This window comes from Rhizobium brockwellii, assembly GCF_000769405.2.
GTDB classification, from domain to species: domain Bacteria; phylum Pseudomonadota; class Alphaproteobacteria; order Rhizobiales; family Rhizobiaceae; genus Rhizobium; species Rhizobium brockwellii.
The window spans coordinates 172,654-227,514 of the sequence record NZ_CP053443.1; the positions used below are offsets into that span (position 1 = coordinate 172,654).

The 54,861-nt window shown below is 62.0% G+C and carries 56 protein-coding genes (1 of these 56 only partly in view); 30 read left to right on the plus strand and 26 right to left on the minus strand.

Annotated elements, in window-relative coordinates; all coding sequences use genetic code 11:
* From RLCC275e_RS32355 to RLCC275e_RS32390, 8 genes are all read left to right on the plus strand, one after another.
* Window positions 1-482 carry the 3' end of an ABC transporter substrate-binding protein gene (locus RLCC275e_RS32355; RefSeq protein ID WP_029873594.1) on the plus strand. It extends 616 nt beyond the left edge of the window, so only the last 482 of its 1,098 coding nucleotides appear in the window; the start codon falls outside the window, past its left edge; its stop codon occupies window positions 480-482.
* A 95-nt stretch (window positions 483-577) separates the two neighbouring features.
* Complete coding sequence (locus RLCC275e_RS32360; protein WP_029873593.1) at window positions 578-916, plus strand: hypothetical protein; 339 nt, start codon at window positions 578-580, stop codon at window positions 914-916.
* A gap of 326 nt (window positions 917-1,242) precedes the next feature.
* A complete protein-coding gene (locus RLCC275e_RS32365) occupies window positions 1,243-2,268 on the plus strand; it encodes an ABC transporter substrate-binding protein (protein WP_029873592.1) in 1,026 nt (341 codons plus the stop codon).
* A 34-nt stretch (window positions 2,269-2,302) separates the two neighbouring features.
* Entirely contained in the window at window positions 2,303-3,193 is an 891-nt protein-coding gene (locus RLCC275e_RS32370) for an ABC transporter permease (protein ID WP_033184150.1), read from the plus strand.
* Window positions 3,169-3,918, plus strand: coding sequence for an ABC transporter ATP-binding protein (locus RLCC275e_RS32375; RefSeq protein WP_033184149.1), 750 nt, complete (start codon window positions 3,169-3,171; stop codon window positions 3,916-3,918). Before RLCC275e_RS32370 ends, RLCC275e_RS32375 begins: the two co-directional genes overlap by 25 nt.
* Before the next feature lie 37 nt (window positions 3,919-3,955).
* Window positions 3,956-5,329 (plus strand): LLM class flavin-dependent oxidoreductase, encoded by a 1,374-nt coding sequence (locus RLCC275e_RS32380; RefSeq protein ID WP_033184148.1) that lies wholly within the window; start codon window positions 3,956-3,958, stop codon window positions 5,327-5,329.
* Window positions 5,330-5,391: 62 nt separating this feature from the next.
* Window positions 5,392-6,462, plus strand: a complete 1,071-nt coding sequence (locus RLCC275e_RS32385; protein ID WP_033184147.1) for an LLM class flavin-dependent oxidoreductase — start codon at window positions 5,392-5,394, stop codon at window positions 6,460-6,462.
* Between the two features lie 528 nt (window positions 6,463-6,990).
* Complete coding sequence (locus RLCC275e_RS32390) at window positions 6,991-8,952, plus strand: HAMP domain-containing methyl-accepting chemotaxis protein (protein WP_033184146.1); 1,962 nt, start codon at window positions 6,991-6,993, stop codon at window positions 8,950-8,952.
* Window positions 8,953-9,042: 90 nt separating this feature from the next.
* Here RLCC275e_RS32390 and mctP read toward each other — a convergent pair whose 3' ends face one another.
* From mctP to RLCC275e_RS32415, 5 genes are all read right to left on the minus strand, one after another.
* Window positions 9,043-10,518, minus strand: coding sequence for a monocarboxylate uptake permease MctP (mctP, locus tag RLCC275e_RS32395; RefSeq protein ID WP_033184145.1), 1,476 nt, complete (start codon window positions 10,516-10,518; stop codon window positions 9,043-9,045).
* On the minus strand, window positions 10,508-10,705 hold the full coding sequence (locus RLCC275e_RS32400) for a DUF3311 domain-containing protein (protein ID WP_003555492.1): 198 nt from the start codon (window positions 10,703-10,705) through the stop codon (window positions 10,508-10,510). Before RLCC275e_RS32400 ends, mctP begins: the two co-directional genes overlap by 11 nt.
* Window positions 10,706-10,977: 272 nt before the next feature.
* Window positions 10,978-11,622, minus strand: a complete 645-nt coding sequence (mctR, locus tag RLCC275e_RS32405) for a two-component system response regulator MctR (protein ID WP_033184144.1) — start codon at window positions 11,620-11,622, stop codon at window positions 10,978-10,980.
* Window positions 11,619-13,004: a two-component system sensor histidine kinase MctS gene (gene mctS, locus RLCC275e_RS32410; RefSeq protein ID WP_033184143.1), complete on the minus strand. Its 1,386-nt coding sequence runs from the start codon at window positions 13,002-13,004 to the stop codon at window positions 11,619-11,621. Before mctS ends, mctR begins: the two co-directional genes overlap by 4 nt.
* A 120-nt stretch (window positions 13,005-13,124) precedes the next feature.
* A complete protein-coding gene (locus RLCC275e_RS32415) occupies window positions 13,125-13,589 on the minus strand; it encodes an Lrp/AsnC family transcriptional regulator (RefSeq protein ID WP_003555489.1) in 465 nt (154 codons plus the stop codon).
* 163 nt (window positions 13,590-13,752) lie between these two features.
* Here RLCC275e_RS32415 and RLCC275e_RS32420 point away from each other — a divergent pair, with 163 nt between their 5' ends.
* The 5 genes from RLCC275e_RS32420 to RLCC275e_RS32440 all read left to right on the plus strand — a co-directional run bounded on the left by RLCC275e_RS32420 (window position 13,753) and on the right by RLCC275e_RS32440 (window position 17,824).
* Window positions 13,753-14,532 (plus strand): ABC transporter ATP-binding protein, encoded by a 780-nt coding sequence (locus RLCC275e_RS32420; protein ID WP_033184142.1) that lies wholly within the window; start codon window positions 13,753-13,755, stop codon window positions 14,530-14,532.
* A gap of 47 nt (window positions 14,533-14,579) precedes the next feature.
* Complete coding sequence (locus RLCC275e_RS32425) at window positions 14,580-15,353, plus strand: transporter substrate-binding domain-containing protein (protein ID WP_033184141.1); 774 nt, start codon at window positions 14,580-14,582, stop codon at window positions 15,351-15,353.
* 12 nt (window positions 15,354-15,365) lie between these two features.
* Window positions 15,366-16,091, plus strand: a complete 726-nt coding sequence (locus tag RLCC275e_RS32430) for an ABC transporter permease (RefSeq protein ID WP_033184140.1) — start codon at window positions 15,366-15,368, stop codon at window positions 16,089-16,091.
* A 12-nt stretch (window positions 16,092-16,103) separates the two neighbouring features.
* Window positions 16,104-16,793 (plus strand): ABC transporter permease, encoded by a 690-nt coding sequence (locus RLCC275e_RS32435; RefSeq protein WP_033184139.1) that lies wholly within the window; start codon window positions 16,104-16,106, stop codon window positions 16,791-16,793.
* A gap of 122 nt (window positions 16,794-16,915) precedes the next feature.
* Window positions 16,916-17,824 carry a homocysteine S-methyltransferase family protein gene (locus RLCC275e_RS32440; RefSeq protein ID WP_033184138.1) on the plus strand — a complete coding sequence of 303 codons (909 nt, stop codon included), beginning with the start codon at window positions 16,916-16,918 and terminating at the stop codon, window positions 17,822-17,824.
* Window positions 17,825-17,859: 35 nt separating this feature from the next.
* Here the strand turns inward: RLCC275e_RS32440 and RLCC275e_RS32445 are convergent, their stop codons facing one another.
* Window positions 17,860-18,294 (minus strand): MarR family winged helix-turn-helix transcriptional regulator, encoded by a 435-nt coding sequence (locus RLCC275e_RS32445; protein ID WP_033184137.1) that lies wholly within the window; start codon window positions 18,292-18,294, stop codon window positions 17,860-17,862.
* Window positions 18,295-18,495: 201 nt separating this feature from the next.
* Here RLCC275e_RS32445 and RLCC275e_RS32450 point away from each other — a divergent pair, with 201 nt between their 5' ends.
* Entirely contained in the window at window positions 18,496-20,310 is a 1,815-nt protein-coding gene (locus tag RLCC275e_RS32450; protein WP_033184136.1) for a chloride channel protein, read from the plus strand.
* A gap of 86 nt (window positions 20,311-20,396) precedes the next feature.
* Here RLCC275e_RS32450 and RLCC275e_RS32455 read toward each other — a convergent pair whose 3' ends face one another.
* The 5 genes from RLCC275e_RS32455 to RLCC275e_RS32475 form a co-directional block, all read right to left on the minus strand.
* The gene (locus tag RLCC275e_RS32455; RefSeq protein WP_033184329.1) at window positions 20,397-21,167 is read right to left on the minus strand and encodes an ABC transporter ATP-binding protein; all 771 of its coding nucleotides are present in this window, start codon (window positions 21,165-21,167) and stop codon (window positions 20,397-20,399) included.
* A gap of 9 nt (window positions 21,168-21,176) precedes the next feature.
* On the minus strand, window positions 21,177-22,160 hold the full coding sequence (locus RLCC275e_RS32460; RefSeq protein WP_033184135.1) for an ABC transporter substrate-binding protein: 984 nt from the start codon (window positions 22,158-22,160) through the stop codon (window positions 21,177-21,179).
* Between the two features lie 40 nt (window positions 22,161-22,200).
* Window positions 22,201-23,052 carry an ABC transporter permease gene (locus tag RLCC275e_RS32465; protein WP_033184134.1) on the minus strand — a complete coding sequence of 284 codons (852 nt, stop codon included), beginning with the start codon at window positions 23,050-23,052 and terminating at the stop codon, window positions 22,201-22,203.
* A 10-nt stretch (window positions 23,053-23,062) separates the two neighbouring features.
* Window positions 23,063-24,415: an LLM class flavin-dependent oxidoreductase gene (locus RLCC275e_RS32470; RefSeq protein WP_033184133.1), complete on the minus strand. Its 1,353-nt coding sequence runs from the start codon at window positions 24,413-24,415 to the stop codon at window positions 23,063-23,065.
* A 399-nt stretch (window positions 24,416-24,814) separates the two neighbouring features.
* On the minus strand, window positions 24,815-25,600 hold the full coding sequence (locus RLCC275e_RS32475) for an IclR family transcriptional regulator (RefSeq protein ID WP_012760654.1): 786 nt from the start codon (window positions 25,598-25,600) through the stop codon (window positions 24,815-24,817).
* Between the two features lie 219 nt (window positions 25,601-25,819).
* Here RLCC275e_RS32475 and RLCC275e_RS32480 point away from each other — a divergent pair, with 219 nt between their 5' ends.
* The 8 genes from RLCC275e_RS32480 to RLCC275e_RS32515 are packed head-to-tail and all read left to right on the plus strand — an operon-like array spanning window position 25,820 to window position 34,022.
* On the plus strand, window positions 25,820-26,893 hold the full coding sequence (locus tag RLCC275e_RS32480) for an ABC transporter substrate-binding protein (RefSeq protein WP_130671277.1): 1,074 nt from the start codon (window positions 25,820-25,822) through the stop codon (window positions 26,891-26,893).
* Between the two features lie 34 nt (window positions 26,894-26,927).
* Entirely contained in the window at window positions 26,928-28,442 is a 1,515-nt protein-coding gene (locus tag RLCC275e_RS32485) for a sugar ABC transporter ATP-binding protein (RefSeq protein WP_130696376.1), read from the plus strand.
* Window positions 28,439-29,401, plus strand: coding sequence for an ABC transporter permease (locus RLCC275e_RS32490; RefSeq protein ID WP_033184326.1), 963 nt, complete (start codon window positions 28,439-28,441; stop codon window positions 29,399-29,401). Before RLCC275e_RS32485 ends, RLCC275e_RS32490 begins: the two co-directional genes overlap by 4 nt.
* Window positions 29,398-30,339 (plus strand): ABC transporter permease, encoded by a 942-nt coding sequence (locus RLCC275e_RS32495; RefSeq protein ID WP_033184325.1) that lies wholly within the window; start codon window positions 29,398-29,400, stop codon window positions 30,337-30,339. The genes RLCC275e_RS32490 and RLCC275e_RS32495 overlap by 4 nt, the downstream gene beginning before the upstream one ends.
* On the plus strand, window positions 30,336-31,292 hold the full coding sequence (locus RLCC275e_RS32500; RefSeq protein WP_033184324.1) for an amidohydrolase family protein: 957 nt from the start codon (window positions 30,336-30,338) through the stop codon (window positions 31,290-31,292). The genes RLCC275e_RS32495 and RLCC275e_RS32500 overlap by 4 nt, the downstream gene beginning before the upstream one ends.
* On the plus strand, window positions 31,285-32,595 hold the full coding sequence (locus RLCC275e_RS32505) for an alanine racemase (RefSeq protein WP_130671282.1): 1,311 nt from the start codon (window positions 31,285-31,287) through the stop codon (window positions 32,593-32,595). The genes RLCC275e_RS32500 and RLCC275e_RS32505 overlap by 8 nt, the downstream gene beginning before the upstream one ends.
* Before the next feature lie 37 nt (window positions 32,596-32,632).
* Complete coding sequence (locus RLCC275e_RS32510; RefSeq protein ID WP_033184322.1) at window positions 32,633-32,977, plus strand: RidA family protein; 345 nt, start codon at window positions 32,633-32,635, stop codon at window positions 32,975-32,977.
* A 31-nt stretch (window positions 32,978-33,008) separates the two neighbouring features.
* Window positions 33,009-34,022: a succinylglutamate desuccinylase/aspartoacylase family protein gene (locus RLCC275e_RS32515; protein ID WP_033184321.1), complete on the plus strand. Its 1,014-nt coding sequence runs from the start codon at window positions 33,009-33,011 to the stop codon at window positions 34,020-34,022.
* A 16-nt stretch (window positions 34,023-34,038) separates the two neighbouring features.
* On the opposite strand, the gene RLCC275e_RS32520 is transcribed toward RLCC275e_RS32515, so the two are convergent.
* From RLCC275e_RS32520 to RLCC275e_RS32550, 7 genes are all read right to left on the minus strand, one after another.
* A complete protein-coding gene (locus RLCC275e_RS32520; protein ID WP_033184320.1) occupies window positions 34,039-35,223 on the minus strand; it encodes a hypothetical protein in 1,185 nt (394 codons plus the stop codon).
* Window positions 35,224-35,391: 168 nt separating this feature from the next.
* A complete protein-coding gene (locus RLCC275e_RS32525; RefSeq protein ID WP_033184344.1) occupies window positions 35,392-36,066 on the minus strand; it encodes a 4-carboxy-4-hydroxy-2-oxoadipate aldolase/oxaloacetate decarboxylase in 675 nt (224 codons plus the stop codon).
* A gap of 91 nt (window positions 36,067-36,157) precedes the next feature.
* The gene (locus tag RLCC275e_RS32530; RefSeq protein ID WP_033184319.1) at window positions 36,158-36,994 is read right to left on the minus strand and encodes an ABC transporter substrate-binding protein; all 837 of its coding nucleotides are present in this window, start codon (window positions 36,992-36,994) and stop codon (window positions 36,158-36,160) included.
* Between the two features lie 31 nt (window positions 36,995-37,025).
* Window positions 37,026-37,790: an amino acid ABC transporter ATP-binding protein gene (locus RLCC275e_RS32535; protein ID WP_033184318.1), complete on the minus strand. Its 765-nt coding sequence runs from the start codon at window positions 37,788-37,790 to the stop codon at window positions 37,026-37,028.
* Entirely contained in the window at window positions 37,787-38,545 is a 759-nt protein-coding gene (locus RLCC275e_RS32540; protein ID WP_033184317.1) for an amino acid ABC transporter permease, read from the minus strand. Before RLCC275e_RS32540 ends, RLCC275e_RS32535 begins: the two co-directional genes overlap by 4 nt.
* The gene (locus tag RLCC275e_RS32545; protein ID WP_033184316.1) at window positions 38,542-39,249 is read right to left on the minus strand and encodes an amino acid ABC transporter permease; all 708 of its coding nucleotides are present in this window, start codon (window positions 39,247-39,249) and stop codon (window positions 38,542-38,544) included. The genes RLCC275e_RS32540 and RLCC275e_RS32545 overlap by 4 nt, the downstream gene beginning before the upstream one ends.
* Entirely contained in the window at window positions 39,246-40,025 is a 780-nt protein-coding gene (locus tag RLCC275e_RS32550) for an SDR family oxidoreductase (RefSeq protein WP_033184315.1), read from the minus strand. The genes RLCC275e_RS32545 and RLCC275e_RS32550 overlap by 4 nt, the downstream gene beginning before the upstream one ends.
* Before the next feature lie 194 nt (window positions 40,026-40,219).
* On the opposite strand from RLCC275e_RS32550, the gene nac reads away from it, so the two are divergent.
* Complete coding sequence (gene nac, locus RLCC275e_RS32555) at window positions 40,220-41,179, plus strand: nitrogen assimilation transcriptional regulator NAC (RefSeq protein ID WP_171816992.1); 960 nt, start codon at window positions 40,220-40,222, stop codon at window positions 41,177-41,179.
* Window positions 41,180-41,273: 94 nt separating this feature from the next.
* Here nac and RLCC275e_RS32560 read toward each other — a convergent pair whose 3' ends face one another.
* The 7 genes from RLCC275e_RS32560 to RLCC275e_RS32590 all read right to left on the minus strand — a co-directional run bounded on the left by RLCC275e_RS32560 (window position 41,274) and on the right by RLCC275e_RS32590 (window position 47,301).
* Window positions 41,274-42,476 carry a pyridoxal phosphate-dependent aminotransferase gene (locus RLCC275e_RS32560; RefSeq protein ID WP_033184342.1) on the minus strand — a complete coding sequence of 401 codons (1,203 nt, stop codon included), beginning with the start codon at window positions 42,474-42,476 and terminating at the stop codon, window positions 41,274-41,276.
* Window positions 42,477-42,537: 61 nt separating this feature from the next.
* A complete protein-coding gene (locus tag RLCC275e_RS32565; protein ID WP_033184314.1) occupies window positions 42,538-43,305 on the minus strand; it encodes a 5-oxoprolinase subunit PxpA in 768 nt (255 codons plus the stop codon).
* A 37-nt stretch (window positions 43,306-43,342) separates the two neighbouring features.
* Window positions 43,343-44,338 (minus strand): 5-oxoprolinase subunit C family protein, encoded by a 996-nt coding sequence (locus RLCC275e_RS32570; protein WP_033184313.1) that lies wholly within the window; start codon window positions 44,336-44,338, stop codon window positions 43,343-43,345.
* Window positions 44,335-45,042 carry a 5-oxoprolinase subunit PxpB gene (gene pxpB / locus RLCC275e_RS32575; protein WP_033184312.1) on the minus strand — a complete coding sequence of 236 codons (708 nt, stop codon included), beginning with the start codon at window positions 45,040-45,042 and terminating at the stop codon, window positions 44,335-44,337. The genes RLCC275e_RS32570 and pxpB overlap by 4 nt, the downstream gene beginning before the upstream one ends.
* On the minus strand, window positions 45,039-45,476 hold the full coding sequence (locus RLCC275e_RS32580; RefSeq protein WP_033184311.1) for an acetyl-CoA carboxylase biotin carboxyl carrier protein: 438 nt from the start codon (window positions 45,474-45,476) through the stop codon (window positions 45,039-45,041). The genes pxpB and RLCC275e_RS32580 overlap by 4 nt, the downstream gene beginning before the upstream one ends.
* Entirely contained in the window at window positions 45,473-46,858 is a 1,386-nt protein-coding gene (accC, locus tag RLCC275e_RS32585; protein WP_033184310.1) for an acetyl-CoA carboxylase biotin carboxylase subunit, read from the minus strand. Before accC ends, RLCC275e_RS32580 begins: the two co-directional genes overlap by 4 nt.
* Window positions 46,858-47,301: an acetyl-CoA carboxylase biotin carboxyl carrier protein gene (locus RLCC275e_RS32590; RefSeq protein ID WP_033184309.1), complete on the minus strand. Its 444-nt coding sequence runs from the start codon at window positions 47,299-47,301 to the stop codon at window positions 46,858-46,860. Before RLCC275e_RS32590 ends, accC begins: the two co-directional genes overlap by 1 nt.
* A 278-nt stretch (window positions 47,302-47,579) precedes the next feature.
* Between RLCC275e_RS32590 and RLCC275e_RS32595 the strand changes: the two genes are divergently transcribed.
* Window positions 47,580-47,834, plus strand: coding sequence for a type II toxin-antitoxin system Phd/YefM family antitoxin (locus RLCC275e_RS32595; RefSeq protein WP_033184308.1), 255 nt, complete (start codon window positions 47,580-47,582; stop codon window positions 47,832-47,834).
* Window positions 47,831-48,262: a type II toxin-antitoxin system VapC family toxin gene (locus RLCC275e_RS32600; RefSeq protein WP_033184307.1), complete on the plus strand. Its 432-nt coding sequence runs from the start codon at window positions 47,831-47,833 to the stop codon at window positions 48,260-48,262. Before RLCC275e_RS32595 ends, RLCC275e_RS32600 begins: the two co-directional genes overlap by 4 nt.
* An 81-nt stretch (window positions 48,263-48,343) precedes the next feature.
* On the opposite strand, the gene RLCC275e_RS32605 is transcribed toward RLCC275e_RS32600, so the two are convergent.
* Window positions 48,344-49,414, minus strand: a complete 1,071-nt coding sequence (locus tag RLCC275e_RS32605) for a LacI family DNA-binding transcriptional regulator (protein WP_033184306.1) — start codon at window positions 49,412-49,414, stop codon at window positions 48,344-48,346.
* Window positions 49,415-49,636: 222 nt separating this feature from the next.
* Here RLCC275e_RS32605 and RLCC275e_RS32610 point away from each other — a divergent pair, with 222 nt between their 5' ends.
* The 5 genes from RLCC275e_RS32610 to RLCC275e_RS32630 all read left to right on the plus strand — a co-directional run bounded on the left by RLCC275e_RS32610 (window position 49,637) and on the right by RLCC275e_RS32630 (window position 54,842).
* Entirely contained in the window at window positions 49,637-50,587 is a 951-nt protein-coding gene (locus RLCC275e_RS32610; RefSeq protein WP_033184305.1) for a sugar phosphate isomerase/epimerase family protein, read from the plus strand.
* Window positions 50,588-50,645: 58 nt separating this feature from the next.
* Window positions 50,646-51,878 carry an ABC transporter substrate-binding protein gene (locus RLCC275e_RS32615; RefSeq protein ID WP_130671293.1) on the plus strand — a complete coding sequence of 411 codons (1,233 nt, stop codon included), beginning with the start codon at window positions 50,646-50,648 and terminating at the stop codon, window positions 51,876-51,878.
* Window positions 51,879-51,980: 102 nt separating this feature from the next.
* On the plus strand, window positions 51,981-52,868 hold the full coding sequence (locus RLCC275e_RS32620; protein WP_033184304.1) for a carbohydrate ABC transporter permease: 888 nt from the start codon (window positions 51,981-51,983) through the stop codon (window positions 52,866-52,868).
* Window positions 52,868-53,752 carry a carbohydrate ABC transporter permease gene (locus RLCC275e_RS32625; protein WP_003555439.1) on the plus strand — a complete coding sequence of 295 codons (885 nt, stop codon included), beginning with the start codon at window positions 52,868-52,870 and terminating at the stop codon, window positions 53,750-53,752. Before RLCC275e_RS32620 ends, RLCC275e_RS32625 begins: the two co-directional genes overlap by 1 nt.
* A 7-nt stretch (window positions 53,753-53,759) precedes the next feature.
* Window positions 53,760-54,842: an ABC transporter ATP-binding protein gene (locus RLCC275e_RS32630; RefSeq protein WP_130708083.1), complete on the plus strand. Its 1,083-nt coding sequence runs from the start codon at window positions 53,760-53,762 to the stop codon at window positions 54,840-54,842.
* The last annotated feature ends 19 nt before the right edge of the window (window positions 54,843-54,861 follow it).

Here is a 54,861-nt window from a genome sequence, read left to right on the forward strand (position 1 = left end):
AGGAGATCGAGGATCTCGGCGGTACGGTGCTCGAATATGTCGACACGCCGATCGCCGAAACCTCTCAGCGCATGCCGCAGCTCACTACGTCGCTTCTGCAGAAGTATGGCGCGAAGTGGACGCATTCGCTGGCGATCAACGACCTCTATTACGACTTCATGGGACCTTCGCTCGCCTCGGCCGGCATTGCCGGTGACGGAAAACCGGTGAACGTCGCAGCCGGCGACGGTTCGGAGAGCGCCTATCAGCGTATCCGCGCCAAGCAGTTCCAGGCTGTCACGGTCGCCGAGCCGCTCAACCTCCAGGGCTGGCAGCTCGTCGACGAATTGAACCGCGCCTTTGCGAAAGCTCCATGGTCCGGCTACGTGTCGCCGCTCCATGTGGTGACCAGCCAGAACGTCGAGTTTGACGGTGGACCGAAGAACAGCTTCGATCCCGACAACGGCTATCGCGATCAATACAAGAAAATCTGGGGTAAATAACCCTCTCAATCAGGGCGTATCGATCGATACGCCCTGATCCTACGACAGCCCGCCACCATCGATCCAGCTCCGGCGAGTTTTGGAAAAGAGAACCTATGATCATTCGTTATGCTTTGTTTGAAGGCGAAATCCATCCCGGTAAAGAAGGGGAATTCCGCGAATTCGTGCGGCAGCGGCTCGTCCCTCTCTGGACGAAATTTCCGGGCGCCGAGGAAATCCGGGTGCTGGACGGGATGGAGCGCGACGAAGGCGCCCCGATCTATGCCATGGCCTTGGCCATTCGTTATCCCGATATGGATGCGGTGAACGCGGCACTTCTCTCCGATGTGCGGTCGCAGAGCCGCGAGGTCACCGGCGAACTCCTGCAGCTCTTTACCGGCAAGGTGCACCATCACGTATTCGCGGCCAACGAATATGCACCGCATATTGCCTGACATAAGGCGATCCCGACGTCCGCGACGGCTTGGCGTCTGAGGGCGGTCGCTGCGGTCCGCTGCCCGGCCTTAAACAAAAGTAAGGGTTTGAACAAAGACCCGGAAAGCGCCCGCGGACGAACGTCCCAGGCGCTTTTTCATGTCGGGACGCGCCGAGCATCCTTCGGACGCGCTGGATGCGATCGTTCCGGTTGCCCGACTTTTGAGGACAATTTTCCCTCAGCGCCACTTTCATTAAACTAAATAGTCTATCGATTTAGTAGATTATATTCCATCTTACCGTGCATCGCTCCTGCAATCAGCAATCCGAAACGGGAAGATCGACGATGACATTGGCAAAGACATTCAAAATTGCGTTGTTCAGTCTGCTTGGTCTCAGTGCCATTCACGGTCCGGCGGCAGCCCAGGCAGAGGCTCCCCTGCTTCCCAAGGTGCCGCCGGGCACGGTGCTGACAATCGGCGATCCGGTCACCCAGAAAGCGCTCGAAGTGTCCGGCCTCGGCAAAGAGCTCAGTTTCGAGGTCAAATGGGCCAATATCAGCGGCGGGCCGCAGACGTCGGAAGCTTTCCGCGCCCACGCACTCGATGTCGGGTCGGTGGCCGAGATCCCTTCGATCTTCGCCAACTGGAACAATCTGCCCGTCCGCAACATCGCCTATCGCGAACGCCGTGACCCGATCGCCAATCCCATCTACCGCTTCGGCATCGCGCCAGGCGCGGCCGTCAAGACGCTCGCGGACTTCCGCGGCAAACGCATCGCCTTCAGCCCGGGTCAGGCACAGGGCACGCTCGTTCTGCGTGCCCTCCATGCCGCAGGGTTGAAGAGCGGCGACGTGACTCTGGTGGAGCTGCCGAGCACCAGTGACGTCTACCCGAAGGCATTGGCGAGCAAGCAGGTCGACATCGCGCCGCTCGGCGGCGTCTACATCAGGCGCTATATCACCCAATACGGGCCTGATGGGGCGACCCTCGTGGAACATGGCCTGCGCGACGATCCGAGCCATCTTTACGCGCCGCAATGGGTTCTGGACGATCCCGCCAAGGCGGCAGCTCTCGCCGAATATGTCGGCCTGTGGGCACGCGCCACTGAATGGGTGAACCGGAACCCGGACCTATGGATCAAGGAATATTACGTCGGTCAGCAGGGGTTGAGCCAGGAGGACGGGGAATATCTCGTCAAGTTGACCGGCGAACAGGTCGTTCCCAGCGATTGGAGCGAAGTGAAGAAGCGCCACCAGGAAACCATCGACCTGCTGGCAGACGAGCTCGGCTACAAGCCGCTCAATGTGGAGCAGATTTTCGACAATCGCTTCGAGAAGCTCGGCGCCGCGGCTTTGGCCAAGAGCCAGTAACGCTCGACACCCCTTCGGAGAGGAGATTTGAAGCATGGCAACCACTTGGGATGCAGATGAGGCGAAACTGTCGCGGTCGTCCGGCGGTAGAATTGTGCGGGCAGGTTCTCGCCTCGTAAAACCGGCTGGCTCCGCTGGCCCCCGAGCCCGGCGCAGGCTGGGTCCTGGACCCGCGATCCCTTTCGGGTTGCAGATCGGGCCGGTATTGCTCGTCTTGACCTGGGTCGTCGGCTCGGCGCTCGGATGGATCGATCCGCGGATCCTGTCGGCGCCGTGGACGGTGGTCGAGGCTTTCGTAAGGCTGATCGAGCAGGGTCGCCTGCAGGACAATTTCGTGACGTCAGCGACACGTGCCCTGCTCGGCCTTAGCATCGGATTGCTGATCGGTACGGTCCTCGCCGTTATCGCCGGTCTTTCCCGGATCGGCGAAGCCCTGATCGACGGGCCGGTGCAGATCAAGCGTGCGATACCGACACTGGCCCTGATCCCCTTGCTGATCCTGTGGTTCGGCATCGGCGAGAGCATGAAGGTTACGACCATCGCGCTTGCCGTGATCGTGCCGATTTACATCCACACCCACAATGCGCTCCGCAGCATCGACAGCCGTTATGTCGAGCTGGCCGAGACCCTGCGGATGAGCCAGAAGGACTTCATCCTTCAGGTGGTGCTGCCGGGTGCTTTGCCGGGTTTCCTTCTGGGTCTGCGGTTTGCCGTCACTCTCTGCTGGGTTTCTCTCGTCGTGGTCGAGCAGATCAACGCCACCAGCGGGCTCGGTTACATGATCGATCTTGCCCGAAATTACGGGCAGACCGACGTCATTCTCGTCGGCCTGGTGGTCTATGTGCTGCTCGGTCTCGTTTCGGACGGTCTCGTCCGCCTGCTTGAACGGAGGGCCCTCTCATGGCGCCGCACCCTGGCAAACTGAAGCCTGCAAACAAAGCCGTCCACGTGCGAAACCTCGCACGGCGGTTTGCGACGAAGACGATCCTCGACGGCGTCGACCTCGATATCGAGGAAGGCGAGTTCGTTGCCCTGCTCGGCCGCAGCGGCTCCGGCAAAAGCACGTTCCTCAGGGCTCTTGCCGGTCTCGATCACGGTGTCGAGGGAACCGGCACACTGGAGACGCCGGAGAGCCTTTCGGTGGTTTTCCAGGACGCCCGCCTGCTGCCGTGGCGCACCGTCATCGAGAACGTCACGCTCGGCTTGGCCGGCGCCTCCGGCCAGGAGGCCGGACGGAAGGCTTTGGCGGAGGTAGGACTTGCAGGCCGGGAAACGGCGTGGCCGAACCAGCTTTCGGGTGGCGAGCAGCAGAGGGTCGCGCTTGCCCGTTCGCTGGTGCGCGAGCCGGCCCTGCTTCTTGCCGACGAGCCGTTCGGCGCGCTCGATGCGCTGACCCGGCTGAAAATGCACGATCTGCTGCGGGAGTTGTGCGCAAGACACCGTCCTGCCGTGCTGCTCGTCACCCACGACGTCGACGAGGCGATTTCCTTGGCCGACCGCATACTGGTCCTCGACGAAGGGCGCCTTATCGAGGATCTCAAGATCGATCTGCCGACGCCGCGGGATCACGGCGATCCGCGCTTTGCGCAATTCCGGATCCACCTTCTCAGCCGGCTCGGGGTCGAGCTTGCGGGCCGCAAGGCCGCCTGACATCAGCAACCGTTCAATTTGATCTGGGGATAAGCCAATGAGCACATCGAAAAGGCAAATGCGGCTTGGCGCATTCATCATGGCGACCGGCCATCATATCGCTGCCTGGCGCCATCCCGAGGCGCAGGCCGATGCCGGCCTCAATATCGATCATTACCGGGAGCTCGCGCAGACCGCCGAACGCGGCAAATTCGATCTCGTCTTCGTCGCCGACAGTCCGGCTGGATGGGACCGTGCCAAGGACCCGGAAGCGCTTCGCCGCACCGCCCAGGGCGCCCATTTCGAGCCGCTGACCCTCTGGGCTGCCCTCTCGCAGGTGACCAAACATATCGGCTTCGTCGCCACGGCATCGACGACCTACGAGGACCCCTACCTGCTGGCCCGCAGGTTCGCCTCGCTGGACTATATCTCCAAGGGCCGCGCCGCATGGAACGTCGTCACGACGGGCGCGGATGTTTCGAAGAACTTTTCCATATCGGGCCATCCCGCCCATGCCGATCGTTATGAGCGGGCCGAGGAATTCGTCGACCTGGTGAAGGGTTTGTGGGATTCCTATGAGGACGACGCCTTTATCCGCGACAAGGAAAGCGGCGTCTATCTCGATCCTGACAAGGTGCATCTCGTCGATCACAAGGGCAAGTTCTTCTCGGTGGCCGGTCCGCTCAACGTTGGCCGTCCGGTTCAGGGCTATCCTGTCATCGTGCAGGCCGGCGCATCGGAACCGGGGCGCGAACTTGCCGCCCGCACGGCCGAGATGATCTTTACCGCCAACCAGACCTTCGAGGATGCGCAGGAATTCTATTCCGACGTCAAAGGACGGCTCGACCGCTACGGACGCCGGCCGGATCAACTGCTGATCAGTCCCGGCATATTCCCTGTTCTCGGCGGGACGGAAGCGGAAGCCCAGGCAAACTACGACCATATCCAATCGCTGGTTCATCCCTCCATCGCCTGGAATATCCTTGCCCGCCACTACAAGGGCGTCGACCTTTCCGGCTACTCGCTGGATGATCCCGCCCCTCCCTTGCCTGAAAATACCGAACTCAACAAAAGCCGCCTCAAGCTGGTTTCCGATCTGGTATCGCGCAACAATCTGACGCTGCGCCAGTTCTATCTGGCGGTCGCCACCGCTCGCGGCCATCGGACGGTGGTCGGGACACCCGAGCAGATCGCCGATGCGATGCAGAGCTGGTTCGAGAACGGTGCTGCCGACGCCTTCAACATCATGCCGCCGATCCTGCCCACCGCCTTGACCGATTTCGTCGATCAGGTCGTCCCGATCCTGCGCAAGCGCGGTCTGTTCCGGCACGAATACGAAGGCACGACGCTGCGGGAGAACCTTGGCCTCCAACGTCCGCCGAATGGCTTTGTGGTTCAGGCGGGGCAGCAGCAGGTGCAGGCGGCCGTATGATCTCTTGAGGGGGCTTCCCTCCCCTCGGTTTGTTCCAATTACACACAGAACCGCAGCATCGCATGAGCAATAATTCCGAATTTCTCTGGTATATTCCGAACGACGTCAAAGCCGGCCATCGCGGCGATTCCGCCGTCGAGAACCACAACAGCCTGGATACGCTGACCAGCCACGCAAGGGCGCTGGAGGAGCATGGCTGGAAGGGGGCGCTCATCGGCACCGGTTGGGGTCGCCCCGACACGTTTACCGTCGCGGCCTCGCTCGCCGCGCGGACCACCACTTTCGAGCCGCTCATTGCGATCCGTCCAGGCTATTGGCGACCGGCGAACTTCGCTTCCGCGGCGGCGACGCTGGACCATCTGACGGGCGGCCGCGTGCGGATCAACATCGTGTCGGGCAAGGACAACCTGTCTGCCTACGGCGACAGCGAGGGCGATCAAGCACACCGCTATGCCAGGACCAAGGAGTTCATGCGGCTGGTCCGCAGACTGTGGACCGAAGACAACGTCACATCCGCGGGCGAGAATTTCCGCGTTGCTGAATCCACCGTGGTGCCGCGCATCCAGGTCCGCGGCGACCGTCGGCACCCCAAATTCTATTTTGGCGGCGCTTCGGAGGCGGCCGAACGGGTGGCCGCCACCGAGGCCGATGTCCAGCTCTTCTGGGGCGAGCCGCTCGACGGTGCCCGCGAACGAATCGCGCGGCTCAAGGCGTTGAGCAGGGAACTGGACCGCGACCTCCCGCCGCTGGAATTCGGACTGCGGATAACGACGCTGGTCCGCGACACCACCGAACAGGCCTGGGCCGATGCCGAGGCGAAGGTCGCCGAGATGGCCAGAAGCAAGGGCACCGGCTGGCACGATCACCAGCGCGCGCTCGCCGTCGGCCAGCAGCGGCTGCTCGATCTGCATGAGCGCGGCGACGTCCTCGACGACAACCTCTATACCGCGCCGGGCAAGTTCGGCGGCGGCGGAGCCGGCACCACATGGCTGGTCGGTTCGGCTGAAGACGTCGCCCGTTCGCTGCGCAAATATGAGGATCTCGGCATCACCCACTTCGTGCTGTCCGACACGCCCTATCTCTCCGAAATCAAGCGGCAGGGCGATCAGCTTCTTCCGCTGCTACGCGGCTGAAGGCGGAAGCGCCAACGCTCCGGCACCGCAGCTGCAATTCATGCCGATTGCCGAGACCTTTCGGCAAATCACTACCCCGATGCCAGGACGGCGTCGCGTAGTCGTAGGCAAGCCGCAAAGCCTTGTTGCGCAGGGGAGTCCGAGGATTTCGCAACTACCGGGAGAGCGCTCATCAAATTGTCTGTCCGAAAAGCGCAAATGCTATCCGGATATGGCGATATGCTATGCTCCGTCGGCTCCGTTTACACTCTCTAAAATATATTACTCTAATTTTTTAGATATCGGGGCGACGTTCTTTGAGGACCGTCACCTCCGCCATGATGGCGGGTCAGGCACCCGAATTTCGCATGAAAATCGGCTTTTATTGCTTTGACGGAAGTCCCGTATCTCAGGCGCGATTCCGGGCACAGGGGTGCCTGTCGGATGCACTCGGAGACACCGAGGCTCTGTATTCGAACGAGATATGACAAGCAATCCTGGCTGCCGAGACATCCTTCCAACAAACCTCACCGCGAGGGGAGAGTGCATATGAAGAATATCATGAGTTTCGGGGTTGTGGCGCGCCTGGCGCTTGGCTTCAGCGTTCTCCTTTTGCTGATGGTCGGCCTGACCATCTATTCGACGGAAAAAGTTGCGCAGATCAATGATAAGCTTGGAACCATCAACGACGTCAACAGCGTGAAGCAGCGGTTTGCCATCAACTATCGCGGCAGCGTGCATGATCGGGCAATCGCCATCCGCGACGTCACTCTGGTGACGTCTGCCGATGAACGGAAGGCCGCCGAGGCATTGATCGAAAAGCTGGCAGCGTCCTACGCCGAGAATGAAAAGCGCATGGCGGATATGGTTGCATCTCCGGCCGGTGCGACGGAACAGGAAAAGACCATTCTCGGTGAGATTGCAGACATCCAGGCGAAGACCAATCCTTTGGTCGCCCAGATCATTGCGCTGCAGGAGAAGGGCGACGGCGAGGCCGCCCGCAAGATCCTGCTCGAACAGGCGCGGCCGGCCTTCGTTGCCTGGCTTGGCGCCATCAACAAATTCATCGACTACCAGGAAGCGCTGAACAAATCGATCGGCGGCGAGGTGCGTAGCACGGCGAGCGGCTTCAAGCCATTGGCCCTGACCGCGCTTGGCATTGCCGCTGTTCTTTCACTGGTTGCCGCCGCCGTGACAGCACGCACGATCGTCGGCCCGCTGACAAAACTTCAGCTTTCGCTGAAAGCGATGGCGGACGGCAATCTTAACGGTGATCGCCGCCTCGAAGCGCGAGGCGACGAGATCGGCAAGCTCGCACGGGCCGTGGCCGGGCTGCGCGACGCAATTTCGGCAAAGGCCGAACGGGAAGCCGACGCCGAGGCGAAGCGAGCCGTGTCGGAGCGGCATCGGCTCGAGCAGGATGCCGATGAACGCCGTACGCTCGCCGAGCAGACGGACAAGGCTGTCGGCCAGCTTGGCGACGCGCTGCAGGCGCTGGCTGATGGCGACCTTACACAGCAGATCGGCACTCCGTTCATTCCGTCCCTGGAAAAGCTCAGAGCCGACTTCAATTCCGCGGTCGAAAAGCTCCGTGCCGCCATGCAGAAGGTTGCTCAGAACGCCAGCGCCATCGCGGGCGGTGCACAGGAGATCCGCTCTGCCTCGGACGATCTCGCCAAGCGGACCGAACAGCAGGCAGCCTCCGTCGAGGAAACCGCCGCTGCTCTGGAAGAGATTACGACCACCGTTGCCGACTCGAGCAACAAGGCTCAGGAAGCCGGCCAGCTCGTTCGCAAAACCAAGGACAGCGCGGAGCGCTCTGGCAGCGTCGTTCGGGATGCGGTCGACGCCATGGGCAAGATCGAATCCTCCGCCACCGAAATCGGCAGCATCATCGGCGTTATCGATGAAATCGCGTTCCAGACCAATCTGCTGGCGCTGAATGCCGGCGTCGAAGCCGCCCGTGCCGGTGACGCAGGCAAGGGCTTTGCCGTCGTGGCTCAGGAAGTGCGTGAATTGGCGCAACGTTCTGCCAAGGCGGCAAAAGAAATCAAGGAACTGATCAACGCTTCGAATGGCCACGTCAAAAGCGGCGTTGCCCTGGTTGGCGAGACCGGAAAGGCGCTGAAGGAGATTGCCGAGCAGGTACAGCAGGTCGACGGCAATGTGGGCGCCATCGTCGGCGCTTCGCAAGAGCAGGCGACCGGGCTGAAAGAGATTAATACCGCCGTCAACAGGATGGATCAGGGCACACAGCAGAACGCCGCCATGGTTGAAGAAGCCACAGCGGCGGCTCATAACCTTGCCAAGGAAGCCGACGCGCTGTTCCAGCTGCTGGGCCAGTTCAACATTGGCGGAGCGGTGGCACCGAAGCGCGTATCGCCGCCCGCTGCCGCAGCGCCTCGTGCTCAACCGGCGCCCTCGCCTGCGCGCCAGATGATTGCCAAGGTAGGTAAGTCGTTCCAGACGAATGGGAATGCGGCATTGGCCGGCGATTGGGAAGAGTTTTAAGTCGCTCTGATCTCTTTCCGGCTGATACTGGAAAGCAAAGCCGTATGATTCGTGCGAAGGGCAGCGTTTGCTGCCCTTCGCATTTGAATCTTATGCCCGGGCCGGAGCCTTGGCCGGAAGCAAGGCGTTGACCACGACCGCAACCGCGATGTTGGCCGCAAGCGCCAGCAGTCCGGTGTAGACGGTGAAGGGCTCGCCGCCGAGGCTGATCAGATGCAGAGGCTTCCAACCGGCATCCCAGACGAGGAAAGTACCGCCGCCAAAGCCGACGAACCAGCCGGCAAGCAGACCGGGTGCGCGGAACCAGTTGGTATAGAGACCGAAGACCAGGGCCGGAAGCGTCTGCAGGATCCAGATGCCGCCGAGCAGCTGCAGGTCGAGTGCGAATTGCGTCGGCAGGAAGATGATGACGAGAAGCGCACCGATCTTCACCACGAGCGAGGTGATCTTTGCGACCTTCGCCTCGCCTGCATCGCTGACGTCAGGATCGACATAGGCTTTCCAGAAATTGCGGGTGAAGAGATTGGCGGCGCCGATGCTCATCACCGCTGCAGGCACCAGCGCACCGATGGCGATCGCCGCAAAGGCAAAACCTGAGAACCAGCCTGAAAACAGCGTTTTGAACAGCGTCGGAACAACGTCATTGGCGCTGTCGAGCTTCAGGTTGGCGGCATGCCCCATATAGCCGAGCAGCGCCAGAAGGCCAAGCAGCAGCGTATAGGCGGGCAACATGATCGCATTCTTGCGGATCGTTTTGCCGCTGTTGGAGGCAAAGATGCCGGTCAGCGTATGCGGATACATGAAGGCCGCGAGCGCCGAACCCAAGGCGAGCGTGGCATAGGCGACATACTGATTGCCACCGAGCAGCAGGTTGCCGGAACCCTTGGCCTGGAAAGCCGCATCGGCCGAGGCAAAGACATTCGCGTAGCCTCCGAGCTTCGACGGGATCAGTGCGACGGCGGCGATCACGACGATATAGATCATGATGTCCTTGACGAAGGCAATCAGCGCCGGCGCGCGAAGGCCCGCGGAGTAGGTGTAGAGCGCCAGCACGATGAAGGCGATCGCCAGCGGCAATTCGCCATGCAGCCCGAGCGCCTTCAGCACCGCCGTCATGCCGACGAGCTGGAGGGCAATATAGGGCATGGTGGCGATGACGCCTGTTGCCGCCACGGCAAGTTCGAGGCCGCGTGATCCATATTGACCGTGGACGACATCGCCAGCCGTCACATAGCCGAAATCCTTGGCGCGTTTCCACAGCACAGGCATGACCATGAAGACGAAGGGATAGACGACGATGGTGTAGGGCAGCGCGAAGAAGCCGTAGGCGCCGACCGTGTAGACCAGCGCAGGGACGGCGATCACGGTGTAGGCGGTATAGAAATCGCCGCCGACCAGGAACCAGGTGATCCAGGTGCCGAAGTTGCGTCCGCCGAGGCCCCATTCGTCTATACTCGCCAGCGTTTCCGGCTTACGCCAACGAGAGGCGACGAAGCCCATGACGGTGACGAGAACGAAGAAGAACAGGAAGACGGCGAGCGCCGTGCCGTTGATGTCAGTCGTCATGGCGAGTGCTCCTGTAGGCGATCCAGGTCAGCGCTGCGGTGATCGGCACCCAGAGAAGCTGATACCAATAGAAGAAGGGAAAGCCGAAAAGAGATGGCTCGCGGACATTGTAGAATGGTGGCCAGAGCAGACCTAGATAGGGAATGACAAGCAGCCAGAGCGCTGCCTTGCTACGTGGTTTTTCCATGTCGGGATACCTTTCAGGCGCCGCGGGCGGCGGTCGCCATGTTCCAGTTGTCGGCGTGGAAGGCAGGTCTGTCAGCCGGCGGCCGCGGCAGGCCCGGCTCGGGTCGCTCGAGGTTTTCCGACCGATCGGAAGCTGATGTAACGCATGTGAATTCCTCCCAACGGCTCGCACTTGGCCAGCCGTGGATGGAGTCCTATGGCGTTGGTTTTGTCCTCACAAGATGGGCGCGGCGCTGAAATACCGGAGCCTACCCAGAAGTGGGTAGACGCGATTTATCCGATTTTCGAGACGATACCGTGATCGAGCGCGTAGCGGATGAGGCCTGCCGTGGTCGTGATGCCGAGCTTCCTCTTGAGGTTCTTGCGATGGGTTTCCGCCGTGGCGGATGTGATCCCGAGCGTTTCGGCGATCTGCTTGTTGCTCCTGCCGGCAACGATCAGCCCGAGAATGTCGCGTTCGCGCGGGGTAAGGGGGGCGCTACCCTCCTCCGCCCGTTCGCCCATCAGCGCGTCGAAGACGCCGGACGAGAAATATGTCCCCCCGCCCGCCACGGTCTCGATGGCCGAGACGATCTCGTCGGTCGAAACGTCTTTCAGGATGTAACCGGCAGCGCCGTGCATGACCGAGGAGGAAATATACTCGCGGCTGTCATGCATGGAGAGCATCACCACCCGCGCCTCGGGAAGTTCGTTCCTGAACAACTCGATCGCATCGATGCCGCTCAGCTTCGGCATGTTGATGTCCATCAGCACGACCTGCGGCAGGACCTGCCGGCCGATCTCGAGCCCCGTTTGCGCGAGCCCGGCCGTGCCGGCAACTTCGATATGGTCGAATGTCTCGAGCACGGCCTTCAATCCGTCCAGCACGAGCGGGTGGTTGTCGATCAAGAGCACCCTGATTTTCGGGCGTTCCGTCATGCAGCTTCTGCCTGCTTGCCGGCGGGGAGATTGGCCGATTTCGGCAGCATTGCCGTCAGCGTCGTGCCGGTCTCGCTGCTGTTGATCAGCAACAGGCCGCGGAAGTGGGCCATCCGCTCCTGCATGTTGCGCAGGCCGAGACCTGATCTGCCGGACAGGCCGTCCTTGGCGCCGTCGAAGCCAGTGCCATTGTCGGTGACGGTCATGCGGGCGCGGCCGCCGTCGCTCCAGAGCTTGACCGCAAGCTTGGAGGCGCCCGAGTGGCGTTCGACATTGTTGAACGCTTCCTGCGCGACGCGATAAAGCGCTGTATTGGCTTCGGGCTTCAGCGTGTCGGTGAAGCTTGAGGCGTCGATCTTCGTCTCGATCCCCGTCCGCTCGGCAAAGTGATAGCAGAGTGCCTCCAGTGCGGCCGTCAGGCCGAGGTCGTCGAGCACGCGCGGGCGCAGATCGTGCGACAGCCGTCTGATTTCCTTGATGGCGCCGTTCAGCGCCTCCACACCGCGGTCGATCGTCAGCGCCGCATCGTCGACATTGGTCCTCACCTTGCGGCCGGCAAGATCCATCGCATAACGGACGCCGACGAGATTTTGGGAAATGCCGTCATGCAGCTCGCGAGCAAGCCGTGCGCGCTCCTCTTCCTGGGTATCGATGACCCGTTGCGTCAGCGCCTTGAGCCGGCTGTCGGCCATGCGGCGCTCATGGAACGTCAGCAGCATGCAGGTGGTGAAAACGACGAGCACCGAAGGCACGGCGATCAGTGCGACGATGATGAAGGTCCGCTTTATGTTGGCGCGCATGCCGGCGTTGGCGGCGGCACTTTGGGCAAAGACGTCATCCAGATATACCCCGGTGCCCACGACCCAGTGCCATTTGTCGAGGCTGACGACGAAGGAGAGCTTGTCGGCGATCTGTCCGGTCGATGGTTTCTGCCATTTGTACTGATGCAGGCCCCCGCCCGCTCTTGCCGTGGCGATCAGTTCGGCAATGACCTTATCGCCATCCGGATCGGTAAGGTCGAGCCAATTATGCCCATGGCGGAAACTCTGGCGAGGATGGACGATGTTGTTGCCGTCGTAATCGTAGACAAAGAAATATCCGTCCTTGCCGTAGTCGAGCGAAGTCAGGATCGCCGCCACCTTTTGCTTGGCGGCTTCGTCGTCGGAAGCGGCATTGTCATAGATCGTCTGGATGGCGGAAAGGGCAAGGTTGGTCAGATTGAGGATCTCGGCTTCCTTGGTCTTCAGCATGTTCTGCTCGAACGTGTCGATGCTGTTCTTGGCGAGGTTTGCCGATTGCCATGTGATGAAGGTGGTGATCGCAAGGATCGAAATGACGAGCGGAACGATCGCCAATGCGATGATCTGGTGTCGTAACGTCAACGATCATTCCTCCCGAGAATTTGCGCCCGGAATTATGCCCTTTGTCAAATGCGAGTCCAGCGGCTTGTCGGTGCCCGATACCTGGCGGCCGGAACCACTGCCGCCGGGGCATGGCGTGCGCTAGTCCAGGGGCACGAACAGGCCGAGCTTGACGTCCCGCAGCACCACATTCGTGTGCATGCGGCGGATCTGCGGATTGTCAGCCATGATCAGTGCGGCGATGTCGTCATAATGCTCGACGTCGCGGGCGGTGACGATCGCGATCAGATCGACCGCACCAGTGACATAATAGACCTGCTGGATGTGATCCTGCTTTTCCGCCCAGAGGCGGAACTTCGCCAACGCGTCGTAATTGTCCCGCTCGATCTCCATCCCGACGATGAACACCATCGCTGTGCCCGTCGCCTTGCGGTCGACGACGGCCACCTCCGCCTTGATGATCCCTTCCTCGCGCAGCCGCTTCAACCGCCTCTGCACGGCCGAGACCGACAGTCCGATCCGTTCGGCAATCGTTTCGGCTTTCAGCTGGCAGTCGCGCTGAACGATATCGAGAATGTCACGGTCAAAACGATCCAGCTGTTCCATTGTCCAATCCTAGTTCTCGCCGCAGCAACTCGCGCATTCTGCCGTACTTGCCGCACGAAGAAGATTATTTTGCATAAAATATGCAGAATAGATGAAAACTGCGCGAAAAAACCGCGTTATTTTGTCATTATCCTTCGCAAATTCAATTCACCCGGAACCATGCATGCCAGATCAACCCTTTCCTGCTCTTCGCGTCGATGATCTCCATAAAAGCTTCGGCCCGCAACAGGTTCTCAAGGGTATCTCGACGCAGGCCGAGAAGTCCGATGTGATTTCTATCATCGGTTCGTCGGGCTCCGGCAAGAGCACCTTTCTCAGGTGCATCAATTTCCTGGAAACGCCGGATCGTGGCCGCATTGCCGTGAACGGCGAGGAGATCGCGCTGAAGATGGGGCGGGGCGGGCGGCTGCAGCCGCGCAGCTGGCGGCAGATAGAACGGATACGGACCGGACTGGGGATGGTCTTCCAGAGTTTCAATCTCTGGGCTCATCGGACGGTGCTGGAAAACGTCATCGAGGCGCCGGTGCACGTCATGGGCATTTCGCGGCGCGAGGCTATCGAAAAGGCCGAGGCCCTGCTCCACAAGGTCGGGCTCTTCGATAAACGCGATGCCTATCCTGCGTTCCTCTCCGGCGGTCAACAACAGCGCGCGGCGATTGCCAGGGCGCTGTGCGTCGACCCTGATGTCATGCTGTTCGACGAGCCGACATCGGCGCTTGATCCGGAACTGGTCGGCGAGGTCCTGAAGGTCATCCGCGATCTCGCAGAAGAAGGCCGGACCATGCTGATCGTCACGCATGAGATGCGCTTCGCGCGCGATGTCTCCAGCCGTGTTCTCTTCCTGCATCAGGGACGGATCGAGGAAGAAGGCCCGCCGGAACAGATATTCGGGGCGCCCGTCAGCGCCCGCTGCCGGGAATTCACCGGCCTCAGCGCCCACTGATGCACTCCGGGCTCTCATCGACAACACAAACCAGGAGAATCCTGCGAATGAAACTGCTCCCCACGCTTTTTGCCGGCGCGGCACTCGTGCTTTCCGCCGTCACCGCACAGGCCGAAGTCCGCTTCGGCGTTATGAACGAATCCTATCCGCCCTTCTTCGCCAAGGACGCCTCCGGCCAATGGCAGGGATGGGAGATCGACCTGATGAACGCTGTGTGCGAGCAGATGAAGGAAAAATGCTCGATCGTCGAGATTTCCTGGGATGGTCTCATTCCGGCCCTCCAGAGCAAGAAGTTCGACGTGATCTGGTCGTCGATGTCGAACACCGCGGAACGCTCAAAGGTGATCGACTTCACCGATAAATATTACAACACGCCGAGCACGTTGATCGGTCCCAAGGACCAGAAGCCGGGCGTCACTGCCGAGGACGTGAAAGGCAAGACCATCGGCATCCAGGTGTCGACGATCCAGTCGGAATATTACAAGAAGTATTTCGCCGAGGCTGCCGAGGAAAAGACCTACCAGACGCTCGACGAGGCGTTCCAGGATCTCGCCTCCGGCCGTATCGACTATGTCTTCGGCGATTCACTGGCGCTTGACGCTTTCCTGAAAAGCGATGGCGGCAAGGATTGCTGCGCCAAGATGGGCGACGTTGCCGACGACAAGGAGATTCTCGGCGCCGGCGTCTCGGGCGGTCTGCGCAAGGAAGACACTGAGCTGAAGGCCAAGCTAAATACGGCGATCGCCGCTGTCCGCGCCAGTGGCCAGTATGACGCCATCAACAAGAAATACTTCGATTTCGACATCTACGGCGCAAAGTAAGCAGCCGGAACGATGGCGACCACGCAACAAGGTATTCTGGACCTGCTGTCTCCCTATCCTCCGGGATGGGGCGGCGTCCTTTTGGCAGGTGCGGTCTCCACGGTCGCCATCTCGGCTTGCGCCTTCGCGATCGGCCTGCTGCTCGGCACGGGCGGCGCGCTGGGAAAGCTCTCGGGCAATCGTATACTGCGCCTGCTGCTCGATCTCTATACCACGCTGATCCGCGCCGTTCCCGAGCTGATCCTGATCGTCGGGCTCTATTATGCCGGCACCGATGGCCTCAACCGGCTGCTCGCTGCGTTGGAGCTGCCGCCGGTCAATGTAAACGGCTTCGTCGCAGCCGTCGCGGTGCTCGGCTTCGTCCAGGGTGCCTACATGACGGAGGTGCTGCGCGGCGCGATCCTTGCCATTCCCGTCGGCCAGATCGAGGCCGCCAAAGCCTTCGGCATGGGACCGGTGCTGAGGTTCCGCCGGGTCCTGCTGCCGGCGCTCCTGCCAAACGCGCTGCCGGGTCTTGCCAATCTATGGATGTCGGTCACCAAGGACAGCGCGCTGGTGGCGGTCGTCGGCTACCAGGAACTGGCGCTCGCCACCCGTCTTGCCGGGGCAAGCACCAAGCATTACTTCGTCTTTTTCCTTGCTTCGGCCCTTCTCTATCTCGCCATCACGCTTGTTTCCAACGTCGTCTTCAAACTGATCGAGGGACGGGTACGGCGGGGGCAGCCGCGCCTTGCCTGAAGAAAGCGCCCCATGAATTTCACCTGGATCTCTTCCTATTGGCCGCTGCTTCTGACCGGCGCCTGGCAGACCGTTTGCCTGCTGGTGATCTCCGTGGTGTTCGGCTTCGCCATCGCCATAGGCCTCGCGTTTGCGCAGGTCAGCGGCGGCAGGCTGACGCGGCTCTTGGCGCGCAGTTACTGCACCTTCTTTCGCGGCACGCCGCTGCTGATACAGCTATGGCTTCTCTACTACGGGGTGGGCTCGCTGCTGCCCATGGTCCCCGGTGTCCGCCAGAGCCTGTTCTGGCCGATCCTGCGCGAGGGCTTCTTCTTCGCCGCCGTCAGTTTTACCCTGAACTATGCAGCCTATGAGGCGGAGGTGTTGCGCGGCGCGCTGCTTGCCGTTCCCAAGGGCGAGCTCGAAGCGGGCCGGGCCTTCGGCCTGTCGCCCTGGATGCTGGTCCGCCGCATCTGGCTGCCGCGCGCCATTCGCATCGCCCTGCCGACGATTGCGGGAGAGATCGTCATGCAGCTCAAGGCGACGCCGCTCGCCTTTACGGTGACGGTGATGGATCTCTATGCCGTGGCAAACAAGGTTCGGCAGGACACGCTGCTCGTCTATGAACCGCTGCTGGTCGTCACCCTCTTCTATCTCGCGCTGACCGCCGTAATCGCCCGCGTCTTCCGAAGTCTCGAAGCGCAGGTGCCGGTTCGCCGCTAGGCCGACGGCAAAGAAACTGGTCATGAGTTCCCTCACGCACGAACCACGTACATCTCGCCCACCTTTGTTATGCAAAAGCCCGCCGCCGCTGACGGCGCGACAGCCTGAATGGAGACCTCTTCATGAGCACGATGCGAATTCTCGATGGCGGCATGAGCCGCGAACTGTTGCGGCTGGGCGCCGAGCTGAAACAACCGGAATGGTCGGCATTGGCGCTGATCAATGCGCCGGATATCGTCCGTAAGGTTCACCAGGAATTCATCGCTGCCGGCTCTGAGGTCGTTACGACAAACAGCTATGCGCTCGTGCCCTTTCATATTGGTGAGGACCGGTTCTGGAAGGAGGGGGCGGCGCTGATCCGTCTCGCCGGTCGCTTGGCGCGCGAGGCGGCTGATTCTGTCACGGATCGGAAGGTGCTGGTTGCCGGCTCGCTGCCGCCGATCTTCGGCTCATACGAGCCGCAGAACTTTCAGCCTTCACGGGTGCAGGATTATCTCGAGGTGCTTGTCGAAAATCTTTCTCCCTTCGTCGATGTATGGCTCGGTGAGACGTTAAGCCTGATTGCCGAGGCAGAGGCTGTCCGCAAGGCGGTGGCGGCATCAGGCAAGCCGTTCTGGATTTCGTTCACATTGGTCGATGACGAGGCAGCGATAAGGGGCGGCGAACCGAAGCTGCGCTCCGAAGAAAGGGTCGAGGACGCGGCATCCTGGGCGGGTTCATCGGGCGCCGAAGCCCTCTTGTTCAATTGCAGCAAGCCTGAGGTCATGCAGGCGGCGGTGGAGACCGCGGCGCGCGTGTTCCGGACAATGGACGCGCGCATCGAAATCGGCGTCTATGCCAATGCCTTCGAAGGGGAGCAAGGCGAGGCAGCCGCCAATGAAGGCCTGCATAAGACCCGCAACGACCTAAATGACGATGCCTACTCGCGCTATGCCTGCTCCTGGGCTGAGGCCGGCGCGACCATCATCGGCGGCTGCTGCGGCATTGGCGCCGCCCATATCCATCGCCTGAAGAAGACGCTTTTGGATTGAAGCGGCACGTCAGGAGATCGGCTATGTCGCAATTGTCATTTGGTGTTTGACGCCGTCTTCTGGAGCTCGAGCAGAAGCTCGATCAACTTCGGGGCCATCTCCCTGATTTCCGAAAGGTGGACGGCGCTCAGTCGCGTCAGAAGCGCGTCCGCCTTATCCGTCAGAAGAACCGTCTGGCGGCGCCTGTCGGCCGGATCGGCATGACGTTCGACCAGTCCGGCATCCGACAACCGCCCGACAAGCTCGGTCGCCGTATGCGGCGCGATGATCAGCCGCTCGGCCAGCATGCCGATGGTCATGGCATCGCCACGTTGTCCCTTGATCGCCAAAAGGGCCTGATGCTGCTGCGGGGGCAATCCCTCCGACTGGGCGGCCGAGGCGCTGAAGTCCATGAACTGGCGAAGCGCGAATCTGAGGTCGGCGAGAGCCTCGTAATCCTCCTGTCTCAGCGGCGGCGCGGTCTTCCTCAAAGCACTTCTCCTCTGCCGCAACGGCTGCCAGGGTCGGCAGCCCATGCCGCCATCATCGAATAGATGGGCAGTCGCCAGGCGGTCAAGTGAGGCATCTTCATGGGACATTTTCGCCTTCATGCTTTCACCCATTGATTTATATCGTATCACGATATATTGACGCGCCTCAAGCGTATCCATTCCGGCGTAGCAGAGGCTTCCATGGCGCAGCATCCACCAAACAACCGGCCGCACGATTTCACCGGCGGTCTTTCCCGGCGCGAGGCCGGCGATTTCACCACCGACAGGCGGGTCCTCCTCCTGGTCGGCATGTCCATCATTGTCGGCACGGCCGGTGCGTTTGCCGCCTGGTGTCTCGTCAGCCTCATCGCGCTGGTGACGAATGTCATCTGGTTCGGAGAGATCGGCATCCAGCCCGCCTCTCTGGCTGCGGTGCCGCGCTCGCTGTGGGTGGTGCTGGTTCCGCCGTTCGGCGGGCTCGTCATCGGATTGATGGCCCGTTTCGGGTCGGAGAAGATCCGCGGCCACGGCATTCCCGAGGCGATCGAGGCCATCCTGATCGGCGGCAGCCGGATGTCGCCGAAGGTCGCGGTCCTCAAGCCCATGTCATCGGCGATTTCCATCGGAACCGGCGGCCCGTTCGGCGCCGAGGGGCCGATCATCATGACCGGCGGTGCGATCGGATCGCTGTTCGCGCAATTCTTTCACATGAGCGCTGCAGAGCGGAAAACGCTGCTCGTCGCCGGCGCGGCCGCCGGCATGACGGCGATTTTCGGTTCGCCGATCGCCGCGGTCATGCTGGCGGTCGAACTGCTGTTGTTCGAATGGAAGCCGCGCAGCTTCATTCCCGTCGCCGTTGCTGCCTGCGTGTCGATCTGCTGGCGCCCGCTGCTGTTCGGCGTCGGCCCGCTGTTCCCGACCCACTTTCAGGTGACCTTGCCCTGGTGGGGTATTTTCGCCTGCGCGGCGATGGGGATCATCTCCGGCCTGCAATCGGGATTGCTGACGACGCTGCTCTACCGGATCGAGGACCTGTTCGAAGCCTCGCCGATCCAATGGATGTGGTGGCCCGCACTCGGCGGTCTCGTCATCGGTCTCGGCGGCCTGATCGAACCGCGGGCCATGGGCGTCGGCTACGACATCATCGATGGCTTGCTCAACAACCGGCTGCTCGCCCCGGCGGTGATGTCGATCCTGCTGATGAAGACGATCATCTGGCTGTTTGCCCTGTCGTCGGGCACCTCCGGTGGCGTGCTTGCGCCGCTCCTCATCTTCGGCGGGGCTCTCGGATGGCTGGTCGGTCTTGTCATGCCGGGCAATGATCCCGGCTTCTGGGCGCTGCTCGGAATGGCGGCGATGATGGGTGGAACCATGCGTGCACCGCTGACGGGCACTTTCTTTGCGATGGAGATCACCGGCGACGTCAGCACGCTCGTTCCGCTGCTTGCCGCAACCGTGGTGGCCTATGCCGTCACCGTCCTTCTGCTGCGCCGCTCGATCCTCACCGAGAAGATCGCCCGCCGCGGTCAGCACATCACCCGCGAATATGGCGTCGACCCGTTCGAACTGTCGCGCGCAAGGGAGATTATGATCAGCGATGTCGACACGCTTCCCGTCGCCATGACGGTGGGAGAGGCGTGCGATTTCTTCGCCTCGCAGCAGAAAACGCACCGGATCTATCCGGTGGTCGATGCGACAGGCAGGCTGGCCGGCGTCGTATCGAGGGCCGACGCTCTGCTCTGGCAGGGGAATTCGGACCTCGCCAGTCAGACGCTCGCGGAAAACGTGACGGATGATTCCGTTCCGGTGGGGCATCCTGATGATACGGTCGCATTCATCGCGGATCTGATGCTGTCTACCGGCGACGGACGCATTCCGATAGTCGATCCGACCTCAGGGAAATTATGCGGCCTGATCGCCCGCAAGGATCTGCTGCGGTTGTGCAGTTCCTACAGGTCAGCGGAACTGGATCGGCGCCCGTATCTCACCGCCGGCTCGAAGAGCAAGTCGCGGTAGCGGTCCGCGGGCGTCCTCCGCATCGCTACTGCTACTGCCGCGCGCCGCATGGATCAGGTCCCATGCGGCGCGCGCGCTTGAAGACGTTAATGCAGCCCGAACAGGTTCAGCAACTCTTCGCGGTGTCGAACGAATTCCGGTGCGCTGCGGTCGCGGGGCCGGGGCAGATCGATTTCGATCAGACGCGGCTCGCCGCCCTTTTCCCGTGGCAGGATGAGGATCCGGTCGGCCAGATAGATGGCCTCCTCGAGATCATGGGTAACGAGGATGGTCGTCACATCCTCATCGCGCCAGATCCGTGCGAGTTCCTGCTGCATGCCGATCTTGGTCATCGCGTCGAGCGCGCCGAGCGGTTCGTCGAGCAGCAGGATTTCCGGCTGGACGGCCAGAGCCCGGGCGATGCCGACGCGCTGGGCCATGCCGCCGGAGAGCTGCCGGGGATAGGCAGCCTCGAACTGCTGCAGGCCGACGAGCTTGACATAATGGCGCGCCCGTCCCCTCGCCTGCTCACGCGACAGGCCGCTAGTTTCCAGCCCGAAGGCCACATTGTCGAGCACGGTCAGCCAGGGCAGAAGGCGCGGTTCCTGAAAGATGACGGCGCGCTCTGCGCCGACGCCTCGCACCGCCTTGCCATCGACGAGAACCTCGCCCGTGTCGGAATCCTCAAGGCCGGCCAGAACCCTGAGCAGGGTCGTTTTGCCCGAGCCGCTGGCGCCGACGATGGCGAGGCTTTCGCCGGAGCGGACGTAGAGGTTGACATCCCTGAGAACCTGTAGAGGTGTCCCGTTCAACCTGTAGGATTTGGAGAGGTGACTAATCGTCACCTCTCCGCGACGCGTGCCCTCGGCGATGCTCATCATCATTCCTCAGTTGCTTGCCGGCTTGGCGTCGGCGGTCAAGAGGATGTCCTTGGCCGCCAGCTGGCCTTCCTTCAGCTTGCCTTCGCGAACGAGGACGTCGATCCAGAACTGGATGTCGCGCTCGACCGGCAGGCCTCCGGCACGCACGCCATAGCCGCGGAAATACTGTGCGATATCAGCATTCTCGCCCCGTTCACTGAGCGCCTTGGCGAGGATCCTCTTGGTTTCCTCCGGATGTTCGCGGGCGTAGTCGAGCGCGCGCGCCGACTGCTCGACGAAAATCTTTGCAGCTTCAGGATGTTCGCGAGCGAAATCACGGCGCAGGACCACGAAGCCCCCGGCGATGTCTCCAAGCACGTCGGTATCGTCGAAAATCGGCCGCAGGCCACCATTCTTCAGCGCAGCCCCCTCGAAGGTCGTCTGCCAGTAGCCGAAGGCGGCAATATCGACCTGCTTGGAGCGCAGCACCTGCTCAAGCTGCGGCCCGGGAACGACAAGCTGATTGGCTGCGTCCGCCGGCAGGCCGACGGAATGCAAGGCTTCGCGGATGGTATAGTCGAGATGTGCGCCAAGTGTATTGACGGCGATGCTCTTGCCGGCAATGTCCTTGATATTTTTGATCGGGCTGTCTTCCAGCACGTAGAAGGTCGACTGGACCTCGTCATTGATGCCGTTTGAGGGATAGGCGGCGACGAAATCATTGCCGCCGATGATCGAATTCAGGACGGCGGAAGTTGCGGCGCTGCCGATCTCGACATCACCCGATGCCAGGGCGATCAGGGAGGCCGGGCCGCCCTGGGCGTAGCCGACATTTTCCAGCGTGATGCCCGTTCCTTCGAAGTAGCCGAGTTCGGCGGCGAGTTCATGAGCGGCAAGACCACCCTGGCTGGCGAGATAGCGCAGCTTCACCGTATCGGCGGCCGCGGCGGGTGAGGTTAGGCCGAGAGCAATCACTGCCGGCAGGAGAAGGTGGCGGGGATGGAATGTCATCTGGTGGTGCCTTTCGGAAGAGGAAAATCGGGAAAGCAGGTCAGCGGCTCGGCTGAGACCAGCGGCAGAGGCGACGCTGCAGCAGAACGAGCAAGGCATTGGCGGCAAGCCCCAGGAAGGCGAGCAGAAGGATCGCCGCAAACATCAGCGGGATCTGGAAATTGTACTGGGCGTTCATGACCTGGAAGCCGATGCCCTTGTTGGCGCCGATCATCTCGGCGGCAATCAGCAGGAGAAGCGCAGTCGTCGCCGAAAGACGCAGGCCGACAAAGATCGCTGGTACCGACGCCGGCAGGATGACACGGCGGAAGATGGTCAGCGGTCCGGCGCCATAGGTCCGCGCCATCTCGATGAGCTTCTTGTCCACCTCCTTGACGCCGCCGATCGTAGCGAGCAGCACCGGAAACAGTGTGGCCCAGAAGATCACGAAGATCTTCGATGTTTCGCCGAGGCCGAGCAGCAGGATGAAGACCGGATAGAGCGCGAGCGCCGAGGTCTGGCGAAAGAGCTGCAGGATCGGATCGAGCGCCTGTTCGACCGCACGAATCTGGCCCATGAACAGGCCGAGCGGAATGCCGATCGCGACGGCAAAGGCGAAGGCGGTTCCGGATCGCTGCAGGCTGATGGCGATGTCATCCATCAGCGCGCCGTTGGCCAGATTGGTCCAAAGAGCGGACAGGATCACGTCTAGGGGCGGGAAGATAGCGGGATTGACCCAGCCCCTGGTGCTCGACACCTGCCAGAATAAGAGGAAGCCGATGAGAAGGCCGTAGCGCGGCAAAAGCGATGCGAGCACCCCGCGCACTTGCGAGGCGAGAGTGGAAATATGGCTTTCGCTGTTTTTCAGGCGGCCAAAGCTTCTCGGAAGAACCTGGTTGATTTCATAGGACATCGACCGCTCCTCACTCTGCTGCCTGGAGAGCTGCTTGTTCTGCAGCCCATCGATTGGTCGGGAAAGGCAGGCCGAGGTTTTCTCGAAGCGTCTTGCCCTCATAGGCCGTGCGGAACAGGCCGCGGCGCTGCAGTTCCGGAATGACCAGATCGACGAAATCGTCGAGCGCCGTCGGCAGCCAGGGCGGCAGAATGTTGAAGCCGTCGGCAGCTTCGTTCTCGAACCATTTCTGCAGCGTATCGGCGATCTGTTCGGGTGTTCCGACGATGGTGTAGTGACCGCGGGCAGACGCGATCCACTGATAGAGCTGGCGGATGGTGAAGTTGTTTTCGTCGGCGATCTGGCGGATGAGGGCCTGGCGGCTCTTCATGCCTTCCGTCGGCGGCGCCGGTGGTAGGGGGCCGTCGAGGTCATAGCCGTGCAGGTCGAGCGTGCCACCGGTCAGGCCATTGAGGAGGCCGATCCCGTCCTCTTCGACGATGAGCGACGTCAGACGGTCGTATTTCTCGCGCGCCTCCGCCTCGGTCCTGCCGACGAAAGCGGATACGCCGGGCATGACGAGGATATGATCGGGGTTTCGGCCGAGAGCGCGGGCGCGTGCCTTGATATCTCGATAGAAGTCCTGGGCGGTTTCGATATGCTGATGGGCGGTGAAGATGACTTCGGCCGTTGCTGCGGCGAGCCCGCGTCCATCTTCGGATTGCCCGGCCTGGACGATGACGGGATGACCCTGCGGTGATCGCGACACGTTGAGCGGACCGCGCACGCTGAAATGTTCGCCGCGGTGATCGGTGTCGTGCAGCTTCGCCGGATCGAAGAAGACGCCGGATTGCTTGTCCCGGATGAACGCGTCGTCCTCGAAGCTTTCCCAGAGCTTGCGGACAACATCGACGTGCTCGGCGGCGCGGCGATATCGGTCGGCATGCGGAAGCTGGGTATCGCGATTGAAGTTCTGTGCCGTCAGGTCGCCCGTCGTGGTGACGACATTCCAGCCGGCACGGCCCTCCGAGATCAGGTCCAGCGAGGCGAATTTGCGGGCGGTCGTGTAAGGCTCTTCGTAGGTGGTCGAGGACGTGGCGATAAAGCCGAGATGGGTGGTGAAAGGCGCAAGGGCCGAGAACAATGTCACGGGTTCGAAGCCGGCCACGCGGGCGTTGCCGCCTTCACGCGCACCGCCAAAACCGACAGCCAGCCCGTCGGCGAGGAAATATGCATCGAAGAGGCCACGCTCAGCCGTCAAGGCAAGTCGTTTGTGAAACTCGAAACTGGTCGCGCCGTCTGCCGGCTGGTCGGGATGCCGCCATGACGCAACATGCTGTCCGCCACCGGGAAGAAATGCCCCAAGCCTGATTTTCCGTGTCATTTCGTGTCCTCTCCGTTATCAGTCAACAGCTCGGCCTTCCCCAAGGCCAAGTATTCAATTGGCTGTTGGGTTGCTAAAATACTTTCTCCATAGAATTTATAGAGAAACTGAATTTCGTAGTTTCGGAGGAAGGGTGAATAGATTTCCCGGTTTGGCGTGAAATTGGAAATCAACGGTCAGGGCGACTATCCCGGGGTATGCGGGCGCGGACCGGCAGGTGGGATCTGCGGGCGTGGCGAATAGCCCGGCCGAGACGACAAAAGGTCTTCTTAGCGTCTTATGCCCGCTTGAAGCCCCGCCGGAGCGAGCAGGATCCAGTTTGACGAGCATGCAAGGGAATGGCGGCTTTCGCACGAACGTCCGTGCTACCTGAGATCAATGCCTTGATGTGCTCAGGCATCAGCCTCGTTTTGGCCGGGTCGGGGCATGGTCGAGGCCGGCGGCGGCCTTCTTCAGGCAGTCGAGGTAGCGGTCCCGGTTGGCGATGCCATCGTCGCGTGGCGTGACGAGGCAGAGCGTTGCGGCTGCATGGCCTTCCTCGCCCCGCACCGGTACGGCAAAACAGTGGGTGAAGCTGTCGACGATGCTGTTGAAGGTGAAGAGACCTTCACGCTCGGCCTGGCGCACTTCGGCGATGAAGGTTTGCGGCTCGAGCCATTCGCCGTTCGGCAGGCGAAAATCCTGCGGCGGAATGAAGTTCAGGATGTCCTGATCCGACAGATGCGCGACGAGCAGGCGGCCCGACGCCGTCCACGGGATCGGCACCGACTGCCCGACATCCGTCGAAATGCGGAAGGGGCGCGCGCCTTCGCGCATGCGGACGACGGTGTATCTGTTTCCATCCAGCATGCAGAACTGCGCCGTTTCCCGCGTCTCGTCGGCAAGCTGTTCCAGCGCCGCCTCGCATTCGCGGGTGAAATCGAAATGGTTCTCATAGGCTGCGCCGAGGAAATACAGCTTGCGGCCGAGATAGACACGCCCCTCGCCGCCGGTGAATTCCAGGATGCCGTTCTGCAACAGCAGGTTGACGAGCTCGTAAACCGATGAGCGCGGCGCGCCGATCTGCGCGGCGATTTCATTCGGCTTCAGGGCCTGCCGTTTCTGGCGCAGGAAATCGAGGATCTCGAAGGCGCGGTCGAGCCCTCGGGCGCGTTTACCGGCTGCTTCGTCCTGAACTGCATCCATTGTTCTCGATCCCTTTTTTGTCCGGCCAAGCTTTTCAAGCCGACTGCCGCATCTGTCAATCGATCCCGTCATTCCTAGCGAATGAAATTTTCCCACCCCTCTTGCGAGGTAGAAAAATCGGCATAAGATCGCCTCGTCCGGTATATAGATCACATGTACATTATATTGGACACTGATGGCAAGCCGTCAACGCTGCCGCACACAAAAAAGGGGAACGACATGAAGAATTTTGAAAACGGCATTTCCGCTTCGCTGCGCCGCCACCTTCTCGCCGGTGCTGCCGCCGCTGCGGCACTCCTCGTCTTTTCGGCCGGCACAGCCTCGGCCGCCGCCAATTGCATCAAGGGTGACAGGAAGGCGCCCTATACGATCGGCTGGGCAAACATCTACTCGGTGCCGACCTGGATGAAGCAGACCGAAGGCACCATCACGGCTGAAGTGGAGGAACTGAAGAAGGCGGGCCTGGTGAAGGACCTGATGATCACGGACGCGCAGGGTAACGCCCAGACGCAGATCCAGCATATCCAGTCGATGATCGACGCCAATGTCGATGCCATCGTGGTGATCGCCGGTTCCTCCAACGCGCTCGACCGCGTCATTTCGGATGCCTGCGACAAGGGCATCGCCGTCGTGAATTTCGACAGCCTTGTCAATACCGACAAGGTGACGGCGAAGATCAACACCGATTCCAACGAATGGGGCGCGACCGCTGCCAAGTGGATGGTCAGCCAGCTCGGCGGCAAGGGCAAGATCATCATCATGAACGGCCCGGCCGGCATTTCGGTGAGCGACGACCGCCGCAAGGGCGCACAACCGGTCCTCGATGCCAATCCCGGTCTCCAGGTGATCACCGAGACGAACACGGAATATAACGTCGCCCCGGCGCAGGAAGCGATGACCAGCCTGCTCTTTGCCAATCCCGAAATCGACGGCGTGCTGTCGCTTGGCGGCGCGCTATCGGCCGGCTCGGTGCTGGCCTTCGAGCGCCAGGGCCGCGACCAGGTGCCGACAACAGGTGAAAACGCCAGGCAGTTCCTGGAACTCTGGAAGGAGAAGGGACTGAAGGGCTGGGCGACCATGCAGCCCAACTGGCTCGGCGCGCTTTCCGTTTACACCGCCGTGCAGGCGCTGGAAGGCAAGGACGTTCCGGCCTTCGTCAAAGTGCCGCTGCCTGTCATCGACGACAGCACGATCGGCAGCTATCTCGCCCGCGCCGACAAGTTCCCGGCTGACGGCTATATCTACTCGGACTACGACAAGGCGCTCTTCGACAAGCTGCTTGCCGCCAAGTAATCCGCCCAAGTAACTCGGGTTGAGGAAAGCCGTCATGACGGAAGAAAGACCCCTGCTGGAAGCCCGGCAGGTGTTCAGGGGATTTTTCGGCAATCCCGTTTTGAAGGGCGTCGACATCGCCCTTCTGCCGGGCAGGGTTCACGCCCTGCTCGGCGAAAACGGCGCCGGCAAGTCCACGCTGATCAACCTCCTGTCCGGCGCTCTCCAGCCGGACGGCGGTTCCATCCTCGTCGACGGCAAACCGGTCGAACGCTTCAGCCCGGCGGCTGCGCGCGGTGCGGGTATTGCCGTCGTTCAGCAGGAGCTGAGCCTCACGGCCAGTCTCTCGATTGCCGAAAACATCGGGCTCGGCGCCTTTCCGCGCCGGTTCGGCCTTATCGATTACAGAGCGCTTCATCGCGGCGTGTCAGACGTCTGCGATATGGTCGGGCTCACCGAGCGGCTCGACATGCCGGTCGCCGACCTCGCGCTTGGGCGCCGTCAGATGGTGGAGATCGCCAAGGCGTTGTTCCGCAAGCCGCGTGTGCTGATCCTGGACGAGCCGACCTCATCGCTCTCCGCACACGAAGCCGGCATCCTGGCCCGCCTGATCGAGACGCTGAGAGACCGCGGCACGGCACTTCTCTATATTTCCCACCGCCTCAACGAGGTACAGGCGCTGTGCTCGCATGTCACGGTGCTGAAGGACGGCCTGGTCACCGCCGACCAGTCGCTGTCTGGGATCGACGGCGAAGGCCTGGTGCGCCTGATGGTCGGTCGCGAGACCGGCGACCTGTTCCCGCCGCGCCTGGCCGCAGCACCTGGTGCGATGCGCATCAGCGTCGAAGGTTTTTCCGCCGGCATGGTGCGTGACGTCAGCTTCTCCGCCCGCGCCGGCGAAATCGTCGGTATTGGCGGGCTCGTGGGACAAGGGCAGGAAGACCTGCTGCTCGGCCTCTACGGCGCGATTCCAGCTTCGGCCGATCGGGCGGAGGTATCCGGCAAACCCGCCCTGCCCGCCGATGTCGGCGAGGCAAATGCCGCCGGCATCGTTTATGTCCCGGCTGACCGCAAGCATGAGGGACTGGTGCTGCCGCATTCCATCGCCTCCAATCTCATCCTGCCCTCGCTTGGACGGCTCGCCCGCAAGGGGCTGCGCGACCGGCCGGCGGAAAGCGGCCTGGTCGCCGATCTCGCGCGCCGGCTGACGATCAAGGGCGACACGGCCCGCCCGGTGCAGGCGCTTTCCGGCGGCAACCAGCAGAAGGTGGCGCTCGCCAAGTGGCTGCCGCTCGATCCCTCCGTTCTGCTCCTCAACGATCCGACGCGCGGCGTCGACATCGAGACCAAGCGGGAAATCTACCTCATGCTCCGCGCCTTCGCCGCCGAGGGGCGGCTCGTCATTCTGGCCAGTTCCGATACGCCGGAGCTCGTGCATCTCTGCGACCGTGTCGTGGTTCTGCGCGAGGGGCGCGTCGCCGCGGTGCTGTCGCAGGATGAAATCAGCGAAGGAGCGATCGTCGGAGCGGCCATGGGCATCACCACCACGACGCAGGGAGAGGCGGCATGAGCACAAGTTCGTCCTCCCGGCTCTACGGCTCGATCCAGCTCCGCCGCAACCGCGGCCTTGCCGGCCTCTATCTGGTTGTCGCCGCGTTTCTCATTCTCTATGCGCTGCTCTTTCCCGGCATCCTTTCGATCGGCGGCTTTTCGAAGTTCACGCAGAACTGGTTCCCGCTCGCGCTCGTCACCATGGCGCAGGCGCTGCTCATGCTGAACGGCGGCATCACGCTGGCGATCGGCCCGCTCGTCAGCCTTGGAGCGGTGATTGCCGCGACGACGATGGAAGGGGCGCTCGGCGTGCCGGGCGGCATTCTTGCGGTCACGCTTGCCGGTCTTTCGATCGGCGCCGCCATCGGTGTCATCGTTACCTATCTGAGGCTTCCTGCAATCATCGTCACGCTTGCCGGCTCCTTCATCATCGGCGGGGTCGCGCTCATCCTGCTGCCGCGGCCGGGTGGGTTCATTCCGGATTGGCTGTCGACGGTACTGGCCGGCCACACGCCCGTCGCCTTCCTGCTGCTCATCGTGATCCTCGTACTCTGGAAGGCCTTTCTGGCAACGCCGCTCGGCCTCGGCATCTACGCGGCCGGCGACAATCCGGTCGGCGCGTTCCGCTCCGGTGTCCCGGTCGAACGGGTGAAGGTTGTCGCCTTCGCGCTGTCCGGTCTTCTCGCAGCCCTGACCGGTCTCTTCGTCGCTGCGCAGACAGGCTCGGGTGATCCCGTCATCGGCACGCCCTTCACGCTGAACTCCATCGCCGCCGCTGTGCTCGGCGGCGTGGGTTTCCTTGGCGGCAAGGGCACGATGCGCGGCGCGATCTGCGGCAGTCTGCTGCTCTCGGTGATGATCAACGTCATGTTCTTCCTGGGTTTTCCGCCGGTCGCACAATATGTCGCGCAAGGTCTGATCATCGTCGGCGCGGTCGCCGTGCCGGAACTTCTTGGGGCTTGGAGGGCAAGGCGATGAACATCATCAGGTCCGCGTTCCGCAATCCGCCGCTGCTGACCTTCCTTCTGGTCGCGCTCGTCTGGATCGTCGCAAGCTTTACGTTGCGTGGTTTCGGCGCCTATGGCCACCTGCGCTACCTGCTCGAACTCGCCGCGGTGATCGGCATCGCCGCCGCCGGCCAGACGCTCGTCATCCTGATGGGCGGCATCGATCTGTCCGTCGGCGCGGTCATAACAGTCACGGCGATCCTGTTGCCGCTGATTTCGCCCGCCTGGGACCCGACCGGCCTCGCCGGCATCGCGGCGGCCCTTGCCATCGCCACCGGCATCGGCCTGATGAACGGCGCCGGTGCTGCCTATCTTCGCGTGCCGCCGATCATCATGACGCTTGCCATGGCGACCTTCCTGCAGGGCCTGCTCGTCATCATCGCCGGCGGCAGCGCGGTCACCGTCAGCAATCCGGCGGTCATTCTGCTCGGACAGGCGCGGCCGTTCGGCATTCCCTCGGGCATCATTCTGTGGCTGGTCGTCTCGATCGTCGTCCTGCTGCTTGTCCACCGCATGCCGATCGGCGCCCGTTTCCTGGCGCTTGGGGCAAACCCGCTGGCGGCCCGGCTTTCCGGCGTCAGCGTCACCCGCAACACGCTGATCGTCCACACTCTGTCGGGCTTTTTCGCAGGGCTTGCGGGCATTCTCGTGCTCGGCATGAACCGGCAAGGTTATGTCGGCATCGGCGACCCCTACCTGCTGACCTCGATCGCCGCTGTCGTGCTCGGCGGCACATCCATCCTCGGCGGCCGCGGCACCTATGCCGGGACCATTCCGGGGGCAATCCTGCTCGTCACGACGACGGCGCTGATCACCGTCGTCAACGCCTCCCCCGGCTGGCGGTCGATCATGTTCGGCACGCTGATACTTGCCCTTTTGCTGGTTTCCGGCCGTGAGGCGCGCCGATGACCGAGCGCTATAACGGGCCGGTGATCGACCCGCATCACCACCTCTGGGACCTCAGCCTGCAACGCCATCCCTGGCTGCAGAAGGCCAGAGCTTCCGGCGAAGAGATGGTTTTCGGAAGCCTCGCACCGATCCTGCGCGACTACGGCATCGACGATTATCGCGCCGATGCTGCCCGCCAGAACGTTGTTGCAACCGTGCATGTGGAGGCCGGCTGGTCCGTTTCCTACCCGCTGGAAGAGAGCCGTTGGCTTGATGGACTGGACCGCAGCTCCGGCGTGGCGCGCCGTTATATTGCGCGCGTGCCCCTCGACGGGCCGGACGCCATGCGTCTGCTCGAGGAGGAAGCGGCAAATCCGAATGTCGTCGGCATTCGCGATATTCTGAGCTGGCATCCGGACGCGGCAAAGAGTTTTGCTTCGCGCGCGGACCGCATGGGCGACCCGGCCTGGCGGGCGGGGTTAGCTCACGCCACCCGGCTAGGGCTGGTCTTTGACCTGATGCTCTATCCCTGGCAGATGAGCGAGGCGCTCGAACTGGTGCGCGCTTTTCCGGAAGCGCTTTTCGTGCTCAACCACGGCGGAAGCCCGGCCGACCGGACGGAGGACGGCACGGCGCTCTGGCGCCGTGGTCTGCGGGCGCTCGGCAGCGAGCCGAATCTGCGCCTCAAGATTTCCGACCTCGTCGCCTATGACAATAAGTGGACGCTCGAAAGCCTGCGGCCGGTGATCGAGCATTGCCTTGAGTGTTTCGGTCCGGCGCGCGCCATGTTCGCGAGCGACTTTCCGGTCGCGGGCTTGCATGCCTCTTTCGACGAGGTCTACCAGGTTTTCCGCACGGTCGCCTCGCAGTTGTCTTACGACGAGCAGCGCGCCCTGTTCTTTGCCACCGCCAACGACACTTATCGCCTCGGCATCGCCGATCCGGCCGAGATCAGGAGGGGCTGTCATGTCTGACCTTCATACCGCGACGGAAAACGTTTTGATCGACGAGCGGGTGCGCGGCTTTCCGCCAGGCAATCCGCCACTTGCGCTGGCTGCAATCGGCAAGCAGGGATGGAAGCCCTATGACGGCAGGATGGCCCTGCCGCTGATCTCGCTCGACCGACAGGCTTTCACCCATAATGTCGAACTGATGATGGCCTATGTGAAGAGCCACGGCGCCGACATCGCGCCGCACGCCAAGACACCGATGTCGACGGCGCTGGCGCAGGCACTTCTGGCGGCAGGCGCCTGGGGCACGACGGTCGCCGACATCCGCCAGGCCGCTGTCCTGCTCAAGGCGGGACAACGCCGGCTGATCCTCGCCAACGAGATCGGCGGGGCCGCCGCTGCCCGCAGGCTCGCGGCCCTGCTTGGCCGTTATCCCGCTGCAGAGCTTCATATCTTCGTGGATTCGACAGCGCTGGTCCATGCTCTTCGTTCCGCATGGCATGAGCGCGCCGATCTACCGCCCCTCGGCCTGCTGGTGGAGTTCGGCGCCGGCCGCGCCGGTACCCGCGGCGTCGACGCCGCCGAGGCAATTCTGGAGGCGATCCTTGCCGCGGAGACGCCGGCCTTCCGGCTGACCGGCATCGCCGCCTATGAGGGTGCGGCGGCGACCGCCGATGCGGAAGAGACGATGCGTCGCATCGACGCGCTGATGGCGGTGACATCCGATTTCCTGCCGAAGGTGCGCGCCCGCATCGGTGACGAGCGGCCGCTCCTCGTCACGGCTGGCGGCTCGGTGTTTTTCGATGTGGTGATTGCCAGGCTTTCCGCCGCCATCGCAGCCGATCCCGCCTGCCGGCTGGTGCTGCGCAGCGGCGCGATCTTCTTCCACGATCACGGCATTTACGAACGCGGCCTTGCCGGCCTCGATGCACGCGGCGGTTTCCGCATCGGCGGCGAGACGGTTTCGGCGGCGGCAGCTTTCCGTCCGGCGCTGCGGGTTTGGGCCGAGATCCTGTCGCGGCCGGAGCCGCGGCTGGCGATCTGCGGCATGGGCATGCGCGACGTGGCGATGGACCAGGACCTGCCGCGGCCGCTGGCGCTCTATCGCAATGGTGCGTATCTCGCCGATCTCGGAAACGCCGACGTGTTTCGCCTCAACGATCAGCACGCCTTCGTGGCCCTTGCCGACGGCAGCGACGTTGCGGTCGGCGACGTCATCGAGTGCGGCATCTCGCATCCCTGCACCTGCCTTGACCGGCATGCCATCCTCTACGGCCTCGATCCGGACCATTCGGTGACCGCGGCCTATCTGACTAGCTTCGGCTGAACTCTCCCTCCAAAAGCAAGAAAAGGAAAACCCGCAAATGATCCAGCGTTATCAGAAAGGTTCGCGTATGAGCCAAGCTGTCAGCTACGGCGGTCTCGTCTATATTGCCGGCCAGGTCGCGGAAGATCGCAAGGCTGATATCAAGGATCAGACCCGCGACGTGCTCGGCAAGATCGACGCCCTTTTGAAAGAGGCGGGTATCGATCGCTCGCGCCTTATCGCCGTCAATGTCTTCCTGCCGGCGATCGTCGATTTCGAGGCGATGAACAGCGTCTATGATGACTGGATCGACATCGAAAACCCGCCGGCCCGCGCCTGCACCGAAGCTCGTCTCGCCGATCCCGATCTGCGCGTCGAAATGACTGCCGTCGCCGCCCTTTGACGGCATCGCAACCGTTCGCACTGGAGACATCATGCACAGCGGTCTCGTCAATCCGATCGACTTTTCGCGCGAGGGCCGGCAGGCCGGCCACCTCGCCATTCCCTATTCGATCGACCGGTCGCCCTATTATCAGATCCGCATTCCGGTCCTTCGCCTGAAAAATGGCGAGGGGCCGTCTTTGCTGCTGATGGCCGGCAACCATGGCGACGAGTATGAGGGCGAACTCCAGCTCGGCCGGTTGATGCGGCTGCTGGATGTCGCCGAAATCCGCGGCGCCGTCACCATCTTGCCGATGGCGAACCTGCCGGCGGTGATGGCGGCCAAGCGCTGCTCGCCCTTCGACGGCAGCAATCTCAATCGGGCCTTTCCCGGCGATCCCAGCGGATCACCGACGGCGCGGATGGCGCATTTCCTCGAACACGAACTCTTTCCGCGCCATGACGTCGTGCTCGATCTGCATTCGGGCGGCACCTCCATGGCCCACCTGCCCTGCACGCTGATCGAGCGGCAGGCCGATGCCTCCCGCTTCGAACGGTCCGTTTCACTGATGCGCGCCATGGGTGCGGCGCATGCCTTCATCGCCGATAACGGGCCGACCGCACCGACGTCGATGGGGGCTGCGGCAAGGGCCGGGACCATCGGTCTTTCCGGCGAGTTCGGCGGCGGCGGCACCGTGACGCCTGCGACGATGGGTTTCACGGCGGCGGCGATCGACCGGCTGCTGGTGACACTCGGCATCGTCGAGCGTCCGGTCCTGTCGCGCGCACAGCTCACCGAGCCCGGGCCTTTGCAACTGCTTTCGCTATCCCGGCACAGCCAGGGCATCTATGCGAACCGCAGAGGCTGGTTCGAGCCGGCCGCAGCCCTCGGCGCCACCGTTGCCGCCGGGGATCTTGCCGGATGGTATCATGATCTGGAACGCCCGGAGCAGCCGGAGGAAGAGCTGCGCTTTGCCGAGAGCGGCATTGTCATTTCCCACCGGCTGCATTGCGACAGCCAGGCCGGCGACTGCCTGATCCAGGTCGCCGAACCCATCGCATCCTGAGGAGCCGCTGATCTGCTCAAGCGACTGCGTCGACCGCTGCCTTGACCCAGTCGAGGCGCTTTGCCGGCATGAGGCCGTAATTGTAGAAGTTCACGCCGTCAGCGCCGGCATCGACGGCGGCCTTGGCGCGTGCGGCCAGGATCGCCGGCCCGCTGACCTCCGGATAGAAGACGCGCAAGCCCACCCCGAGGAACTTGCCCGGTCCGATTGCCGCCCGGCCGGTCCGGATGACATCGCCGACGGCATCAGGCTCCATCTCGTAGCAGCAGAGGATCGCCCCGTCGCAGAGCTTGCCGATGGCTGCGAGATCGACGCCGCCGAGCCAGCCGTCCTTCAGGTCGATGAGCACGATGCGTGTCGCCGGATCGGCGCCCGCCTTGATCTCACCGATCAGGCTGGTCACCGGTTCGCTGCGCCAAGTGAGATAGGCATGCAGATGGGGATGGTCGCGAAAGGCATCGATGCCCGCTACCGGGAAGTCCGGCAACTGCCGTGCCGGGACAGCTCGTTCGCAGAGTTCGGCGATGAAGTGCGCGACCGATCGGCGCGCGCCCTCGACCGGTACGCCGGCCTTGGTGGCGCGCGCCGTGCAATGGTCGCAGAAGCAGAGCGACAGCAGGAAATCGTCTTCGGCATTCAGCCCGACGCCGTCTTTCTCATGATGATATTCATGCGCGAATCCCATGAAGTTCGGGCTCTCGAGTTCCACCATATCGGGCTGGTAGTTGGTCGTGATGTCGCGAACAAGGGTAACGGCATAGTCCCGTGCCGCCGGGCTGGAGGGGCAAAGATTGTAGTAGTTGGGATTGCCGAAGGCGTTCCGCGTCACATGATCGGGATGTAGCATGCCGAGACGGCTATTGTGCAGGCAGACCGTCCAGCAGGAGACCTTGAGACCCGTCGCCTCGCGTCCCTTGACGAGCGCTTCCAGCATGTCGCCACGCTCGGCGACATTCATGGCCATCAGCGGCTGGATCAGTTTATCCCGCCATAGGCTTTCATCCGGCCGGAAATAGACCGTCCCGTCCTCGGGGAAATAGGCCTTCTGCCGCGGGCTCCGCGGCTGCAGGAACCGGCCGGCGTGATAGGAGGTCGCCAGACTGACGGTCGTCAGGCCCGCACGGTCGCAAAGGTCGGCGGCGAGTGCTGCGAGCCCCTGGTCCTGGATATCCCAGGGGTAAGTCCACATGGAAAGATGCATGGCGTGCTCCCGTCGAATCTGTCCATTTTATAGAACACGTGTCCATAATAGTGTCCAGATCGATCTTGAGGCGGGCGCCTGCTGGTAGCGGGTTTTGCATAAGGCGGCTGGCCGAAAAGGCCAGCCGCCTTATAAAGTGGCAGGGCTGATAGCTATTGCGGCGTCGCGTCAGATGTCGACGACGAGGCCCTTGGCTTTCAGCACCGGTTCGAGATTGCTGACCTCGATGACCGATTTGCCCTGCTTATATGCCGCGATATAGCCGGCCTCGGCATCTTCGCGGGCCTGTGACAGCCTGGCGACGTCCTGCGCTTCCTGGCGACGCACGACCACCAAGCCGTCGGCATCGCCGGCGATGATGTCGCCGGGATGGATGATTTCGCCGCCGACGATGATCGTGTCGTTCACCGCCGCAATGGTTTCCTTCACCGTCCCCTTGATGCAGACGCTGAGCGAGAAGACGGGGAAACCAAGTTCTCTCAGTTGAAGCGTGTCGCGCACGCCTGTGTCGGTCACGAGGCCGCCGATGCCCTTTGCCAGGCAGGCATTGGCGAGGACATCGCCGAAGGATCCGGCCTCTTCATATTCGCCCGCCGATACGACGATGATATCGCCCGGCTTTGCGTAGTTGATGGCAAGCTGCAGCATGATGTTGTCACGCGGCGCGCACTTCACTGTGAAGGCCGGACCGCAGAGTTTCATGCGGTAGTCGACGGGCTTCAGGCGGGAGGAAAGGGCTCCGCGGCGCCCTTGGGCTTCGTGGATCGTCGCGGGCGAAAATTTGGAAACGGCGTCGATATCGGCTTTGCTTGGCCGTTCGGCAATATCTTTAATATGGATCATGGATGCCTCCCATTTTTGGCCGACGGCGGGCATGTCCCGCCGTCTCAATTTGTTTGGACGTTGTCAGTGGATGACGCCGAAGCCGGTCGGCTTACGGGATCGGGTCGAACTTCAGCTCCGAGAGCGATACGACCTTGTCGGTGCGCGTCATCTTGTATTCGGTATCCGGGCCGAGCCACTTGTCCCAGATCTTGTTGATCTCGCCCGATGTGTCGAGCTTGCGAAGGATCTCGTTGATCTTGGCGGTCAGCGCCGGCTGATCCTTGGCCATGCCGATGCCGATCGGCTGGTACAGCATCGGCTCCTCGATCATCCGCATTTCCTTGCCCTTGCTCTTCGATTCATTGACGAACTTGGTCGTCGTCATGGTGTTGGCCACCATGCCGCGCGCCTTGCCCTGCTGGACGGCGAGATAGGCCGAGGCGGTATCCTGGAAGGTCAGTGGGTCGGATTTGTTGAGCTTGATCGACATCTCGGAGGTCGAACCTTTGGTCGAAGCGATACGCTGGCCCGCATAATCGGCCTTCTTCTTGCCGGCATCGTCCGCCGGCACGATCAGCATTTCCTTGGCGAGATAATAGGGATCGCTGAACTGGATCTGCTCGGCGCGGCTCAGAGTATAGGCAAGGTTGGCAACGGTGATGTCGACGCGGCCGAGCTTGACCTCGGGCACGCGCGCCTCGACCGAAACTGGCTTGATTTCAGCCTTGACGCCCAATTCCTTGGCGATGGCGCCGCAGAGATCGACGTCGAAACCGGCCATTTCGCGGGTCTTCGGATCGGGCGAAGCGAAGGGAGGAACGTCGGCGAAAGTCGCGCAGCGCAGGGTTTTTGCCGAGATGATGTTGTCGAGCTGATCGGCTTGTGCGGGCAAAGCGGCCGCCATGCCGGCAAATGCGGCGGTGAGGGTTAGGCATTTCCAGTTCATTGCTGTTCTCCTTTGTTTTTGGTGGTTGGTATCAATGCCTGAGATCAGCGAGGAAACGCTGCGCCCGGGGATGACGTGGATTGTTGAAGAATTCCTCGGGGGTTGCCATTTCGAGGATCTGGCCGGCATCGATGAACCAGACCCGATCGGCTACGTCGCGCGCGAAACCCATTTCATGGGTGACGCAGAGCATGGTCATGCCTTCCGACGCCAGGCTCTTCATGACGGCCAGCACTTCGCCGACCATTTCAGGATCGAGCGCGCTGGTGGGCTCGTCGAACAGCATCACCGGCGGTTCCATGGCGAGGGCGCGGGCGATTGCCACCCGCTGCTGCTGGCCACCCGAGAGTTGACCGGGATAGGCCCGCGCCTTGTCGGCAAGGCCGACCCGATCGAGAAGCTTGAGGGCCTTGTCCTCTGCGACATCCGGCGCCACGCCTTTCACCCGGATCGGCGACATCGACACGTTTTCGACCACGGAAAGGTGCGGAAACAGGTTGAAGTTCTGGAATACGAAGCCGATCCGGCTGCGCAGCGCATTGAGTTGCTTTGCCCGCATGGCGGCGTGAATGTTATGCCCGTCAAGCGTGATCGATCCGCTGTTGATCTCCTCAAGGCGATTGATCGTGCGGATCAGCGTCGATTTTCCCGAACCGGACGGTCCGCAGATGACCACGACCTCGCCGCGCGAGACCTGCGCATCGATGTCCTTCAGGACCGGGTAGTCGCCGTAGCTCTTGCAGACCTGCGAAAGCCGGATCGTCTGCAATTCCTGTGCTGATACTGACATGGTCATAGCTGCTCCGATATGATTTTCGATGGCGCGACCAAGGCGGCAGAGGGAAGGTTGGAAAGTCCCGCACGTCGCCGCGTGATGCTCCGCTCGAGGCGATTTGCGAAGTAGGTGAGCGTCCAGCAGATGGCGAAGTAGACGATCGCCAGAATGAGGAAGACCTGGAAAGGCTGCGTCAGGAGCTGGTTGTTGACCTGGCTTGCGGCAAAGGTCAGGTCCGGCACGTTGATCACGTAGCCGAGCGTCGTGTCCTTGATCGTCGACACGAAGGTGGAGATGATGCTCGGGATCATGTTGTAGAGCGCCTGCGGCAGGATGATGAAGCGCATGGCACCTAAATAACCGTGACCAAGCGCACGCCCCGCATCCATCTGGCCCGGTCCGAGCGCGACGATGCCGGCACGGACGACTTCGCTCAGGAACGCGCTCTGATAGACCACGAGTGTCGTCAGCATCGTCACGAAGCTCGGCACATCGGCGCCGGTCAGCAGCGGAACGAGGAAATAGCTCCACAGGATGAGCATCAAGAGCGGCACGCCCCTGGTGAAATAGACGAGCGCCGTGACCGGCCAGCGCAGCAGCGGCGACCTGGAGAGCCGCGCCAGTGCGAAGAGGATGCTGACCGGAAAGGCGAAAGCAATGCTGAGTGCAGAAAGGATCAGCGTGTTGGCGAGCCCGCCAAGCGGCCCGTTCGGATATTGGCCGATCAGCAGCAGCAGCCAGTAGTCTTGGACGATGACGATCATATCGTGGATCATGCCCGCGCACTCCTGGCAGGATCCGTGCGCATCGACAGATAGGCGCCGATGCTCATGATCACGAGCGAGAAGAAAAGGTAGAGAACCGTGCCGATCAGGTAGGCCTCGAAGGTCCGGAAGCTGAGGTTCTCGATTTCCTTGACGGCATGCGTCAGTTCCGAGGCTCCGATGACGACGGCGAGACTGCTGTTCTTGAACAGGGAAACGCTGTGATTGATGAGCGGCGGCAGCGCGTTGCGCACGCCCTGCGGCATGATGACGAAACGCATCGCCGAGACATAACCGTGGCCAAGTGCGCGGGCTGCCTGCATTTGGCCGGGACTGACCGAGCGCACGCCTGACCGAAGATCTTCGCTGAAATAGGCCGCCTGGCAGAGCCCGAGCCCGATCACCGCGAAGATGGCCTCGGCATTATGGACGGCCAGCCATTCGGCTACCCCGCTCGGCATCAGGGTGAAAATCCCGAAGTACCACAGCATCAGCTGAACCAGGGTGGGGACGTTCCGGTGGTAGGAGACGTAAGCGGCAACTAACGGATCGCCGAAGCGAAAGGGCGACAAACGCAACGCCAGCAGCAGAAGTGCCAGCGCCATCGCCATCGACCAGGAGCAGGCATAGATGATGAAGGTCATCTCGATGCCATGCAGCAGCATGGCGGTATATTCCGGATTTCCCAGGATTGCCGAAAGGTCGAAATCGCTCACGGGCTTGGCTCCCCGGATTGATCCGTCTTCGCCACAGGCTGGGGCTTTGCTGTCTGCAGGCCGCCCATGACCTGCAGCGTCGGGGTGATCTCCATATGTCCGATATTGACGGCGACGGGGGCTGCTATGGCGAAGGCAATCGCGTCGGCGATATCGGCCGCCTGCGGCAGTTCGAAGCCGTCGATGAACCTTTCGCGGATGCTGGGGTCATCGCCGTGGACGTGATTGAAAATGTCAGTGGCGACCCGGCCGGGGCAGATTTCCGTGACCCGTACCCGCTTGCCGAAAGCGTCGATACGCAGCTGATTGGACAGCATGCTCACCCCTGCCTTGGTGGCGTGATAGGATGAGTTGCCGCCGAAATTGTAGGCGCCGGCAATCGACGAGATGTTGATGACATGTCCGCGGTCGCGCGCCACCATGCCGGGCACGACCAGCCGGCAGATGTGCAGAACCGCCCGGAGATTGACGTCGACGATGAGATCGATATCGCCCTCGTCGGCTTCCAGGAATTTCTTCGGCCGGTCGACACCGGCATTGTTGACGAGAATATCGAACTCCACCCGACGGGTGAGCTCGGCCATGGCCTGACGGTCGGTCACATCGATGACGTGGGCGATGCAGCCCGTCCGCGCGGCCAGCTGCTGCAACGCTTCGGCACTGCGGGCAACGGCATGGACCTCGATGTTCTCCCGGCGGAGCCGCTCAACCACGGCTGCGCCGATACCGGAGGATGCGCCGGTCACCAGTGCGGTCTTGTAGTCGGAGAATGGCATTGTCGTTCCCTTGTTGTTGATCGAGACAGTAGCGAAGCTTAAACCCCTTGCCTAAGACCGATTATCTCTGGAGCAATAAGCAACGGTTATGGAGCCCGCGCAGGCTGCTGAAGAAGAGAAAGAGCTGATGCCGGGCATCAGCTTGCTGCGTCCGGGCCTGAGGAAAGCAGCGACGGCGTCGCGTTGCAAAAGCAATGCGTGTCTGCAAACATGTAAGCCGCGCAGATCAGAACGGTACCCCGATCCTCATGGACATCAGACGCCTCAAATCTTTCATCGTGATCGTCGACAGCGGCAGCATCACGCGAGCGGCGGACCTTTTGCATATCGCCCAGCCGGCCCTCAGCCAGCAACTTGCGGCACTGGAGGAGCATTTCGGCCACAAGCTGCTGATCCGCAGCCAGCAGGGCGTCAGCATGACCGATGCGGGACATGCGGTGTACCGCCATGCGCAGATTATCCTTCGGCAGATGGAGCAGGCGCAAGCGGATGCCTCGGCAGCTGGTAATTCGCTTGCCGGCCGTGTGTCAGTCGGTCTCGTGCCGTTCAGCAGTGCCGCCACGTTGTCGGTCGACCTCCTGGCGGAGACCCGGAAGCGGCATCCCGGTATTCTGCTGCACCTGACGGAAAGCGTCGGCCAGACCTATAGCCAGATGATCATGAACGGCCGGCTGGAGATGGCGCTTCTCCATGGAACCGGACCGATCAAGGGTGTCCGGTTCGAGCCGATCCTGAGCGAAGAGTTTTTCCTTGTCGCCCATCGGGACTTTGCGATCGAGGCGGATGCGAAACCCGTTTCGGTCAATACTCTCGACGGCATGCCGCTGCTGTTGCCGCCGGCCTATAATTTCGTCCGCCGCGCGGTTGATACCGCCTTCACGCGCACCCGCACGAATTTGAAAGTTGTGGCGGAAGTCGAGATCGTCCGTACCCTCGCTCGCGCGGTGGGCAACGGTCTCGGCGCGACGATCATGCCGAAAGCCATCGCCGACCGCATCGTATCGGAGTCGAGCGAGCCGCTGATCTGCCGGCTCGTCTCGCCGCGGATCGAAGAAACCCTGTCGCTGTGCGTTTCCGACCAGAATCCGCTGTCGGAACCGGCCCTTGCCGTCCGGGACATCCTTCTCGAGCTGACGGCGCGGTTGAAAAGCTAGAGCATGATGCCGAAAAGTGTGAGTGGTTTTCGGACGACATCATGCTCCATTTCTTTGCTTTAGATCTGAATTCAGATCTAAAGCGCGTCGCCGATCAGCGCATATCCCTGCAGAATTGAGCTATGCGCGCGCAGCCTTCGCCGAGTTTCTCCATGCTGGTCGCGTAGGAAATACGGAAAAAGGGGCTCATTCCGTAAGCCGCCCCTTGCACGGTCGCGACATGATGCTCTTCCACCAGCGCCGTGACGAAATCGACATCGGTCTCGATCTTTCGTCCGCCCTTGCTGGTCTTGCCGATCAGCCCGGAAATGTTGGGATAGATGTAGAAGGCGCCTTCAGGCTTATGGCAGCGCAGCCCGGCCACTTCCGACAATCTGTCGAGGACGAAGTCGCGTCTTTCCTTGTAGATCGCCGCACGCTCCTTCAAGAGATCCTGAGGCCCGTCCAGCGCAGCGGTCGCCGCAGCCTGGGTCAGCGTCGCGATGCCGCCGCCATTCTGCCCGTTGACGTTGCTGACGACGGAGATCAGCTCTTTCGGCCCGGCGCAAAAGCCGAGCCGCCAGCCTGTCATCGCGTAAGCCTTGGAGACGCCGTTCATCGTCAGGACGCGATCATAGAGCCTGGGCTCGACTTCGGCGATCGTGCAGAACTGGAAGTCGTCATAGACCAGGTGTTCATAGATATCGTCGGTCATGATCCAGACATTGGGATGTCGCAGCATGACCTCGGCGATGGCAGCCATCTCCGCCCGGGAGCAGGCGGCGCCGGTCGGATTGTTCGGGAAATTCAGGAAGAGCCATTTGGTGCACGGCGTGATCGCTGCCTCCAGATCTTCCGGACGCAGCTTGAAGCCAGCCTGCTCGTGGCAGGGGACGGCGACCGGGACGCCACCGGCGAATTTGACGATATCGGCATAGCTGACCCAGGAGGGTGTCGGAATGACAACCTCGTCGCCCGGATTGCAGGTTGCCAGCATGGCATTGAAGATCACCTGCTTGCCGCCGCCCGAGACGACGATCTGGCTGGCATCGTAGTCGAGATTGTTGTCCCGTTTGAACTTCCTGATGATGGCGGACTTCAGCGCCGGTGTGCCGTCCATCGGAGGATATTTCGTATCGCCGGCAAGTGCTGCCGCATGAGCCGCCTCGATCGCGTGCGCCGGAGTGGCGAAATCCGGCTCGCCGGACGAGAGGCTGACGACTTTGATGCCTCTGGCGGCCAGTTCCCTGGCGCGCTGGGTCATGGCGGCGGATGCGGAGATGGAGACGTTTTTCAGGCGGTCAGCGATGACGGACATCGACATGGTCCTTCGATGAGAGATGGGAACGGGAAACCGCCCGCGGGCGATCGGGATTGCGTCAGTCGGCGAGTTCGGCCGCAGGCGCTAGCGCAGCACCCGTGGCTTCGATCTCGCCGCGCACGATGCCGGCAAGCTCGAGGGCGCCGGGCGTGTCGCTGTGGACGAGAATGGAGCGGGCCGGCATCGCGATCACCGCTCCGTCGATTGTCTCGACGGTTCCTTCGAGCAGGAATTGTCGCACACGCGCACGCACCGCGGCTTCGTCCTTGATGACGGCGCCAGCGAGCCCGCGCGCGACGAGTTTTCCGCCGCCGTCATAGGCCCGGTCCGCAAGGAAAAGCGCCAGCGTCTTCAAACGCGCGCGTCTGGCCGCCTGCTGAATCTCGCTGCCATGGGTCACGAAGACGACGAGACCAGCATCGACCGTGGCGATCGCATCCATCATCAGGTCGGCCAGCACAGGATCGCGGTTGACCATATTGCCCATGGCCGCGTGGAAGCTGATATGGGAGACAGTGACACCCTCGGCTTTGGCGATCGCCATCAGTGCGCCGAGCTGATAGAGCATCTGCTGGCGAAGCTCGTCTGCCGGAAACGGTATTTCGCGCCGACCGAAACCCGGCCGATCAGGCAAACCGGGATGCGCGCCGATGCCGACGCCGTTCAGCTTCGCAAGCCGGACCATGCGTCCCATCGTATCCGGGTCGCCGCCATGGAAACCGCAGGCGATGTTGGCCGACGAGACAAGTTTCATCATCGCTTCGTCGTCGCACAGCCGGTAGGGACCGAATCCTTCGCCCATGTCGGAATTCAGATCGATCTTCATCAGTTCCTCCTTTTGACGGCCTTTTGGACGACATGCATTAGGCCATCGCCTTCAAGGCGCGCTTGACCATTCGGGATGTCTGCCTGACGTCCTCGACATAGCCGGCGACAGCCTGTTCCACCATGCGCGCCTCCGCATGCGTCGAGCGAACGAACGTCAGGCGGGCGCCGATCCGGGCTTGGCCGAGCCGCCAGAGATCGCATTCGATCACGCCGGCGATCTTCGGATATCCGCCGGCGGTGTTGGCATCGCTCATCTGCACGATCGGTTCGCCGCCGGGCGGAACCTGGATCACGCCGGGCACGACACCGTGGGAGCGCATCTCGATGGACGCCGTCGGCGTGATGGGCTCGCCGGACAGGCGGTAGCCCGTCCGGTCGCTTCGGGAGGAAATCCTCCAGGTCTGGCTCCAGAAGGCCTCGCCATCGCCGGCAAAAAGATCGTGCTCGCCGGCCGGCAGCGCGCGGATCGGCAGCGTGCCGTCGACAGCAGCCGGGAAGACATCGCGTAGCGCCACGGCCGGTTCGACGACGGCGATCCCAGAGGCCGGCAGCATGGCGATCTCTGCGTCCTCGCCGACCGCGATCCGATCGCCCTTCGCCAAAGGTCGGCCGGCATTGCCCCCGAAACCGCCGCGGAGCGACGTGCTTTGCGAACCCATGACAACGGGGATATCCAGCCCGCCTCCGAGCGAAATATAGGAGCGCGCCAGCCGCGGAGGCTGCTTCAGCTCGAGAACCTGTCCGGGCTCCGCGAGGTAGGCGCACCAGGAAAGCAGTTCCGATCCGTTGAGATGAGGATTGCCGTCTGCACCGGTCACGGCAAAGACCACGCGCCGCTCGAAACGCAGACTGAACGGGAAGGTCTGCACCTCTATCGCGGCCGCACTTTCGTCATTGCCGACGAGAATGTTGCCGATCCGGACCGCAAGCGGATCCATCGCGCCGCTCGCCGATACGCCGATGTCGCGATAGCCGGGGCGGCCAAGATCCTGCACTGTGTTGAACGGGCCGCTTTCGATGATCTCGATCATAGCTCAATCCCTGCCGGCAGGAACCGCACCGTATCTCCCGGCGCCATCGTGGCGGGGGTCGGCGACGTGGGGTCGAACATCTCAAGTGTCGCGAAGCCGATGGAATTCCAGCCATTCGGACCTGTGAGCATGGCGACGCCGGTCTGCATGCCGCCGATGGTCACGCAGCCCTTCGGCATCTTCAGCGAAGGTACGGTCTTTCGCGGCATGTAGATGCGCGGATCGAGACCGTGCAGATAACCGAAACCGGGAGCACTGCCCAAGGCGAAGACGCGGTAGGTCGCTTCATGATGGATGCGGACGACCTCGCGGTCGCTCAAGCCCGAGAGATCGCAAAGGGCTGGAAGATCCGTCGCATGTTCGCCGCCATAATGGACGGGGATCTCGATGGTCTTGCCCTTGAGATCGATGCTGCGGGCATTCTCCCATGCCTCCAGCAGCCGAGCGACCATCGCATCGGGATCCTCGGGCGTCTCCTTGAAGATCACCAGCAGATTGGTCATGCCCGGAATGTTTTCCTCAAGGTCCGGCCAGCCTTTCACGCTCTGGGACAGAGCCCAGATCCGCCGCTGCGCGACGAGATCGAAGTCGCCTGGCGCCTCGAGAAGGAAGGATCTGGCGCCGATCGAGGAAACCCGCGCCAGGCTTTGGGTGGCTGGAACAATCTCGCGTTGCGATGCATGTCTGTTCGTCGTGACGATCATGACTGGAGCTCGATTTCGAACAGAGGATCACCGAAGCCGACCAGCGCACCAGGCTCGGCGAGCAGCCTGGTCAAAATACCGGAACGGCCGGCGCGAAGAGGAAGCAGGATATGCCCTACCCCGACGAAGCCGACGATATCCGCATCGGATACGGAGCGCGGCAGTTTTTGCGGCGTGGCGAAAGCGGCCGGGTGTTCGACGCAGAAGCGGCCGGCCATCGGCGCCTTTACGACGGCGGATGCGGAGCCGGGAGCCAAACCGGGAGCCCCGGGAGTCGCTTCGGTCGAGCTGATCCGGGCGCCGCCTTTTCCGGCGACGACGATGCGAAGCTGTCCGCCCGGTCGGGAGATTTCAAGTCCGTCCACACCGGCGGCCGTCAACGCCTCGGTGAGCAATGCAATCGTCGCCGGATCGCTGAAATCGATCGCGCTCATGCCGCCCTCCGCAGTTTCAGCCATTGTTCGAGATAATGGATATCCGTCTCGCCGCGCGCGAATGCGCCGTCCTCGAACAGGGCGCGCAGGAAGGGGATATTGGTGGAAATTCCCTCAACCTCAGTGCCGGCAAGCGCTTCGCGCATTCTTGCCATCGCTTCTGCCCGCGTCGGCGCATGGACGATCAGCTTGGCGATCAGCGAATCGTAATAGGGCGAGACCTTGTAGCCGGTATGAATATGCGTATCGACGCGGATACCTGGTCCTGCCGGCAAAGCCAGGTGGGTCACGACACCCGCCGACGGCAGGAAGGTTTCCGGATCCTCGGCGTTGATACGGCATTCCAAGGAATTGCCTTCGCATGTCACATCGCCCTGGGTGAGATCCAGAGGGTGACCCTGAGCCGCCCTTATCTGCGCCTGGACGATATCGACACCGCTCGTCATCTCGGTGACGGGATGCTCGACCTGAAGTCGCGTATTCATCTCGATGAAATAGAAAGCGCCATCCTCATAGAGGAATTCGAAGGTTCCGACGCCCCGGTAGCCGATCTGAAGGCAGGCCTCTACGCAAGCCAGACCGACCGGCTGGATGATGTCGGGTGCGATCCCCGGCGCCGGCGCCTCCTCCACCACTTTCTGATGGCGGCGCTGCATCGAGCAATCCCGGTGTCCGAGCCACACGGCATTGCCGTGATCGTCGCAAATGACCTGGATCTCGATGTGGCGCGGATGCTCTAAGAATTTCTCCATGTAGAGCGCGGGTGAGCCGAAGGCTTTGCGGGCCTCTTCTCGCGTCAGCGCGATTGCTTCATGCAACAGATCGGCCTTTGGCACGACGCGCATGCCGCGTCCGCCGCCGCCGCCGGCTGCCTTGATGATGACGGGATATCCGATCTCCAGCGCTATGCGCTCGATCGTGGCGGGGTCATCGGGCAGCGCCGTGTCCGGACCGGGAACGCAGGGCACGCCGGCCGCCATCATCGCCCGCTTTGCCGAAATCTTGTCGCCCATGGTGGCAATCGACGACGTGGTCGGACCGATGAAGATCAGCCCCGCCTTTTCGACGGCGTCGGCGAAGGCGGCGTTCTCCGACAGAAAACCGTAACCCGGATGGATGGCGCCTGCACCGGCAAGACGCGCCGCCAGAAGGATGGCATCCTGATTGAGATAGCTCTTGGCGGCAGTCGACGGGCCGATGCACAGAAAACTGTCTGCGGTCTTTCCGTAAGGCGCTTCCCTGTCTGCCTCGGAGCAGATGGCGACCGTCTTCAGGCCGAGCTCGCGGCAGGCGCGCTGAATCCGGGCTGCGATCTCGCCGCGGTTGGCGATCAAAACGGTATCGAAGCGACCGGTCGCAGACTGTTCAGGCGTTTCCGGCATCAGGCAATCTCCGCCAGCAGATCGCCGGTCTCGACCTCGCCCTCGTCGATTTCGGTGAGGTGCGTAATGCGCCCTGACCGCGGCGCAGCGATCGTGTTGAAGACCTTCATCGCCTCGATGATGAAAAGCGTCTGCCCCTCCTCCACCTCGTCACCGATTGCAATGAATGGCGGTTCCCCGGGTGCCGGGGTCCGGTGCAGAACGCCGAAGACAGGCGCCTTCACCGCATAGGAAGTTTTCTCGAGCCTCGACGACGCATCGTAGCCGGCATCATCGGCAAAGCTCGTCGTCGATCCTGCCTTTTGCGCGGGCTCGGCAGCAGCCTCCTGACCCGGCGACGTGCGGAAAATCCGAACCGTCACGTCCTTTTCGGTCACGGTCAGCTCGGCAATGTTCGATCGTCCGACAAAGTCGATCAGCGTCTTGATCTTCGAGAGGTCCATATGCGTGCTCTGAATTTCAGAATTCCACCGCGCAGACCCGAAGTTTCAAGTCGCCCGGTGTTGTGATTTTTCGTAGCACGACGCGTCGACTGATGGGGTCAGACGAAGTTTTGATGGAGTGCAATCGGCACCCACTACGATATATCGCCGAACGTTAGCGGCCTTCCCTCGACGGCAGCCGGAAGTGGCAGAATCCCCGCAATGGATTCAATGAAGGGACAATGTTTGTTGGCCGAAAGTGCTATATGTAGGTAAATACCTACATGAGGCAGCCAACTATGACCATTACGACACTTTCCAGCCGTGAACTCAATCACGACGTCAGCAATGCCAAGAAAGCCGCCAGAAAAGGGCCAGTCATCATCACTGACCGCGGCAAACCTTCCCATGTCCTTCTGACATACGAGGAATTTCAGCGTCTTTCCGGTAGGAGCCAAAGCTTGGTCGATGGGCTTTCCATGCCGGGCCTGTCGGAAATTAATTTCATGCCGTCGCGGGTCGAGATCAAAACCCGCGGAGTTGACCTGTCTTGAGTTATCTGCTGGATACGAATGTCATTTCCGAACTGCGCAAGATTGGTGACGGTAAGGTTGATCCGGAAGTCGTGGCATGGATCAAAACGGCAAACGCTTCTGATTTTTATCTCTCTGCAATGACCATTCTCGAATTGGAACGGGGCGTGCTTGCTGTCCAACGACGCGATGCCCGGCAGGGTTCACGCCTGCGTACATGGCTTGATGATCACGTGCGTCCGCAGTTCGCCGGCCGGATACTGCCGATCGATGATGCCATCGCAACGCGCTGCGCGCATCTGCATATTTCCGACCGGCGCAACGAGGCAGATGCGCTAATTGCTGCCACTGCACTGGTGCACAATCTTACCGTGGTCACGCGAAACGTGAGAGATTTCGACGGCACCGGTGTCGTCATTGTCGATCCTTGGCAGGGTCAAGCAATGTAGGCGCCTTAAATGGATGCAAGTCGCAGCGTCCATTACAACGTCGGCGTTTCCACACGGATGCGCGGCCGGCTTCCGTCATCGTCAGCTCTTCGTGGGGCCGATGCTCTCCCGCAAGATCAGGCTGCTTCGGATGACGGTGCGAACCGCCGCCGTATTCTGCCGCTGGTCAATGGCGTCGAGCAGAAGATCCACCGCTGCGCGCCCCATCTCTTCCACCGGCTGCTTGATCGTCGAGAGCGGCGGCGAGCAGAATTCGCAGACCGGGGAGCCGTCGAAAGAGACGACGGACAGATCACCGGGAATGCGCACGCCTGTCCGCTGGACACGGCTGACGAATGAAATGGCCATGTCGTCGCTGGTCGCGATGACGGCTGTCGGTTTCTCGGTCAACTCGGCGAAATCATCCGCCGCCTGGACACCAATGTCGAAGCCGTGCTGATAATCGAGATGACCACCCGAGCGATGCACCGCCTCCTCGGACAATCCTGCCGCCTCGAGCGCCTCGAGCACGCCGCCGTAACGCTCGACATCGTGATAATTGCCTTCAGGCCCTGCAAGATAGAAAAACCGCCGATGACCCAATCGGATCAGTTCGGCAGTAACGTCGCGCACGGCTTCGCGGTCGTTCGTCACGACGCTCTGCAGGCCGGCATCGCTCATGTCGAGCAGCATCGACACGATCGGCAGACCGGAATTGGCCAGCGAGCGCCCGTCGACCTCCGGAAGCTTCGACGACAGGATGATGGCCCCGCGTACGCTGCCGCCGAAGGCGAGGTCGAGGATATGCCGTTCGGAAATCTCGTCGCGATCGAGGTTGGCAATCATCAGGTTGTAGCCGCCCTGGATCAGCGATTGATTGATACTCTGCAGCACCTGCGGAATGACCTGGGAAGCACCATAGTAGAGCGATCCCGGCAGAATGATCATGATGATGTTGGATTTGCCGACCCTGAGGCCGCGCGCCATCGCGTTCGGCGTATAGCCCAGTTGCCTGGCTGCGGCATTGATCCTGGCGCGCGTCTTCTCGTTGACTCGGCCGGGATTGGCGAGCGCCCGGCTGACTGTCGATATCGCAACGCCGGCGAGCCGCGCGACATCGGCCATCAATGCACCCGATGGCTCCTCTCCCACCACATCCTTGTTTTTATTCATGTTTATTTCGGTCTCCCGGATGCTTCGATTTGCAACTCTAAGGCAGGGAGCGATTTATAGCAAACGTTTGCCAAAAATCGCTTGCTTAAAAAACCGGCTTGGCTATTATCTAGCCATGGCAAACGATTGCCATTTCTTAATGCTTTGAAAACCCATGATTTATTGGATGCGGAACGGCACTTCCGCACGCTGGTTGGTCATGCCTCGAGAAATGGACAAATTATGGCTACTGACAGGCTGCGCTTCGGTGTCGATCTCGTGACATTCTTTCATCCCGGCTTCTGGGGCGTCGACAGCCATGAGGCGATCGTCGTCTATGCCCGCGCCGAGCGCCGTGCCTTCTGGGACAAGATTCTCGACAGCGTCCAGGCCTCCGGCGTTGCCGGTGTCGAGCTGACCTTCTCTCCCTTCAACTGGCAGGACGCCATCAAGACCTATGGTTCCGTCGACGCCTTTGCAGCCGAACTGGCAAGACGCGGCCTGACGCTGTGCAGTGGCTTCTTCGCGGAACTGGAGGCGGCCGGCGATTTCGCTGAGCCCGAGGCCCAGCGCGCGCTGATCGACAAGGCGGAACGATATGCCGACTTCCTGAAAGCCTGCGGCAGCGACATCATGGTGATCGGCGCGCCGCTGCGCCAGACGCTCGGCGCCCAGCCGGTGCAATTCTACAATTTCGACCGCGCCAAAGTGATTGCCGATTTTCTGAACCGGCTTGGTGCGACCCTCTATGCCAGGGGCGTGCGGCTGGCGCTGCACACCGAGGCGCACTCGATCTTTGCCGCCGCGCGCGATGTCGATCTGATGATGCTTTTGACCGATCCGGCCTATGTGCATATGTGCCCGGACACGGCCCATATCATCGTTGCCGGCTCCGATCCCGTCCAACTCGTCGATCGCCATCACGAGCGCATGATCATCGCTCACTGGAAGGATGCGATCGGCCCGATGCCCGCCGATACGCCGATCGACAAGCACATCCATGAACGCCACCAGCCCTATTTCTGCAGCTTCGGCCTCGGACGGGTCGACTGGCCGGCCTGGATCCGGCTGCTGCGCGACCGGGCCTATGAAGGCTGGGCGATCCTCGAACTCGATGCCGCGCCCGATCCCGTCCGCGACATCGCCAACGGGCTCACGCTCGTCCGGCAGGCGCTCCTGCCGATCTATCGCTGACAGTCATCCCTAAGACAACGAACGCCCCGCAAAGAGGGCATTTTCAAGAGGTGGAACAATGAAGACCATGATGAAGCTTTTTCTTGCCGGCGTGGCATTCGCCGGTCTCTCCGCCTCGGCCCATGCCGAGGACAAGCCAACGATCGAGATCATGTCGTCCTGGACGTCGGGCGGCGAAGCTGCCGCCCTCAACGTCATCAAGACCGAGTTCGAAAAGCGCGGCGGCGTCTGGAAGGATTCCTCGATCGCCGGCTTCGGTGCGGCCGATGCCGCCTTCCAAAATCGGATCGTCGCCGGTGATGCGCCCGGTGCCAAGCAGGGCGTCATCGGTCTCGCTGCCGCCGATTTCATCAGCCAGGGCCTGTTCAATCCGATCGACGACGTGGCGGCCGCCGGCAAATGGGCTGACGCCTTGCCGAAATCGATCCATGATCTCATCACCTATGACGGCAAGGTCTACCTTGCGCCGACCGGCGCCCATGGTGAAAGCTGGCTCTTCTATTCCAAGGAAGCCTTCGAGAAGGCCGGTATTTCGCAAGAGCCCAAGACCTGGGACGAGCTCTTTGCCGATCTCGACAAGCTGAAGGCTGCCGGCATGGTTCCGGTCGCTTGGGGTGGCCAGCCCTGGCAGCAAACCAAGGTCTTCAACATGATCCTGCTCTCGCAGGTCGGGATCGACGGCTTCCTGAAGATCTATGTCGATAAGGACAAGAGCCCGGCATCCGTCGAAGGCGTGAAGAAGACCCTCGAAATCCTCGGCAAGCTGCGTGGTTATGTCGATGCCGGTGCCGCCGGCCGCAACTGGAACGACGCGACCGCCATGCTGATCACCGCCAAGGCCGGCGTGCAGTTCATGGGCGATTGGGCCAAGGGCGAATTTACCGTTGCCGGCAAGGAGCCGGGCAAGGATTATGGCTGCATGATCGTGCCGGAATCGAAGGGCATGGTTTATATCGCCGACTCCCTCTGGTTCCCCAAGACCGGCAAGGCCGAGACCGACAAGGCACAGAAACTTCTCGCCGAAGTCGTCATGGATCCGGCCGTCCAGGTCGAATTCGCCCTCAAGAAGGGTTCGGTTCCGATGCGCGCCGACGTCGACAAGTCGAAGCTGGACGTCTGCGCCCAGAAGGGTGTCGAGCTGATGGCAGCCGGTGCGATCGTGCCGGACCAGGCGATCGTGCTGACGCCCCAGCAGGTTGGCGCGCTCGATGACTTCGTCGACGAATACTGGAGCGGCGGCTCGGACGATACGGCCTCCGCAGCCGGGAATTTCTTCGCCATCTTCGAGTAGGATAGTAGCCCGTGGCGTCGACCTGATGTCGACGCCACGGCTGCCAGCCGCCGCCTCGCGCGGCGGCGCGCCCTGCTTTCCACTCCGTCAATGAGCTGGCCGATGTCCATCAAACGCAAGCCCAATCTTTCCGCGACCATCGCGCTTTTGCCGACATGGTTCGTCGCGGTCGTGGTCTTTATCGGTACCATGGCCTGGTCGATCCGCCTGTCCTTCACCAATTCGACGCTTTTTCCGTCCTCGACCTATGTCGGCTTGGCGCAGTATTCGAAGCTCTTCTCTTCCGCCAAGTGGCTGGCCTCGCTGCAAAACGTGTTGATCTTCGGCGTCCTATACGTCGCAGGCTGTTTGCTGCTGGGCTTCCTGCTGGCTGCGGCGCTGGACCGCAAGATCCGCTTCGAAAGCGCCTTCAGGACCATATTCCTCTATCCCTACGCCATGTCCTTCGTGGTGACCGGGCTGATCTGGCAATGGATGCTCAATCCGGCGCTCGGCATCCAGGCGAGCGTGCGTTCGCTCGGCTGGGAAAGCTTCGTCCTCGACTGGGTGGTCAATCGCGACATGGCGATCTATGCGCTGGTGCTTGCCGGCGTATGGCAGGGCGCGGGGCTCGTCATGGTCATTGCGCTCGCCGGCATGCGCGGCATCGAAGGCGAGCAATGGAAGGCGGCGCGGATCGACGGTATCCCTGTCTGGCGGATCTATGTCTCGATCATCCTGCCCCAGCTCGGGCCGGCGCTGGCCGCGGCCGGCATGCTGCTCGCCATGGGCGTGATCAAGACCTATGACATCGTCGTTGCCATGACCAATGGCGGCCCCGGCAATGCGACGGAGGTGCCGGCGAAATTCATCATGGACAATCTGTTCGGGCGCCAGAACCTCGGCCTTGCCACAGCCGGCGCGACGGTGCTTGTCCTCGGCGTGATCATCGCAGTCGCCCCGTTCCGCTACATCATGCACATGCGTGACAAAGCCAAGGGAGCCGCGTGATGGCACGTCTTCATCCGAACGGCCCGAAGCCGGCACAGATCACCGCCGGGCGCATCGGCCTCTATGCCTTCCTTGTCGTCGCAGCGCTTTTCTTCCTTTTGCCGCTCTACACCATGGTCGTTACCTCGCTGAAATCGATGCCCGAAATCCGGCTCGGCCAGATCTTTGCCCTGCCGGCGACGCTCGATTTTTCTGCCTGGGCCACTGCCTGGTCGGGGGCCTGCATGGGAACCGTCTGCGTCGGCATTCGCAGCGGCTTCTGGAATTCGGTGGCGATCACCCTACCCTCGGTCGCGCTCTCGGTCTTCATCGGCGCCGTCAACGGCTATGCGCTGTCGCTCTGGCGGCCGCGCGGGGCAAACCTGCTCTTCGGCCTGCTGATGGCCGGCGGCCTCATCCCCTACCAGATCTTCCTCTATCCGATGGTCCGGGCGATGGCGAATATTGACCTTTATAATTCGCTGGCTGGCATCATTCTCGTGCATGTCATCTTCGGTCTGCCGCTGGTGACGCTTCTTTTCCGCAACTATTTCCTCAGCGTGCCGGAGGAGCTCTGCAAGGCGGCGCGCGTCGACGGCGCGGGCTTCTGGCGCATCTTTTTCGAGATCATGCTGCCGATTGCCGTGCCGATGGTCGTGGTGGTCTCCATGCTGCAGTTCACCGGCATCTGGAACGACTTCCTGCTCGGTCTCGTCTTTGCCGGCCGCGACAACCTGCCGATGACCGTGCAACTCAACAATATCGTCAACACCACGATGGGCGAGCGGACCTACAACGTGAACATGGCGGCGACGATCCTCACCGCCATCGTTCCGCTCGCCATCTATTTCCTGTCCGGCCGCTGGTTCGTGCGCGGCATCGCGGCCGGCGCAGTCAAGGGGTAACACTTCCATGCAATCTGCCGTCTCCGTCAAGGACCTGAAGATCGCCTACGGCGACCATACGGTGATCGAGAAGATGTCGATCGACATCGCGTCGCGAGAGTTCCTGGTGCTGCTCGGCCCTTCCGGCTGCGGCAAGTCCACGCTTCTGAACGCCATTGCCGGTCTCCAGGACATCACATCAGGCGAGGTCTGGATCTCAGGCAAGAACGTCAGCTGGGAGGAGCCGAAGGACCGCGGCATCGGCATGGTCTTCCAGTCCTACGCGCTCTATCCCCGCATGTCGGTTCGCAAGAACCTCTCCTTCGGACTTCGCGTCGCCGGTCTGCCGAAGGCTGAGATCGAGGCCCGTGTCGCCCGCACCGCGGCGCTCCTCCAGCTCGACAAGCTGCTCGACCGGCGTCCTTCCGAGCTGTCGGGCGGCCAGCGCCAGCGTGTCGCCATCGGCCGGGCGCTGGTGCGTGAAGTGGATGTCTTCCTGTTCGACGAACCACTGTCGAACCTCGATGCCAAGCTGCGCAACGAATTGCGCGTCGAGATCAAGAAGCTGCACCAGCGCCTCGGCAATACCATGATCTACGTCACCCACGATCAGGTCGAGGCCCTGACGCTGGCCGACCGCATCGCCATCATGCGGGACGGCGTGATCCAGCAACTCGCCTCTCCGGCTGAAATCTACCGCCGTCCGGCCAATCTCTTCGTTGCCGGTTTCATCGGCGCTCCGGCGATGAATTTCGCCGAGGGCCGGATCGAGCGCGGCAACGGCGCGCTGGTCTTCCAGAGCAAGGAGCTCACTGTCGATCTCTCCGGTTATTCCTTTCGAGCGGACGCAGCGGAAGGACCGGCAACGCTCGGCTTTCGCCCGGAACACCTTGTGCTCGATGGCGCCACGAGCGGCCTACCCACCATTCCCGGTCGCGTTTCCGTCGTCGAGCCGATGGGCTCGGACGCCGTCGTCTGGTTCGACTGGGCGGACCAGAGCCTTTCGCTCCGGCTCATGGGCGATGTCACCCTGCAGCCCGGCGATGCCGTGGCTCCCGGGCTCGATATCGCCAAGGCATCCCTCTTCGGCGCTGACGGATCGCGGCTGTAACGCGCCATCCCTTTGTTTT

What these genes read in the sequence shown, in the direction of transcription:
- RLCC275e_RS32360 (WP_029873593.1), top strand. Translation starts at nt 578, where the DNA reads ATGATCATTCGTTATGCTTTGTTTGAAGGCGAAATCCATCCCGGTAAA.
- RLCC275e_RS32365 (WP_029873592.1), top strand. Translation starts at nt 1,243, where the DNA reads ATGACATTGGCAAAGACATTCAAAATTGCGTTGTTCAGTCTGCTTGGT.
- RLCC275e_RS32370 (WP_033184150.1), top strand. Translation starts at nt 2,303, where the DNA reads ATGGCAACCACTTGGGATGCAGATGAGGCGAAACTGTCGCGGTCGTCC.
- RLCC275e_RS32375 (WP_033184149.1), top strand. Translation starts at nt 3,169, where the DNA reads ATGGCGCCGCACCCTGGCAAACTGAAGCCTGCAAACAAAGCCGTCCAC.
- RLCC275e_RS32380 (WP_033184148.1), top strand. Translation starts at nt 3,956, where the DNA reads ATGAGCACATCGAAAAGGCAAATGCGGCTTGGCGCATTCATCATGGCG.
- RLCC275e_RS32385 (WP_033184147.1), top strand. Translation starts at nt 5,392, where the DNA reads ATGAGCAATAATTCCGAATTTCTCTGGTATATTCCGAACGACGTCAAA.
- RLCC275e_RS32390 (WP_033184146.1), top strand. Translation starts at nt 6,991, where the DNA reads ATGAAGAATATCATGAGTTTCGGGGTTGTGGCGCGCCTGGCGCTTGGC.
- mctP (WP_033184145.1), bottom strand. Translation starts at nt 10,518, where the DNA reads ATGACGACTGACATCAACGGCACGGCGCTCGCCGTCTTCCTGTTCTTC.
- RLCC275e_RS32400 (WP_003555492.1), bottom strand. Translation starts at nt 10,705, where the DNA reads ATGGAAAAACCACGTAGCAAGGCAGCGCTCTGGCTGCTTGTCATTCCC.
- mctR (WP_033184144.1), bottom strand. Translation starts at nt 11,622, where the DNA reads ATGACGGAACGCCCGAAAATCAGGGTGCTCTTGATCGACAACCACCCG.
- RLCC275e_RS32415 (WP_003555489.1), bottom strand. Translation starts at nt 13,589, where the DNA reads ATGGAACAGCTGGATCGTTTTGACCGTGACATTCTCGATATCGTTCAG.
- RLCC275e_RS32420 (WP_033184142.1), top strand. Translation starts at nt 13,753, where the DNA reads ATGCCAGATCAACCCTTTCCTGCTCTTCGCGTCGATGATCTCCATAAA.
- RLCC275e_RS32425 (WP_033184141.1), top strand. Translation starts at nt 14,580, where the DNA reads ATGAAACTGCTCCCCACGCTTTTTGCCGGCGCGGCACTCGTGCTTTCC.
- RLCC275e_RS32430 (WP_033184140.1), top strand. Translation starts at nt 15,366, where the DNA reads ATGGCGACCACGCAACAAGGTATTCTGGACCTGCTGTCTCCCTATCCT.
- RLCC275e_RS32435 (WP_033184139.1), top strand. Translation starts at nt 16,104, where the DNA reads ATGAATTTCACCTGGATCTCTTCCTATTGGCCGCTGCTTCTGACCGGC.
- RLCC275e_RS32440 (WP_033184138.1), top strand. Translation starts at nt 16,916, where the DNA reads ATGAGCACGATGCGAATTCTCGATGGCGGCATGAGCCGCGAACTGTTG.
- RLCC275e_RS32450 (WP_033184136.1), top strand. Translation starts at nt 18,496, where the DNA reads ATGGCGCAGCATCCACCAAACAACCGGCCGCACGATTTCACCGGCGGT.
- RLCC275e_RS32455 (WP_033184329.1), bottom strand. Translation starts at nt 21,167, where the DNA reads ATGAGCATCGCCGAGGGCACGCGTCGCGGAGAGGTGACGATTAGTCAC.
- RLCC275e_RS32460 (WP_033184135.1), bottom strand. Translation starts at nt 22,160, where the DNA reads ATGACATTCCATCCCCGCCACCTTCTCCTGCCGGCAGTGATTGCTCTC.
- RLCC275e_RS32465 (WP_033184134.1), bottom strand. Translation starts at nt 23,052, where the DNA reads ATGTCCTATGAAATCAACCAGGTTCTTCCGAGAAGCTTTGGCCGCCTG.
- RLCC275e_RS32470 (WP_033184133.1), bottom strand. Translation starts at nt 24,415, where the DNA reads ATGACACGGAAAATCAGGCTTGGGGCATTTCTTCCCGGTGGCGGACAG.
- RLCC275e_RS32475 (WP_012760654.1), bottom strand. Translation starts at nt 25,600, where the DNA reads ATGGATGCAGTTCAGGACGAAGCAGCCGGTAAACGCGCCCGAGGGCTC.
- RLCC275e_RS32480 (WP_130671277.1), top strand. Translation starts at nt 25,820, where the DNA reads ATGAAGAATTTTGAAAACGGCATTTCCGCTTCGCTGCGCCGCCACCTT.
- RLCC275e_RS32485 (WP_130696376.1), top strand. Translation starts at nt 26,928, where the DNA reads ATGACGGAAGAAAGACCCCTGCTGGAAGCCCGGCAGGTGTTCAGGGGA.
- RLCC275e_RS32490 (WP_033184326.1), top strand. Translation starts at nt 28,439, where the DNA reads ATGAGCACAAGTTCGTCCTCCCGGCTCTACGGCTCGATCCAGCTCCGC.
- RLCC275e_RS32495 (WP_033184325.1), top strand. Translation starts at nt 29,398, where the DNA reads ATGAACATCATCAGGTCCGCGTTCCGCAATCCGCCGCTGCTGACCTTC.
- RLCC275e_RS32500 (WP_033184324.1), top strand. Translation starts at nt 30,336, where the DNA reads ATGACCGAGCGCTATAACGGGCCGGTGATCGACCCGCATCACCACCTC.
- RLCC275e_RS32505 (WP_130671282.1), top strand. Translation starts at nt 31,285, where the DNA reads ATGTCTGACCTTCATACCGCGACGGAAAACGTTTTGATCGACGAGCGG.
- RLCC275e_RS32510 (WP_033184322.1), top strand. Translation starts at nt 32,633, where the DNA reads ATGATCCAGCGTTATCAGAAAGGTTCGCGTATGAGCCAAGCTGTCAGC.
- RLCC275e_RS32515 (WP_033184321.1), top strand. Translation starts at nt 33,009, where the DNA reads ATGCACAGCGGTCTCGTCAATCCGATCGACTTTTCGCGCGAGGGCCGG.
- RLCC275e_RS32520 (WP_033184320.1), bottom strand. Translation starts at nt 35,223, where the DNA reads ATGCATCTTTCCATGTGGACTTACCCCTGGGATATCCAGGACCAGGGG.
- RLCC275e_RS32525 (WP_033184344.1), bottom strand. Translation starts at nt 36,066, where the DNA reads ATGATCCATATTAAAGATATTGCCGAACGGCCAAGCAAAGCCGATATC.
- RLCC275e_RS32530 (WP_033184319.1), bottom strand. Translation starts at nt 36,994, where the DNA reads ATGAACTGGAAATGCCTAACCCTCACCGCCGCATTTGCCGGCATGGCG.
- RLCC275e_RS32535 (WP_033184318.1), bottom strand. Translation starts at nt 37,790, where the DNA reads ATGACCATGTCAGTATCAGCACAGGAATTGCAGACGATCCGGCTTTCG.
- RLCC275e_RS32540 (WP_033184317.1), bottom strand. Translation starts at nt 38,545, where the DNA reads ATGATCCACGATATGATCGTCATCGTCCAAGACTACTGGCTGCTGCTG.
- RLCC275e_RS32550 (WP_033184315.1), bottom strand. Translation starts at nt 40,025, where the DNA reads ATGCCATTCTCCGACTACAAGACCGCACTGGTGACCGGCGCATCCTCC.
- nac (WP_171816992.1), top strand. Translation starts at nt 40,220, where the DNA reads ATGCGTGTCTGCAAACATGTAAGCCGCGCAGATCAGAACGGTACCCCG.
- RLCC275e_RS32560 (WP_033184342.1), bottom strand. Translation starts at nt 42,476, where the DNA reads ATGTCCGTCATCGCTGACCGCCTGAAAAACGTCTCCATCTCCGCATCC.
- RLCC275e_RS32565 (WP_033184314.1), bottom strand. Translation starts at nt 43,305, where the DNA reads ATGAAGATCGATCTGAATTCCGACATGGGCGAAGGATTCGGTCCCTAC.
- RLCC275e_RS32570 (WP_033184313.1), bottom strand. Translation starts at nt 44,338, where the DNA reads ATGATCGAGATCATCGAAAGCGGCCCGTTCAACACAGTGCAGGATCTT.
- pxpB (WP_033184312.1), bottom strand. Translation starts at nt 45,042, where the DNA reads ATGATCGTCACGACGAACAGACATGCATCGCAACGCGAGATTGTTCCA.
- RLCC275e_RS32580 (WP_033184311.1), bottom strand. Translation starts at nt 45,476, where the DNA reads ATGAGCGCGATCGATTTCAGCGATCCGGCGACGATTGCATTGCTCACC.
- accC (WP_033184310.1), bottom strand. Translation starts at nt 46,858, where the DNA reads ATGCCGGAAACGCCTGAACAGTCTGCGACCGGTCGCTTCGATACCGTT.
- RLCC275e_RS32590 (WP_033184309.1), bottom strand. Translation starts at nt 47,301, where the DNA reads ATGGACCTCTCGAAGATCAAGACGCTGATCGACTTTGTCGGACGATCG.
- RLCC275e_RS32595 (WP_033184308.1), top strand. Translation starts at nt 47,580, where the DNA reads ATGACCATTACGACACTTTCCAGCCGTGAACTCAATCACGACGTCAGC.
- RLCC275e_RS32605 (WP_033184306.1), bottom strand. Translation starts at nt 49,414, where the DNA reads ATGAATAAAAACAAGGATGTGGTGGGAGAGGAGCCATCGGGTGCATTG.
- RLCC275e_RS32610 (WP_033184305.1), top strand. Translation starts at nt 49,637, where the DNA reads ATGGCTACTGACAGGCTGCGCTTCGGTGTCGATCTCGTGACATTCTTT.
- RLCC275e_RS32615 (WP_130671293.1), top strand. Translation starts at nt 50,646, where the DNA reads ATGAAGACCATGATGAAGCTTTTTCTTGCCGGCGTGGCATTCGCCGGT.
- RLCC275e_RS32620 (WP_033184304.1), top strand. Translation starts at nt 51,981, where the DNA reads ATGTCCATCAAACGCAAGCCCAATCTTTCCGCGACCATCGCGCTTTTG.
- RLCC275e_RS32625 (WP_003555439.1), top strand. Translation starts at nt 52,868, where the DNA reads ATGGCACGTCTTCATCCGAACGGCCCGAAGCCGGCACAGATCACCGCC.
- RLCC275e_RS32630 (WP_130708083.1), top strand. Translation starts at nt 53,760, where the DNA reads ATGCAATCTGCCGTCTCCGTCAAGGACCTGAAGATCGCCTACGGCGAC.